Here is a 57,671-nt window from a genome sequence, read left to right on the forward strand (position 1 = left end):
GTCTTCGTTTTGCTATCCGTGAAGGTGGTCGTACTGTAGGTGCTGGTGTTGTAGCAACTATCGTAGCGTAATTATTAACTTTAAAGTTAATTGTTAGAAAAAGGTCACTTAGGTGGCCTTTTTTAATGCCTGAAGAAAGTGATTTGCTCCTAGGTATAGCTTTATTACCGTAGCTTGGGTTGAGTTTTACGAAACCCGAGGGGAAGACTCTTTGTGGTATTATTTGCCAAACAAGGCGGTTTTGGGCATCCTAAAGAAGCTTTTAGAGTAAAGCTGTAGCAATAAAATAAAAAGGAATTAATTTGGACCCTTTTTTTAACTACCTTGAAAAAATAGATAGAAAATGTCCTATTTGGGACTTATCACTGTTTTTTATATTAATTTATTTACCAATATTACAGAGGGGTTATATGGAATTAAGTATTGTAGAATTAGTGACCTGCTCTACAGCAATTATCACTTTGTTTATTGCTTTCCTTACTTGGCGAATTGCCAAAAACTCGCTAAAAGTAGCTAAAGAATCCAACAACTTTGCTAAATTTCAATTAACAGGAAGTCTTTCTTTGAAACTTTATGAGTTAAAGGATCTTATACAAATAGAAAGTGAAAACGGCGAAGGCTATGGGAAGCTTTGGTCTAACTTTTTATCTTCTGACAAATTATCAGAAGAGCATGATATTTTACTTTCCTTTATTCAAGATCATGGTAGAGCAAATAATTTCTTAACTGAAGAAGAATCAAATCAATTAGTTGGTGTATGCGAATATCTGAGCTGTTGGTCGGGGCCGGGTTCTCGTAGGGAATTTCACGGATTTAAATATAGTCCGAGAGAGCTGCGTGAGCATCACTCAATAGCTGATGAACCAAATTCAAAAGAAGAAAAAATAAATCAACATATAAACTTAATTATTCACAGTGCTTTAAAAAGGCTTAAGTCTCACCATTATTAATGTAAGCGCAGGTTTTTGCGCTTACATATTAGAGTAAGTTACACCGCTGACAGCTTTAATGCTTTTTCGCGTACTCTTCAGCTTGTTTCCATACCCTTAACGTATTTCCACTCAAGATTTTTTTAATATCTTTATCACTATAGCCTCTATCCATTAAACCTTGGACAAGGTTAGGGTAGCTAGATACATCTTTTAAGCCTATAGGTAATGAGTCGCCAACTCCGTCATAATCAGAGCCAATACCTACATAATCTATACCAATCAGCTCAACTACGTGATCAATATGATCAAGCACTTGTTCAAGACTTGCAAATGGATATGGATTTTTAGCGCGGTATGCTGCATCAAAATCTTTAGCTAGTTTAGTACCTTCTTTTTTTACCGTTTCTTTTTTACTTTTTAGCTGTTTTCCCCAAGAGCCTGCTTTAGCAGTAACAAAGCTTGAACCAAAGTTGATTTGAATAACGCCGCCATTTTCTTTAAGTGCCAATAGCATGTCGTCGTTCATATTACGCTCAAAGCCTGGAGTGTATTTACGAAGCGATGAATGTGAAGCGATAACTGGAGTTTTAGATAGCTCCATTACCTGATAAAACGCATCATCAGAGATGTGTGATACATCGATTAACATACCAACATTATTCATTTCAGTGACAAGCTTTTTACCAAATGGACTTAAGCCTTTCCACTTTCGGCGAATATCGTAAGATGAGTCAGAAATATGGTTACTTTGTGAATGCGCGAGTGTTATGTAACGAATACCACGGTCGTAAAAATGCTGAAGGTTTTTCATATCCCCTTCAATAGGAGAGCCATTTTCCATACCCATAGCTATAGACAGCTTACCTTGTTTAAATTGCTCTTCTATATCTTTAGTTGAGCTTGCTATAGCAAATTTATCGGGGGCACGTTGTACAATAGCTTCCATACTATCAATAAGCTGATTAGCTAATTGGTAGCTTTTTCCTTTACCTTCAAATTCTAAATGCGCTGGAATATAAATCGACATAAATGGGGCATTTAAGCCGCCTTTTACTGCGCGAGGGTAGTCAAAATCGCCATCATTAGTTGCTTTTGTTACATCAACCCAGCTTTCATGAATTCGATAAGGTACGTCAATATGGGTATCAATTAAAATGGTGTCTTTAGCCAGTTTAATTGCCTTTTCAGATGCTGTTATTGTTTGTTCTGCTTGGGCTTGGCTAGTTAATGCTAGTGATACGGCTACCACTAGAGTGCTGAGTTTTATCATGTTTTGGCTCTTTGGGTAAAAAGCCATTGTGTACGTTCAATTCAAAAGTTACAAGTGTTGTGCACTAATCAAACGACTGCGCTTGATGCTCTTCACTTTGCAGAGCTTTAAATTCGCCTTTTGAAATAATGGTTACCGACTCATGTAATTCTGAGAAAAACACCATCGCTTCACCATTTTTAAGCTGCAGCTTAACTTGGTTTACTTTTGATTCAATGCTTGCCTCTACTTCACCGTAGTCAGTGCCTTCACGTAAAACATAGCTTTCTATTAAGTTGTATAGCGTATCTTTATCGAGTTGTTCAAAAGGGATGATCATTACTGCTTTTTACTCGCTTTATTTAAAACATGTTCCCCAAAATAACTGGGTACGGCTTTCTCTAACCAAAAAATAGGCTTAAACGGATTTTTTCCACTAATGAAACCAACGTGACCGCCTTTTTCTGAGATGCGCAGCGTAACATGCTCGCTCACATCTTGCCTACTAGGCACCGCTTTAATAGAAAGCATTGGGTCATCTTTTGCGTGAATAATTAATGTAGGAACAGCAATGTGCTTTAAGTATGGCATAGCGCTAGCTTGGCGATAATAGTCATGTGCATTTTCAAAACCATGCAATGGAGCTGTTAGCTGATTATCAAATTCTAACAAGTCGTCAATTTCCATTAATTGATCGGTAGTTATCGATATTTGCTGCTTAATTTGTGGAAGTTTACGTTGCATCGATTTTTTCATTCGATCGAGCAGATATTTTTGATAAATTTTACCTAAACTTTTGCGTATTACATCACTTGATGACGACAAGTCATAAGGAGCAGATACCACCGCAGCGGCATTTAAAGGGCATGCTTGTGCTTGTTCACCTAGGTATTTAGCAAGTACGTTACCGCCAAGAGAAAAGCCAACGGCAACCATAGGTCTATTTGGATATTGCTGCTTTAGATGATTAATAAAAAAAGATAAATCGGCGGTGTCACCACTATGATAAGCACGTGGTAGGCGATTAACTTCGGTTGAGCAGTTTCTAAAGTGCATAAGCACGACTGCATAACCTTGTTTTTTTAATGCTTTCATCATGCCTTTGGCATAAAAGCTATTAATATTGCCCTCAAGACCATGAAGCACAATTGCAAGTGGAGCCGTTTCGTTGTGTGGAAGTGACCAGGCAAGCTCAATAAAATCACCGTCGGGTGTATCAAGCTGCTCAAGTTCGTAGCGAGTATGATGAAATGGGCGGAAAAAACGCGGCATTATGGTTTGAACGTGACGATTAGTCATCCACCATGCGGGTTTAAACTGTGGGATCATGTTTGTACTACACACTTTGCAAAAACGAATCGCTAGTGTACCAAAAAGAATAAAAAGCGCCTAATCAGTAACAGATAAGGCGCTTTGTGCGTCGTGCTTAATTTTATTCAGGAACTTCTGCATCGTGTATCTTTTTAAGAAAGAAAAAAGCAAAAAAGATACATAGAGAAACAACAATAGTTAAAAATCCAAAAGACATAAATAAAACTGGGTCTGTAAAAAAGTCTCTAAAGAATACGTTCATGAGTTGTTCCCCTCGTTGCTGATGGGTTAATCATAGGTGGTGTTTACAGAATGTAACGTGATCGAGATCAAGTTATTTACTTAAGCAGATGTAGGAGCGAAGCTAAGTTGATTTAGATCATGTTTTAAGGGCTAATAAGCTATTACCACTGAGAGCACAGAGAAGTTTGCGCTTTAAATAATGAATTGATCGTAATCTATGATTTTTTGTATTTTCTTTAAAATCTTAGCGCTTTTAACCTCTTTGTGAATAAAACACCTAAAGGTTTTTTGCACAAAGAAAAGACAATAAGAAGTGGAAGAGGGTATAAAAACTCACAGCCTAAGTGGCTTTCACATATAGCTCAATATTATTCGGTTCTGAATGTTCGATCAATTCAAACTCATTTACTGCTGAAATCAACATATGTTGTTGTTGTTTTTCAAGCTTTAGCTCGGCGCTCAGTAACTCTGCGCGTATTGTGGCGTAGTCACTTATTGTATGCTGATTAGCTTTTAAATAGCTACGAGCAGCGCGCAGAGGTTGTAATGCATGAGTATCAAATTCACTAACTACTTGCGTTAACTCATTTAGCTGTTGGGTATTAATACTTAAATTTAATGAGTCTAAATAAAGTAGCAATAAGCATAAATTAACGTTTTTTCCTTGCTGGTTTTGTAGTGCCAGCAAGGTTGTTTGTTGATCAGGCTTTGCGTACAAGATGCACGCAAACTGCCAAAAATGGTCGCTATTGAGCAAGTTCATCAGCAAATGCCTGCTCTTTTTCTTCCATTTCTTCAAGTGCCATAAGTAGCTCTTCTTCAACGTCGTTAAGCTTAGGCGTAAGGGTTGCTTGCTTGGCTAATAACTCTTTAAGCTTGGCTTTGTTGTCGTCGTTGTACAGTTCGTTATCACCTAAGGTCACTTCCACTTCACTTAATTCGGCGGTAAATTTATCGAGTTGCTTTTCAAGCTTTTCAATTTGCTTTTTAAGTGGCTGAATGGCTTTTCTAAACTCAGCCTCTAAGCGCTTTTGCTCTTTACGATTAACACCTGGGTTTACTTTAGGGTCGTCGTTTTGCTGCGCTTTAACCGCTTCTTTATTCGCATTAAGTAGCCATTGATAATACGCGTCTAAGTCATAACCAAACTGGGTCACTTTGCCGTCATCTACAAGGTAAAACTCATCGGCGGTATTTTTAAGCATATGGCGATCATGCGATACGGTAACCATAGCGCCTTCAAACCCTTGTAGTGCCATAACAAGTGCATGGCGCATTTCTAAATCAAGGTGGTTAGTCGGCTCATCGAGTAGTAATAAATTTGGTTTTTGATATACCAACATGGCAAGTACTAAACGTGCTTTTTCGCCGCCCGAAAATGGGGCTACAGGCTCAAGTGCTTTATCGCCAATAAAGGCAAAACCACCTAAAAAGTCACGTAGTGATTGCTCAGTGGCTTTTGGATCGAGTCGTTGTATATGCGTTATTGCACTGGCTTTTAAATCAAGAGATTCAAGCTGATGCTGCGCAAAGTAACCAATATTTAATCCGTGATGCTGAATAACTTCGCCAGCTTGCGGCTCTAAATCACCAGAAAGCAATTTAATTAACGTTGATTTACCCGCGCCATTTCGGCCAAGTAAAGCAATTCGGCTACCTGGTACTAGGTTTAGCTCTATATTATTTAAAATAGTGACGTCACCATAACCCGCTTTGGCTTTATCTATTGTCATTAGTGGGTTTGGTAATGCTTTTGGATCTGCAAACTCAAAGTTAAACGGGGAGTCGGCATGTGCCGGCGCTAGTTTTTCCATGCGTTCAAGCGCTTTTACACGGCTTTGTGCTTGTTTAGCTTTACTGGCTTTTGCTTTAAAGCGCGTTATAAATTGCTCAAGGTGTGCAATTTGATCTTGTTGCTTATCAAACATCGCTTGTTGTTGTAGTAAACGCTCTGCTTTTTGGCGCTCAAACTGCGAGTAGTTACCTTTGTACACATTAATAAGTTGCTTATCTACGTGCCAAATTTGATCAACCACTGCATCTAAAAACTCACGGTCATGCGATATAAGTACAAGGGTGCCTGTGTAAGCGCGTAAAAAGCGTTCAAGCCAATAAACGGCATCTAAATCAAGATGGTTTGTTGGCTCATCGAGAAGTAGTAAATCGGCGTCGCGTATCAATGCTTGGGCAAGGTTTAAACGCATACGCCAACCACCCGAAAACGAGCTTACAGGGTTTTCTATAAGGTTATTAGCAAAGCCTAAGCCGTGTAATAGCTCACCTGCGGTTGATTCAATGCTGTAGCCTTTAATGTTTTCAAGCTGAATATGTACTTTGGCTTGTGTGTCGCCGTCGTTATTTTGCTCGGCCTCACGCAGTGCTATTCGCATAGCGTAGTATTCTGGGTGACCTTGCAGTACATAATCAATTGCGCTTATTTCAAGGGCAGGGGTTTCTTGCTTTACTGAGGCAATAGACCAATCTTTTGGAATGTTGCAATTACCGGCATCGAGTTGCAATTCAGATTTTAATAAACCAAATAACGTTGATTTTCCACAGCCATTAGCGCCAACAAGGCCTACTTTGTGCTCTGGGAATAACGTAGCTGATGCGTTTTTTAATAAGGCTTTTCCGCCACGAAGTAGTTCTATTTCTGATATTTGGATCATGAATGCGTTACTTTACTGTGCCCTTGTTAAGTTGGCGTTATCATACCATAGAACTTAATGCTCTTATCAAGCGTATCAACAAGTGAAGTTATACGATAAAATAGCGGTAGTTCAAACCACAGGAAAAATGTTGTGAGAAAAAAAAAGCGATTTATTGCTGGTGCATCGTGCCCTGACTGCAAAGCCATGGATACTATGATGCTTTACAGAGAACATGATGTTGAAAAAGTAGAGTGTGTTGAGTGTGGTCATAAAATGGCGCAACCAGATAACGCTGTTCAGGCATCTACTCGTCAATTTGAACAAGTAATTGGTGTGTTTAAACCGGGCGACTAACCCGGTTTTTTATTGCCTAACTTTTACTTGTTTTAGTAATGCGGCGGAGGCGGCTCAGGTGCTTCAGACATCATAGACGATGATGACTGCGACTCTTTAATTTTCTCTGCTAGCAGCTCGGTTTGGCGTTTCATTTTCGCTAAAAGTTGCTGGTGCACTTTTATTTCATCATTTAAGACTTCAATCGTCTCATCTTGAAAAGCCACTTTGGCTTCAAGTTCCATTAAGCGATGTTCAATTGTGTTCATTATTCTCTCGTATAATAAATCGCTCTGCGATACCGCTGGAGCTTTCGGTTAACAACGATTTACCGTTATCTGTAAATGTCACATCTAGCACCACCGCCGATTTAGGCTTACTGCCTTCGCGCGGGGTAACCTGCCAAGTTTGAATTTTTTCACCGCTTGGTATTTGCCACAAATCAACGCGCTTATTTGGCGAGCCGGTTGCAAGCAAAGTGCCTTGTTCGTTAAAACGCACAGCAGTAAAAATTTTCTGACGCGCAATATACTTCAGTTTGCTTACAAGATCACCTGTAGTCAGCTTCCATACATTTGCTTGTGCCATACTATCTGCCGTAAATGCGTAGCGACCTTGTGGGTCAAGTGTAACTTGGGTAACGCGAGTAGGATGATTAAAACGATGAATTACTTGTCCGGTACGTGTATCCCAAAAATAAGCGACATAGTCGTTTGATCCACTTAAAGCAAAGCGTCCGTTAGGAGATAGGTCAACGGTATTTATTTTATCTTGATGACCTAAAAATTGTATTCGTCTACCTGTTTCAAGGTTTACAAATACAACTACGCCGTCGCTGCGACCGTATAAAACACTACGACCTTGGTCGCTAATAGCAATATCGCGAATACTCGATTCTTGTATTTTGTAATAACCCTTATTAGCTCCGGTTATTATGTCCCATACGGCGAAGGTGGTTTTTTCGGCGGTAACGGCAACGCTATTATCAAATGCAATGGCAACAGCGTATACCAAACTGTCTTGATCTTGTTGCTGAAACCACTGGTATTTTAGCACTTGCTGTTGATTATCCCACAGGGCGACCCCATGGTTGATAGAGGATATTAAACTGTATTTACCATCGTTTGATAGTGCTGACGAAAATGCACCTTTTGCTGCATGTTCGTAGCTTGCTACAGCCTGTTGCTTTTTGTCGGTACAGGCGGTGGCTAAAAAACAGCTAAATATGATTAAAAAAGTACGAAATATCGACATATTACAGGTATTTCCCCTTAACTCTTAGTGACTGAGAGGTTAGACTAGGTCGCGTTAAATGCCTAGGTTGTTTGTCTAAGCACTGGGTATGTTTTTAGTTTAGCTAACAACGCAGAATTTAGTTATTAAACAAGCAGCCTATCATGTAGGCAGTTAATCTTTAACTAGTAATAATACATTAAATGACAACTGCAAAGTGTGTCGGAGATTTAAAATGAAAAAGACGATTAGATTGTCATTGATTGCAGCGTCAGTTTTAGCGCTTACAGCTTGTAATCAAGAAGCAAAAAAAGAACAAGCAGACGTTAAATTAGACACTGTTGAACAGCAACAAGCATACGGTATTGGTGCATCTGTAGGTAACTTTTTAAATAAAGACCTAGCAGATAAATCTGAGCTTGGTATTGAACTTGATCAAGCGCTTTTAATCCGTGGTTTTGAAGATGCACTTGCTGATAAAGCACAAATTGACGAAGAAAAAATTCGTGAATTATTAACAACGCTAGATACAACAGTACGTACTAAGCAAGAAGAAAAAGCGAAAGTAGAGTCTGAAAAAAGTAAAGAAGCGGGCGTTAAATACCTAGCTGACAATGCTAAAAAAGAAGGTGTTACAGTAACTGAGTCTGGTCTGCAGTATGAAGTACTTAGCGAAAGCGATGGCGAAAAGCCAGTAGCTACTGATGTAGTTAAAGTACATTACAAAGGTACTTTACTAGATGGTACCGAGTTTGATAGCTCTTACGCACGTAATGAACCTACAACTTTCCCTCTTAACCGCGTTATTGCTGGTTGGACTGAAGGTTTACAACTTATGCCTGTTGGCTCTAAGTACAAGTTTACTATTCCTTCTGAACTTGCTTACGGTGACCGTGATTTAGGTAAAATTCCAGCTAATTCAACACTTGTATTTGAAGTTGAATTACTAGAAATTCAAGCTGATGCTGACGCAGCTACTGAAGAGTAATTATAATATAAGCTAAAATTTATTTAGCCTATATTTGCAAAAAGGGACCTAAGGTCCCTTTTTTAATGCATTTTACACATAACCATAATTTAGGCTAAGTGTATGGCGCATGTATTAATCAGTATGATTAGAAAATAAGTTATCAATAAGCTCATCTTCCAATGCAAAGCGTGCTTCTAATGCTTCGCCAATAACAGATAAATCGTTATCAAAATCTTTTAATAAATCATCTTTATTAACTTCAGCATATTTATCATTAAAATCTAGAGCTACATCTGTAGTGTTTGATATGCGCGGGTAAATGTCGTTGGCAAGTGCTTGGCTTTGCACACCTTTATTTTCACAAGCTTTGGCAATATCATCGTAAATTTCAAAATGACCTGCAGATAAATAATCCATTAAAATTTGGCAAAAAGATTCAATTTGCGCAGGCTCTGGTAAAGCATGTTCTTTCTTGTCGTATGGAGAAAAGCCTGCCATTTTACAAAAAAGCACAATGAGATCTTGGCGTTCGTTTAACCATTTGTCGATTACAGTGTGGCTACCACCCCATTTTTGTTGAGCTTTTTCTACACGCGTCAGCATAACTGTTCTCCTAGCTGGGTTGGTCTTTCAATTAGAATATAATAAGTTTATGTACATCAAGATATATTTAATTTGCCTGTATATCAACAAGTAAATAGATGTTCTAAAAGAGGTGTAATTTATTTAGTTTTTATTACTAAAAAGTTTATTGCGGGCAAGAAAAAACCACCGATTAAGGTGGTCTAATTTCTTTCAGTGACTTGTTATAACAAGCTTTCTTATTTTTATGAGATGATTTTTATTGTTATTATTTTAAAACTATTATTTTTATTGTTTTAAGATTTTTATTATTGTTTTTGTTAACGCGGGATGAACAATAACAAGGTTTTTGTGATGTTGCAAACATATTAACAAGAAGTTTTAAATGTTATGGTTTGTTTGCTTGTTTTATAACCAAAATAGATTAAAACCTCAAATTTTATTGATCTGCCTCTAGGTAAGGTTGTTTTCGTCCCTAAGCAATAGAGGGGCGGTGAATATGGTGGTATAATCTTGTACAATTTATACAAGCCTTAGGATTATTTACGCCATGAGCGAATTAAAGAACGACCGTTATTTACGTGCACTAGCAAAACAGCCAGTAGATGTAACTCCGGTATGGATGATGCGCCAAGCAGGACGCTACTTACCAGAATACCGCGCTACACGTGCACAAGCGGGCGATTTTATGAGCCTGTGTCGAAATGCTGAGCTTGCGTGTGAAGTAACACTACAGCCATTACGCCGTTACCCGTTAGATGCTGCTATTTTATTTAGTGATATTTTAACGATTCCAGATGCTATGGGCTTAGGTCTTTACTTTGAAACTGGCGAAGGTCCTAAGTTTGAACGACCAATTTCATCGCTAGCTGATGTTAAAAAAATTCCAAAGTTAGACCCTACCGATGAGCTTGGCTACGTAATGAACGCAGTAAGCACTATTCGTCGAGAGCTTAAAGGTGAAGTTCCATTAATTGGTTTTTCGGGTTCTCCGTGGACACTAGCAACTTATATGGTTGAAGGCGGAAGCAGTAAAGTATTTGGTAAAATTAAAAAAATGGCGTTTGCAGAGCCGCAAACACTTCATTTATTACTAGATAAGTTAGCTGATTCAGTAATCGATTACTTAAATGCTCAAATTAAAGCTGGCGCACAATCGCTAATGGTATTTGACTCATGGGGTGGTGTATTAAGCCCGCGCGATTACAACGAATTTTCACTGCAATACATGCATAAAATTGTTGATGGCTTAATTCGTGAATACGATGGTCGTAAAGTACCGGTTACTTTGTTCACTAAAAATGGTGGTCAATGGATTGAAGCTATTGCAGCAACAGGTTGTGATGCAATCGGTCTTGATTGGACTATTAATATCAGCGACGCTAAGCGCCGTGTTGGTGATAAAGTTGCTCTACAAGGTAATATGGACCCATCTATGTTACATGGTACACCAGAGCGTATTCGCCAAGAAGTAGGCACTATTTTAGAAGATTTTGGTACGGGCAATGGCCACGTGTTTAACTTAGGCCACGGTATTACACCAGATGTAGACCCTGAAAATGCCGGTGTATTCATTAATGCAGTACATGAGCTAAGTGCTAAGTACCATAAGTAATAGCTATTTAAACAAGCTTTGTACAACTGTTTAAAAGTAAAAAGCCCGCTAATTAGCGGGCTTTTTGTTATCTATTTATAAAGGGCTTTAAAAAACCTTACTTAATAACCTACTTAAATAAGCGATTTAAACCATTTAATGCCGCAACACGGTAGGCTTCAGCCATGGTTGGGTAGTTAAATGTGGTATTTACAAAGTAGTCGATATTATTGCCACCATTTTTTTGTTCCATAATGGCTTGACCAATGTGAACAATTTCAGACGCTCGCTCGCCAAAACAATGCACGCCAAGTACTTCTTTGGTTTCGGTGTGAAATAGTATTTTTAAACTACCTACTTCAGTTCCTGCAATTTGCGCGCGTGCAAGGTGTTTAAACTGAGCACGACCTACTTCATACGGTACTTTAGCGGCTGTAAGTTCTTGCTCTGTTTTACCTACAGAGCTCATTTCTGGAATGGTATAAATACCGGCTGGAATATCAACAATTAGTCTGTCGTCACAGTTGCCACATGCAATTGCATCAGCAGCTATACGACCCTGATCAAACGCAGCACTTGCAAGGCTTGGGTAGCCAATTACATCACCTACAGCGTAAACGTTATCGATTTCTGTTTGGTATGTTTCGTTAACTTTTAATTGGCCACGGCTATCGGCTTTTAAACCAATGGCTTCAAGGTTTAGTGTATCTGTATTACCAGTACGACCATTAGCAAATAAAATACAGTCAGCTTTTACGCGTTTGCCTGATTTTAAATGCATAATAACGCAGTCGTCACGTGTTTCGATTCGATCAAACTCTTCGTTATGACGGATAACAATACCGCTGTTCCAAAAGTGATAGCTAAGTGCATCAGATATTTCAGCATCCATAAAAGCAAGCAGGCGGTCGCGTGTATTAACTAAATCAACCTTAGCGCCTAGGCCTTTAAATATAGAAGCATACTCACAACCAATTACACCAGCACCGTATATAAGTACGCGGTGAGGGTCGTGCTTAAGACCTAAAATTGTATCGCTTTCGTAAATACGTGAATGCGTAAAATCAACTTCTGGCGGTCGGTAAGGGCGTGATCCTGTTGCTATTACTATTGTTTTAGCGGTAAGTCGCTCGGTTGAACCATCATTTCTTTTGATTTCAATCGTATGCTTATCGACAAAGCTCGCATCACCTTGAAACATATGAATACGGTTACGATCGTAAAAGCTACTACGTAAATTAGATTGCTTAGAAATAACCGAACTAGCATGACGTAAAATATCAGGGAATGTTAAACGGCTAGGACGCTCGCCAATATTAAACAAAGGGTTTGCTTTATATTCGATATAGCGACTAACAGAATGACGAAGTGCTTTTGAAGGAATAGTTCCCCAATGAACACAACCACCACCAACGGCTTCTTGGCGTTCAATAACGGCTACTTTTTTATCATTTTTTGAAAGGTTCATGGCGGTACCTTCACCGCCAGGACCCGTGCCAATAATAATTGCGTCGTATTGGTATGTCACGGGTACTTTTTTTTGTTCTGGTTGTTTGGCCACTGCCACTCCTAGATTAATTAAAAGAGGCTTTTAATAACCTCGCATTAAGTGCTAGCCATGCTTGTTTTTGATTTTCCCAAGCGGCTTCCAGCTCGTGATATTGTGTCATTAATGCCGACTGTTCGCACTGCTTTGCCATGTTATTTTTTTTAACTTCTAACACTTGTTTTTGTAATGAACAGTAATTTTGCAGTTTTTTCAGCAGTAAATCGTACTCTTGTTGTAGTAATGTAAGCTTATCTTGGGCTAAAGGCAATTTTGCAAGACGCGTTTGCGTCCTACTCATTAGCGTTTCGGCCTTTGCTTTTTCGATACGTTCAACAGGTGTGCGCTTTAATTTATTGGCTAAACCAACAGCAGCTAAAGAGCGGATCATCCATTTAGTTGGGTCGTAATGAAACCATTTAATGCCGTTACGGTAGTCACTTGCAAAAATATGGTGAAAGTTATGATAACCCTCGCCGTACGTAAATAACGCTAAAAAGCCGTTATCGCGTGCCGTATTTTTTTCGGTGTATGGGCGAGAACCCCAAATATGTGCAACCGAATTAATAAAAAAGGTAAAATGTTGGCTCAGTACTAAACGTAGTAAACCTGCAAGAATTAACATACCCCACACATCACCAACTAATAAACCAAGTGCAAGCGGCAAGCCTACGTTCATAGCAATAGCAAGCTTTAAGTAGTGCTTGTGTTGCCACATAACGATTTTATTTCGTTGTAAATCACGACAATTAGTATAGTCGTTATAGCTATCGCCTTGGTAGTCACGTAACATCCAGCCAATATGGCTGTACCAAAAACCGTTAGTGGCGGCGTAAGGGTCTTTTATTGGGTCGTCAACTTGGCCATGGTGTATACGGTGATCGCTACTCCAATGCAGCGCACTGTTTTGCAGTGCAAAAGCACCGCCAAGCGCAAAAATAAATTCAACTGCTGGGTGTGCATTATAAGTTTTGTGTGCCCATAGTCGATGGTAACCAGCAGTAATAGATAGGCCCGCATAAAACATGCAGCCTACAAAAGCAATCCAATGTGCGCTGGTAAATCCGTAGCTAATGCCATACCAAGGAACAAGTGTAATAGCCGCCAAAAAGGTAAGGCTAAAAAATAGGACGTTTGTCCAAATAATCGGTGGTTTATTCATAAGTCTCAATCTCAGCGTACAACTGTAAGCTAAAATAGTATTTCAAACTCTCGTCGTCAAGTATTAGACTGGGGAATTGAGTTAAAATCACTAAATATTCACATAAAATTATTCAGGGAGCTGTTGATGTCGGGTGTTAGAGCGCAACAGAAACAAAAAACACGACAGGCGTTAATTCAAGCGGCATTTAATCAGCTAAGCGCAGATCATAGTTTTTCGAATTTAAGCCTACGGGAAGTGGCGCGAGAAGCAGGTATTGCTCCAACTTCATTTTATCGTCATTTTAAAGACATGAATGAGCTTGGTTTAACCATGGTAGATGAAGCGGGTTTAACCCTTCGTCAACTTATGCGTCAAGCGCGCAGGCGCATAGCAAACGATGGCGGCAGTGTTATAAATACCTCAGTGGTTACTTTTATGGAGTTTATTGATAATTCAAGCAACCAATTTAGATTGTTATTGCGAGAACGCTCTGGTACCTCTAAAGCATTTAGGGCTGCTGTAGCTCGAGAAATTAAACATTTTATTTTAGAGCTTGCCCATTATTTAGAGAGTGAAACTAAGTGCAACGCTATGCATGCATATATTCAGTCAGAGGCCATGGTGACGCTCGTATTTAATGCTGGCGCCGAAGCGCTTGATATAGAAGGGCAGCAGCGCGATGAACTTGTTGAACGTGTTATTTGGCAACTGCGTTACATTACGCGTGGTGCGTCGCATTACGTAAGAGAAAGCACTAAAGAGATATAGTTTAAAATAATAGCAAAAAGCTAATATAAGCACTGTGCTTTACAGTGCTTATTAATTTAAACATTTCATTGATGTATGCTGTAAAAAAAATCTATAAACCACTTCTATTTTGCATAATAAAACCTTTTTGAATCGCTTTTAAATCTATTTATTGGAATTTTTATGCTTGCGCCCAGCGCTTTGTAATGTTAAAAATGGGTTTCGCTGAACACACACACAAGAAAACAAGATGCATATTATTCGTTTAATTACACCAAAACTTAACCTCTTACTGCTATGGCAAGTAAGCGGGGATTAGTGTGTTTGCATCGAGTTGAACACTAAAAACCCCGCAATTGCGGGGTTTTTTTTATCTCGCGGCTGGGATTAATTGAAATTTGGGTAACATAGGAATGAGGGGCAGTTATGCAAGAGCAAGATAAAGTATGGATTTTTGATACCACCTTACGTGATGGCGAACAGGCGCTTAAAGCAAGCCTTACTGAAGATGATAAAATTCAATTAGCACATACAATTAGCCGCTTGAATGTGGATGTGATGGAAGTGGGTTTTCCGGTTTCGAGCCCTGCTGATTTTCGCTCGGTGCAACGTATTGCAACCGAAGTAAAAGGCCCGATTATTTGTGGTTTGGCACGCTCAGTTGCTAAAGACATTGAAGCCTGTGGCGAAGCACTTCGCACAGCTCAGCAAAGCCGTATTCATACTTTTATTGCTACAAGCCCTTTGCACCTTGAACATAAATTACGTATGAGCTTAGACGATGCAACGGCAATGGCTGTTAAATCAATTAAATTGGCACGTAACTATACTGATGATGTTGAATTTTCGTGTGAAGATGCCGGTCGTACGCCGCATTGGGATTTATGTAAAATTGTTGAGCAGGCAATTAATGCCGGAGCTTCAACTATTAACTTGCCAGACACCGTTGGTTTTGTAACGCCAGACGAATACGCCGCTATGATCCGCCATTTAATGAATAACGTGCCAAATATTGATAAAGCGCGCTTAAGTGTGCATTGCCATAACGATTTAGGCCTAGCAGTAGCAAACTCAGTAGCTGCAGTGCAAGCCGGAGCACGTCAAATTGAGTGTACTATTAATGGCATTGGTGAGCGTGCTGGTAACTGCTCGCTTGAAGAAGTGGCGATGATCATGAAAATGCGCCACGACCACTTAAAAGTATATACCGATATTAAAAGTGAAGAAATTTACCGCGCATCTCGCCAAGTGGCTAAAATTTGTAATATGCCAGTACAGCCAAATAAAGCAATTGTTGGCGAAAACGCCTTTGCACATAGTTCTGGCATTCACCAAGACGGTGTATTAAAAGCGCAAAATACTTATGAGATTATGTCGCCAGAAAGCGTTGGTGTGCCAAGCAACCAATTAAATATGACTTCGCGTTCGGGTCGTCATGTTATTGAGCATCGCTTAGAAGAGTTAGGCTATCAAAAATCTGATTACGATATGGATGGCTTATATAAAAGCTTTATCGAATTGGCTGACCAAAAAGGCACAGTATACGATTACGACCTTGAGGCGATGATTTACTTTAATCAAATTAACGACAAAGACGAAAAATACCAATTAGAATTTGTTAACTCAGCCTCTAACTCACAATCGGTAGCAAGTTCTACGATTGGAATGCGAATTGATGGCGAAGCTAAACAAGAGGCCGCGACAGGTAATGGTCCAGTAGAAGCCTCGTTTGCAGCTATTGAGCGCTTAACCGGTATGAGCGTTGAAATGATTGAATATAACTTAGAAGCGACAGGTCAAGGTGCAAGCTCATTAGGCCAAGTAAATATTATAGCTAAATACGATGGTCGACCTTACCACGGTGCGGGCATTGCAGCGGATGTGGTTGAAGCGTCGGTACGCGCCATGATCCGTGTTTATAACTTAATTTATCGTGCACAAAAAGTGTCTGATTTAAAACAACAAAGGAAAGCAGGATGAGTAAAACAAACTACAGCGTTGCAGTATTAGCTGGCGACGGTATTGGTCCAGAAGTAATGGCAGCAGCAGAGCAAGTACTTGATGCTGTGAGCAATAAGTTTGGTTTTACCCTAAACCGCGAACATTATGCAATTGGCGGCGCAGCCATTGACGAATTTGGTAAAGCATTACCAGAGAGTACACTTACTGCATGTGAAAACTCAGACGCTATTTTATTTGGTTCGGTAGGCGGTCCTAAATGGGAAAACTTACCACCAAACGAGCAGCCTGAGCGTGCATCGTTATTGCCGCTTCGTAAGCACTTTGGTTTGTTTTGTAATTTACGCCCTGCACAGTTATTACCTGCATTAAGTGCAGCGTCGCCACTTCGCGCTGATATTAGTGAAAAAGGTTTTGATATTTTGTGCGTGCGCGAACTAACTGGCGGCATTTATTTTGGTGAAAAAGGCCGCAGTGGTGAAGGCGCAGAAGAGTTTGCATTTGATACGCAAACATACTCACGAAAAGAAATTGAACGTATTGCACGCTTTGCTTTTGAAGCGGCAAAACTACGTAGTAACCACGTAACGTCGGTAGATAAAGCCAATGTATTAGCATCAAGCGTATTATGGCGCGAAGTAGTAACCGAAGTTAGTAAAGACTACCCAGAAGTAAGCCTAGATTACATTTATGTAGATAACGCCGCTATGCAGTTAGTTAAACAGCCTAGCCAGTTTGACGTACTACTTTGCGATAACTTATTTGGTGATATTTTGTCAGATGAGTGCGCCATGATCACAGGCTCAATGGGCTTATTACCATCGGCAAGCTTGAATCAATCGGGCTTTGGGTTGTACGAGCCAGCAGGCGGTTCAGCACCAGATATTGCAGGTAAAGGCGTTGCAAACCCAATAGCACAAATTTTAAGTGCCGCATTAATGCTACGTTACTCGTTAGGGCAAGACGAAGCTGCTCGCACAATTGAAAAGGCAGTAGCAGAAGCCGTAGAAGCAGGCGTTGGCACACCAGATATATATCCACATGCAGGTTACAGCACAAGCGATGTGGCAGCAGCCATCGTTTCACGCATTTAATAACATATTAAAGTTGCAGCACCGTTATGCTGCAACTCAAACAGATTAGGGAATTAGCAAGTGGCCCAAACGTTATACGAAAAAATTTGGCAAGCACATACCGTTGCCAGCATAAACGAGCAAACCGACTTACTTTATATTGACCGCCATTTAGTGCATGAAGTTACTTCTCCGCAGGCCTTTGCAGGTCTACGTGAAAAAAACCGTACTGTACGTTGCCCAGAAAAAACTTTTGCAACGATGGATCATAACGTATCGACTAAAAGCCGCTCATTAGATGCCGCAAGCGAAGTATCTAAAAACCAATTAATGGCGCTTGATAAAAACTGTAAAGAGTTTGGTATTGTACTTTACGATTTAAACTCAATTAACCAAGGCATTGTGCACGTAATGGGCCCAGAGCAAGGTATTACTTTGCCAGGCACAACCATTGTATGTGGCGATAGCCATACTTCTACGCATGGTGCGTTTGGCGCATTAGCGCATGGTATTGGTACTTCTGAGGTTGAGCACGTATTAGCAACGCAAACGCTACAGCAAAAAAAGGCGAAATCGTTAAAAATTCAAATTAATGGTGTATTGCGTCCAACGGTTACGGCTAAAGATTTAATTATGGCGGTAATTGGCAAGTTAGGTACCGCTGGTGGCACAGGTTATGTAGCTGAGTTTTGTGGTGCAGGCATTGAAGCGCTTTCAATGGAAGCCCGTATGACGCTATGTAATATGAGCATAGAAATGGGTGCAAAAGCGGGTTTAATTGCTTCTGACCAAATTACTTATGATTACTTAAAAGGTCGTCCGTTTGCACCAAAAGGCGCAGATTTTGATGCAGCCGTTGAATATTGGGAAACATTAAAAACAGATGAAGGCGCACACTTTGATTTAGTTGTTGAGCTAAATGCCGACGACATTCAGCCACAAATTACTTGGGGCACAAGCCCAGAGCAAGTAATTGGTGTTGATGAGTGCATACCTGATCCAGATAAAGAGCCAGATTTAATTAAAGCCGATGCTATTCGCAGCGCACTTAAATACATGGACTTAAAAGCGGGCGATAAATTATCAAGCGCAAAAGTAGACACGGTATTTATTGGCTCATGTACAAATAGCCGCATTGAAGATTTACGCGCAGCTGCAAAAATTGTTGAAGGCAAACATGTTGTAGCCGGCATAGAAGCATTAATTGTACCGGGTTCTGGTTTAGTTAAAAAACAAGCTGAAGACGAAGGTTTAGCCGATATTTTTAAAGCCGCTGGCTTTGAATGGCGCGAACCAGGTTGTTCTATGTGTTTAGCGATGAATGATGACCGCCTAGAAGCAGGCAAGCGTTGTGCATCTACTTCTAACCGTAACTTTGAGGGTCGCCAAGGTCGTGGCGGGCGTACCCATTTAGTTAGCCCCGCAATGGCTGCAGCCGCTGCAATACATGGCCACTTTGTTGATATTAGAGGAGAAGCCTAATGAGCGTATTTTTTAGTGGCTTAATGGCCCCACTTGATAAAAACAATGTAGATACTGACCAAATTATTCCTAAGCAGTTTTTAACATCAACTAGCCGTGAAGGTTTTGATGCTGCATTATTTTATGATTGGCGTTACCTAGATAACGACGAGCCAAACCCTGACTTTATTTTAAATCGCCCTTGTTACCAAGGTGCAAAAATATTATTAACGCGCGATAACTTTGGTTGTGGCTCATCTCGTGAGCACGCTCCATGGGCGCTTAAGCAATATGGTTTTGAAGTAATTTTGGCTGAAAGCTTTGCAGATATTTTCTTTAATAACTGTGGTAACAACCAAATGCTAGCCATTGCATTACCTGCCGATACGCTTGAGCAATTGTTTGTACTTAGCGAGCAGCACGACGATATTAACATTGAAATCGATCTTGAAAATCAAACACTAACAAGCAGTAAGTTTGCACCAATTAGTTTTGATATTAGTAAAGAGGTAAAAGAGCGTTTGTTAAGTGGTTTAGACTTTATTGGTGTAACCGAAACGCTAAACTCACAAATAGATGCGTTTGAAAAGCAACTGGCTACTGAGCGTTCTTGGCAGTAATTTCTTAACCTGTAATTAAGAATCACGAATTAAAAAGCACGGCAATTGCCGTGCTTTTCTATGAGTAAATATTAGGATCTGTACCTAAGGCTTAATGTCTAAAGTCAGCCATTAACGCCGGTATACCAGGTAACATACCTACAATTGCCATTACAGTGGTAAGTAGCACAAACATGATAAGTGGAATCACCCAGCGGCTCATTTTAGTTAGCTCAGCACTGCGCTCTTTACAGCCAATCAGCCCTAAGTTATCAAGTAACATAGTAAGTGACCAACCAAAAGCAGGATTAACTAAGGTCGAAGCAAATACCACAATAGCGGCTGATTGCGTCGTTTTACCTTCGCGCGTCATTTCCATGCCAGCTTCAAGTAGCGGGATAAACACCCCAACAATAAGCGCTACACACAATACAGGCTGCCAAATCGCTAAATCCATAGGGTAACCCCATAAACCAGCAATAATACAAAATAATGCTGTTAAAATAGCGCCAGCAGGGATAGGGCGCTTAGCAATAGCGGCAGGCACAATATAAGTCCCCCAAGAGGAGGCAAAGTTAGCACCACCGGCAAGTGAGCCAAATGTTTGTCTAACCGATGCACTTAGCATGGTATCGTCGATATCCATTTGTACTTTTTCGGTGCGTTGCGGATAGCTTATTTTTTGAAATACTTGATGACCTAAAAAATCCGGTGACCACATGGCAACGGCGAGCACAGCAAATGGGAGTACCACAACAAAGCTTTCAAGTGTTGGTAAACCTAGCATCCAACCCGTGTTATCACCCCACCAGTATGCAGGGTTCATATTTGGTAAACCTGGTGCTGTATGAAATTCAAACGGCGCACCTAAGGCAAAGGCAACCACACCACCAATAAGGCAGCTTAACGGCACTGCTAACCAACGTTTTTTAAAGTGCTCTAATAGCGCATACAATAAAATGGTGGCTAAAATAACAATAAATGCAATGTGTGCCATATCAATGGCTTCTGCCCAAGCAAACAGCTTTTTAACTTGCGAAATAGTACCAATAAACCCTAAATAAATGAGCAGCCCGCCACACACACCTTTACTGGTTAGGCGCGCGAGCATACTTCCTCCTTTGGTTATGGCCAGAATAAAACCAAAGGCACCAATGAGTAAACCAAACGCCATAGGGTGACCGCCAGCAGCAACAACAATAGGGATTAGTGGAATAAGTGGACCATGAGTACCGGCTAAGTTGGCTGTTGGTAAAATAAAGCCCGAAAACAAGATGATAAAAATAGAAACAATTAATAATTCGTAACGTACGTTTTCTAAAACAAACGCGTCGCTTAAGCCAAGAGGTGCCGCAAATGTAGCTGCAATAGCACCCACCATAACGACTTTGCCAATTGTGCCTGCCATTGCTGGAATGGTGTCTTCAAATTCAAATCTGTAATCTCTAAACGGTAAATTAGGACGCCAGCGCTTAGGCTGCATAATTTGCAGTTCGTGTTCAAGATACTCGTCGCGGCTATTAAACTCGGAGCTGGGTTTGTGAAGGCTTTCGTAGCTACCGGATGCAGTTTGAGCATCCGTTACTTGCTCGGCTTCAGATGGAGTGCCATCTTGCGGCGTAGTTTTCATATTTTCCCCTGCAACATTGTTGCTACTCAAAATTAAAATACAGCTTTTTCTTAAAGCAATGAATATTGAGCAAGTAGAGTAGATCAGCTTTTAGTAAATGTAGAATAGGCAAAAGGTCTTGTATACCTTGGTTTAATAAATGATTTATAGGTAGGTGAAAAGTAATAAAATGATTTGGTTGGTTATTTTACTATTTTAATCAGTGTCTTATGGTTTTTTCGTGAGTTTGGATATTATTTAATAATGATTATATAGACTATAACTAGCATGTTTATTAATAGTCATCCTTTAGTCTAATAAGGTACTTATGGACATTTTTAGTCACTTAACTCGATTTTTTATAAGTTTTATATTTAAGTAACTGAGTCGTGGTGTTTTTATTGTGATGAAATTACATAAATGTTATTTTTTGAGCAATTGAAATAATAAAGAGCAGATAATGGACTCTATCTCCCCAAAAGCGATTGGTATTTTTTTAGGTGTTCTCTATGGAATATCAATGCGGATTTTTATTGAATTTAGTGAAGCGTTAAATTTTGGCGGCTTAGTTACAATTTCATTTATGTTTTTAGTGCCGGTTGCCATTGGCTATATTCGAATCCATTTTGAATACAATGAGACGCCTAATTTAACTTATCGCCAGATAATTGTGAAAGCATGGCAGCCTATTTTTATATTTTTATTAGTAAGTATTGTTACTCTGTTAGAGGGTAGTATTTGCGTAGCAATGGCATTACCTGCGTTTATGTTTTTCTCAAGTGTAGGTGGCGTACTTGCTGGGTTTATTCGTAAAAGAACAACGCGTAAATCAAATGCGACACTATTATCGGTTGCTTTACTGCCTTTGGCTTTATCGCCAATTGAGCTTAATTTTTTACATTTATCAAAAACGTACGAAGTAACAAATTCAATTACAATTAACGCCCCCGTTGATGTTGTATGGCAACAACTTGCTAATGTGAGCTATATAGATCCGCAAGAAATTCCTTTTTCGTTAACCCAGTTTATAGGTGTACCTAAACCATTAGAGGCAAGTATGAATGCAAGCGGTGTTGGCGCTGTTCGTACAAGTAAATGGCAAAAAGGGGTTGTATTTAAAGAGGTAATTACTGATTGGCAACCAAACAAAAAAATGCTTTATAAGTTTGAAATAAACCCAGATTTAATTCCTGATGGTGCATTAGACAAACACGTTAAACTTGGTGGTGAATACTTTTCTCCACTTTATGGTGGTTATCAATTAAGTGAAGACGACAGCGGTAATACCCTTTTAACATTAAAAACCACAGTACAAGATAATACTAATTTTGGGGTTTATTCACGACTATGGGGTGAGGTGATATTTCAAGATTTTCATCATTCACTTTTAACTTTAATGAAAAACAGAGCAGAAAAACAGCTTATCGCAGTTATTTCCCATAGCTAATTTAAGCCGCTATGGTATTAAAAATTATTATAACGAGTGACTTATGAAATTATTAACAGCAACAACTTTATTACTTGCCTCATCAGCAGTATTTGCACGACCAGCACCTTTGGTGTCTATTCCTACTCACGATGCATTTTTTAATAGTATTGCACAACACTGTGGTAAAGCCTTTGAGGGTAAAGTAGCAGTAGATAACGCAAAAGGAGTAAGCTCATTTGCAGATAAAAAGCTGGTTATGCATGTACGTAAATGTACCGACACTGAGTTACAAGTTCCGTTTCATGTTGGTGATGATGCATCACGTACGTGGATTATTACTAAAACGGGCAGCGGCTTGAGCTTAAAGCACGATCATCGTCATAAAGATGGCACTAACGACGTATCAACTATGTATGGTGGTCATACTCTTGATGCTGGGTTTGCTCAAATGCAGTCGTTTCCTGCCGATCAGTACTCTAAAGAGTTATTTGTAGAGCAAGGGATTGCACAGTCTGTTGGAAACACGTGGCAAATGTATATTTATCCCGATGTGTTTACTTATCGGTTAATTCGCCAAGGGCGTGAGTTTAAAGTGGATTTTGATTTAACCAAACCAATTACTCCACCATCAGCACCTTGGGGTTATAAAGACTAGTGCTACTTAGTCTTTTTGGCATCAGCTTTAGCTTCGGCTTTTGTTTCACATTGCAGTAAAACATTTAGATCTGGTTGATAGGCGCGTGGTTTGGTTGGAAAACGTTCATACTCTTGCACGCCTTCAAGCACTTTAAGCATAAAAGCTTGTCCACGGCATAAACGATCAGCGTGGCGCAATAAAAATACACTTTGATTAGTGAAGTGCTTGTAATCATCAGACTGAATTTCTAGTTTGTAATTATTGTCACCTAATTTAGTTTGATAGTAATGTACTTTATTATCAAAATCATAAAGCTTTTCTGTTTCGGCTTTTTCAGCAAATGCAGTATTTGAGCTTAAAAGGGTCACCAATGCAGTGCTAATAATTAAGCTTGGTGTATTTAATCCTTTCATAAAAATTTATCCTTTAATTTGTAAAATTTATACCCATTAATAGTTGATATAAGTTCAATTTCATTAAGTTTAGTCTAACACCCAACCAGGAATTATGTGATGTTCAAACAAATAAAACAGCTTTTTGCTGTATTCGATGATCAGCAACCAACGATAGAACCGCATGATTTTAAGACTGCGGTTGCTGCATTATTAATAGAAGTAATGCGTGCTGATAACAAACTTGAACATAATGAAGAGAAAACCCTGACTGTAACCTTAAAAAAGTACTTTAATTTAACAAATATTGAAGTTGAAGAGCTAACAGGTAATGCAGAGAGTAGCTTAGATGGTGCGATTGACTATTTTCAGTTTTCGAAACAAATTAACGAACATTGCAGCGCTGAGCAACGTATCGAAATTATAGAGCTATTATGGCGCTTAGCGTATGCCGATGGTGAAATAGACCCGCAAGAAGAATATGTTATACGTAAAGTTGCAGGGCTTTTGTATGTAACACATACAGACTTTATCGCCGCAAAAATAGCAGCGACAAAGTAATTATTTATTTAGGTGAGCGCGCAGATTATTTTAGTTTGCTTGCAACACTGACTAACTGATGAGCAAGCGCAGATACTCGCTCTGCAGTAACCGGTTCGTTAATTTGCCCATTTTCGTCAAACAATGTGTGCACAGCGGGTACAGCAAGTTGATCCGCAAGCACTAACGACCCAATACCACTTAATATATCGCGTACGTGATTTAAGCCACGTAACCCGCCAAGTCCACCTGGTGATGCTGCAAACAACGCCACCACTTTGTTACGAAAAGCAGGGACTGCGCCTTGCTCTGTTCGTGACGCCCAATCAATAGCATTTTTAAGTGCAGCGGTAATTGAGCCGTTATACTCTGGGCTTGCCAGTAAAATACCGTCGGCTGCACGTAGTTTGTCTTTTAAAAGCTGTACGTCGCTTGGTGTACCTTGTGCTTCTATGTCTTCGTTAAATAATGGAATGTTTAATTCGTTTAGTTTTATTATTTCTACTTCAGCACCTGTTTGCAGAGCAAAACGTGCTGCTTCATTAATGATTTTTTGATTAAAGCTTTCTTGGCGAAGGCTGCCTGCTAGGGCGATAATTTTTGGTGCTGACATGTTAATAACCTTTTAGTGTTTAAATCTATAACACTAATGTAGCAAAATTTTGCTTGTAGAAAACCCTAATAAACGCAACACTTATGTGCGTATATGCACATAAGTTAAAGGTAAGCAGCATGGCGATTAAATTTGAAGATTGGCAAGACGTTAAAGTTGCGTTTGAAGTAGCACGGTTAGGTACGTTAACAGCAGCGGCAGAGGAGCTTAATGTGCACCACAGCACAGTGCTTAGACGAATTAATAATCTTGAAAAAAACTTAAACGCACGGCTTTTTCATCGCCATGCTCGTGGCTATAAAGTAACTGAAATTGGCACTAAGTTATTTGCAACGGCGCAAACTATACATAGCTCCTTGGAGCAGTTACATAACGATATAGCTGCAGCCGATAGTACGCTTAGAGGGAGTTTATTATTAACAACGGTCAGTGGTTTTATGGACATGCTGGGTGATGTATGTGAGCAATTTCAGGCATTGCATCCACAGGTACAACTTGAGGTTATTTTAGAGCAAAAAAGGTTAAGGCTCGATCATGGTCAGGCGCATATTGCAGTACGTGCAGGACCAAGACCTGATGAGGGTGATTACATTGCCCAGCATTTAGCGCAGCTTTCGTCGGGCTTGTATGCTAATAAGCGTTACATTAATAAGTACGGAATGCCTAAATCGTTAAGTGATTTACAGCAACATAACTTTGTATCGGGCGTGGCGGGTTTTAATGCGCGCGTGCCTTATTTTGCATGGGTTGATGAGCATATTCCTGCATCGCAAGTAAAGCTGCGTGTGTCTGAAACCGCAGAAGCGACTCGCGCAATTATTAAAGGTTTAGGTATAGGCGGATTACAACATGATGTGGCGGCGCAATATACTGATTTAGTACCGATATTACACAATGAGCTACACTGGCCTACCGATATATGGCTTGTAACGCATCATTTAGTGCATCGTACTGCTAAAGTGCAAGCTTTTGCAGGGTTGTTAAAAACACATTTTAGTAAGTTAGCTGCTAATCAATAACTTTAGCAGTATTTTAGCCGTGTTTTAAATGATTATAGTGTTTTTTTTACTTCTATCCCAAGGCGTTTAGCCAAGCGTACCAAGTTAGCTCTATCTAATTCGAGCACTCTTGCTGCTGCTGACCAATTGTAATTATGCTGCTTTAATTGCTCGGTAATTACATTGTATTGCAAAGATTCTACAGCTTGCTTTAAAGGTTGGTTGATTAGGGTATTGGTTGTGCTTTGAGTTTCAACAATTGAATTTGGCTGTGCACTAGGTGTTAAATCACAGTGCTCGCTTGTAATTGTTATTATTGGATTTTGCCATTGGCTTTGTTTCGCTTTTAGCGCACTTCGGCTAATGACATGTTCAAGCTCGCGCACGTTACCGGGCCAATTGTATTGATTAAGCAGTACTTGCGCTTCGGTACTTAGTTTTAATTGTTTTATCCCTAATTTACGTGCTGTTTGCTCAATAAAATAACCTGCCAAGAGTATTATGTCGTGCTCGCGTTTACTAAGTGGTGGCACAGTAATTGGGTAAACACTTAGGCGATGGTATAAATCGGCTCTGAAGCGACCTTGAGCTACTTCTTCTTTTAAATCTCTGTTGGTTGCGGCAACTACGCGTACATCTACGTATTTTGGCGTGTCTTCACCTACTGTTTGTATTTCACCACTTTGCAGCACGCGTAATAGCTTACTTTGCATGGCAAGAGGTAGTTCGCCAATTTCATCTAAAAATAATGTACCGCCATCAGCTAGCTGAAATTTACCTTGGCGCGCATTTTGTGCGCCTGTAAAAGCCCCTTTCGCATGACCAAAAAATTCACTTTCGGCAAGATTTTCGGGAAGCGATGCACAGTTTAAGTGAATAAGCGGTTGATCTTTTCGGGTTGAGTTTAAGTGAATGTTGCGTGCTACCAGCTCTTTCCCTACTCCTGTTTCACCTAAAATAAGCACGCTAAAGTTAGATGCTGCAACGAGTTCAATTTCATTTTTAAGTGTTTGCATTAGCGGGCTTTGACCGATAATTTCGCCGCCATCTCTTGTTAATGCCTCACGATTTAGCTCTTGCACTAGAGCGCTGGAGTGCTGTGCATGCTGCTTGTAGTGGGTAAGCTCTAAAGCTGTTTTAAAGTGCGCACTGCATAGCGTTTGTAAGGTGTTTAGTGTATCAGTACTTATGCTGTTAAATGCATTGGCGTTAAGGCTATCAAATGTAAGTACGCCAAGTAGCGCGTTTTTATCATAAAGAGGTAAACCTAAACACGCATGCACCGGAATATCGCCAGTTTTAGCTAATAGTAGACCATCGTATGGATCGGGAAGCGGGCAGTCGTGTGCAAATTGCAACGCGAGCGTACTTTTGCAAATAGCCTCTAGGCGAGGATGCTCTACAATTTTAAATCGTCTGCCTAAACTGTCGGGCATTAACCCTTTAATTGCCAGTGGCTTTAATTGCTCACCTTGAAGTACTAATAACGCACTTGCATCACTTGGAATAACCCGTTCAACCGTTGCTAGTAATTGCTCAAAGCTGTGCTCATGCAGTGTGCTTTGTGCAAGCTCTAATGCAACTTGTGTAAGATTGAATTGTTGGTTCATGTCAAAATGACCTATACGTGTTTTTATGAGTTAATTTATAGTAGGTCATAAAGACTCATGCTGTAAAGACGTTAAATATAAGCTTTTGAATTTTAATAGTTAAATATATTGGCACAGTATGTGTAATAGCTAAGTAACGTGGTTAGTTACAGAGGTCGCTATGAATACACTGATGCTGAATAATTTAAACTATAAAACACAGTTTAGAGTGTTAAACCAAGCGCTATTGTTTGCTGAATACTTTTTTATTTCGGCGAAAATATTTGCTCATATTGGCATTATTGTTATCAGCGCTATTTTAAAAGTTAGTTACGTACTGCGCTATGTTGCACTGCATGAGTTAGGGCAGGAGATTCGATAATGCGCCCTATAAACTTAACTGAGCCAATGCCAAAACGCGTTGCTATTCATCAAGTATCTCAATGGCCGTTATGGATGCTCGCTTTTAGACCTTTCTTTTTGGGCGGTGGCTTATTGGCATTTTTGTCGGTGGGGTATTGGCTACTTATTTTAACTGGTCATGCAAGTTGGTACTTAGCAATGCCCGCTACATTATGGCACGCGCACGAAATGCTATTTGGTTTTGCTGGGGTTGTCGCTGTTGGCTTTTTACTTACCGCCGCACAAACATGGACAGGCGTTGCGAGTATAAGTGGCAAAGCACTTATGTGGCTTACTGTTGTATGGATTGCAGCACGCTTAGCATTTTTTGTAGTACTGCCAGATATTGCTCATTTTAATTTATATGCTGCACTTACATTACAAGTTGCTTGGTGGTTAGGCGCCATAGCAGTGCTGGCTAATATGTTATTAAAAGCCAATAGCAAAAATAACTATCCGTTTTTAGCTATTTTAGCTGTGTTATGTGCGCTCAATACGTTGTATTTAATACTTGTTTTAAAACAAAACATGCAGCTTGCACTTGCTGTTGTTGATACCGCAGTATTGGTCATTACCTTACTTGTTGGCATTGTAGCGGGTCGCGTTTTACCTTTTTTTACTGCCAAAGGGTTGAGTTTAACCGAACAAGTGCGCACTCCTAAAATAGATAAAGCTATTTTGTATTCATCTATTTTTGCCATTACGTTATTTTTTATCAGCAAATTATTTTTAAGTTCTATTAGCCCAGCTTTAGTTTTAGCCGGTGTAGCTGCACTGCACTTAGTACGCGCTTGCTATTGGTGGAACGTTAACGTGTTAAAAGTGCCCTTATTGTGGTCTTTGCATTTTTCGTATTTAGCGTTAGGTGTTGGCCTAATGCTGGTGGCAATAAGCTTTTATAGCAGCGCAGTAGTATTTAAAGATGCGCTGCACTTAATCACTATTGGCACAATAGGTATGATGATTTTAGCAATGATGACTCGTGTATCGCATGGTCATACAGGGCGTACGCTCACTATTCCTCATTATATGGCTGTTGCTTTTGCACTTGTGTTAGTAGCCGCAATTACTCGTTCATTACTCCCTTTTATTATTGGACCACACTTAGCTTGGCAAATAAGTGCTTTGCTTTGGTTGGTGGCTTTTTCATTATTTTTAATTCACTGCACACCTATATTAACGCGGCGTCGTGTTGATGGGCGCCGTGGTTAGTTTACCCATAGGAAAACACATATGTTATCTGATAAAACCATTGAGATCGTAAAAAGTACTGTTCCATTATTAGCCGAGGCGGGTACGGTTGTTACCGATCATTTTTATAAGCGTTTATTTAGCCATAATCCTGAGCTTAAAAATATTTTTAATATGGCGAATCAAGATACAGGTCGTCAGCAATTTGCACTTTTTAATGCGTTGGCTGCGTATGCACAAAACATTGATAATTTAGCTGTATTAAAAGAAGCACTAACGCGTATTAACCATAAACATACGAGCTTAAATATTTTACCTGAGCATTACCCTATTGTAGGTGCACACTTAATTGGTACGCTTAAAGAGCTTCTTCCTGAGCAATTTACTCCCGATGTTGAATACGCTTGGCGCGAAGCCTACGGTGTACTTGCTGATATTTGTATAACCGAAGAAGCCGCTTTGTATGAGCATAGTAAAAATAAACACGGTGGCTGGGCGGGCACTCGTGCGTTTGAAATAACCAACAAACAGGCTGAATCAGAACTAGTAACAAGCTTTACACTTACGCCAGTTAATGGCGAAGCTGTTATTACGCATAAACCAGGGCAGTATTTAGGTATTAAAGTTAAGCCAGAGGGCGCTGAATATGAAGAAATTCGCCAGTATTCTATTTCGCAAAAAAGTAACGCTAAAAACTACCGTATTAGTGTTAAAAAAGAGCTACAGCCAAAGCCTGGCATGGTGTCTAATCATTTACACTCATTAGAGCAAGGCGCTATTGTTGAGTTGTACTCACCAGCGGGAGATTTCTTTTTACGCAATAACACAAACCCAGCAGTATTTATTTCAGCGGGTGTAGGGCAAACGCCAATGCTAGCAATGCTCGAAACGTTATTAAGCGATAACTCTAATCAAAATATTATGTATTTACATGCCTGCGAAAATACTCAGCAGCATTCGTTTTCAAAACATTTAAATGATTTAGCAACGAAAAATAGCCATTTGCAAATAATGACTTGGTTTAATCAGGTGACAGAGGGCGCTGACTTTACTGGGTTAATGAACTTAAGCGTAATAGAAACACAGCTACCATTAAGTAATGGTGACTTTTACTTATGTGGCCCTGCTGGTTTTATGGCATTTATAAAAAACCAATTACTTGAACTAGGTGTTAAAAGCGAAAATATTCATTATGAAATATTTGGTCCGCATCAAGACTTGTAATAGCGTTTTAAAATAAAAAAGGGCGCGCAGTATTATTACTGCGCGCCTTTATTTTATAAATTCACGGTACTTTAAAGCACTTTATAACTCTATACAGGTAACGCCTTTAAGAACCGTTGTAAGTTCTTTTTTAGGATAATAAAGCTCGCATTGGTTATTACGCGTTTGCAAAATAAACTTTTCAGACTTCATATTATGCGCGCCCATAATTACTCTGCCATCAGGCCCTTTACTCATTGCATGATCTATTAGCAGTTCGCTACGCTTGGTAAATACCGAATCGGCAAGCGTTACTAATGCGCCTCCCTTAGCTTGTTGTATTGCCTGCTGTAGTGTTGCAATAATACTGGAGTTTACACTCGTTAATATTGCTGGTTTAGCCGGTTCACTATTTATACTGGTATCTTTTACACCTTGGCATCCGCCTAAAAAAAATAAGGTGGCTAATGGGAGTAGTAATTTAGCCATTATTTTTCCTCACTCAGCGTTGGCCAAGTTAAGTCCATATTACGTTGAGTAAATTGCGTGGATACATTTAAAGGAGCTAGCGACTCTTGTGTATTTGAAAAGCTTACAGGTTCTGCTTTTGCTGCAGTCGCTGTTCTGATTGGGCAACTGCCATTTTCAACATGAAATAATGCGGTGGCTAAAACAGCCTCGTTGCTGTCGCCTAATTGATGATCAAAGTCGTCCTCAATTTTACAACCTTGCACATCGGCATTAAATTGTGGCGTAGGGGTTGGTGAAAAACCAGCCGCGTATTCGCCAAACCCTTGATTATTTACACCACTAAACTGGATAGTGTAATAGGTTGTTGCGCAGTTATGAGTTGGGGTAAAGCCATACGGCTTACCGCATGTTGTGTCGCCAATTAAAATAACTTCTGCGTCTATACCTTTTAAACCATTAATAAAAGCTTCTGATGCCGAACAGGTGTCCGATGTACTTAATACATAAACCTTAGATAGGTTTAAATCGGGTAAGGTTTCACCCGTGCTAAAAAAAGTAGAGTAATCTATTTCTTCATCAATAAATGGAAAAGGCGAATCAACTGGTTGCTTATCGTTTTGTTGAGTTTGGTAATAAAAACGGTTTTGCACATTAGCGCTACCCGCAACCATATAAGCCAATTGCGCCGATAGTGCCAATAAACCACCGCCGTTATATCTAAAGTCGATCACAAGTTCGTCAACTCTATCGGCTTTAAATTTATTTACCGCATCAATAAGCCCTTCTTGGGCAATGCTTATATGGCTATTAAACTGCATATAACCTACGTTTGAACCATTTGCGGTTGTAATCGTTTTAACGTTTTGAACAGGTGTTTGCTCAATATTGCCAGCGGTTACATTAAATGTTTTTTCGGCGCCATCATTACTTTGTACAACAATAGTATGTGAGTCGCCGTTAGTTGGACTAAATAAACCTTCGTTAAGGGTATCTATACCCGATTCTGTATTGGTAGTTATACTTACACCGTCAACCGAAAGTACGGTATCACCACGTTGAAAACCTATTTGGCTTGCCGGTGAGCCGTCCTCAAGGTAAGCAACACGCAATATGCGGTCGGCTGAATCGCCAATAAATGCCCAATTTATTCCATAACCAGAAGTAACACCCGATTGCGCTTCTTGAAAATAATCTTCAGTGGGTTCTGAAAAGTGAAAGTTATCTTTTTTTGCACCAGAGTCGGTAAGCTGCTCTGTTTTTAACTGGGCGAAGTAATCGGCTACTGTGGCAAAGCTTTCAGGGTCGTTATCGGCAATCTCGTCATACCAAAGGTAGGTTTCATCACTCCAAGAGCGAAGCCATAGTTTTTCGTAAAGGGCTGAGCCTACTTGATCTGGGTAGGGAGCGTTGTTATTAAATGGATCGTTACCTGTACGAGGCGTTTCACAAAAGTTTTTTAAATCATTCGATTGTTCGAATACACCGGCAGTCCATGTTGGTGTACTGCTAATTGGTGGTGCAGTTGGCGTTGTAGGTATAGGAGTTGGGGTCGTATCCATACTGCTCCCGCCGCCACAACCAACTAAAGTAAAACCCGAAAGTGCAGCAATAATAGCAAGCGAAGTTTTATTATTTTTAAACATACTAAGTACTTCATGTAAATAAGTTGTTTAAAATTTTACAACACTCGCTTATTTATTCAACACTTTTGGCCCTACTTGTGTAAATGAGAGTAAAAGCATTACAATTTTTTTGTATCATCTTGTAATGCAATTGCTTGTTTTTTCCATGCATTAAATAGCTTTTGTTGTTTATCTGATATTTTTAAACCGTATGTTTTTTGCATATAAGCATAGGTGTCGGCTATACGTTTGCGAGCATTAACAGGTGGCTCTACTACGCGTTGCTTAAAGTTTACCTTTACCTCGCAGCGACCATACTGTGTTGCGTTTTCGCTTAGCATACCAAAACGATAATTAGAGCGATCTGCATTAATTTCACCAATAGCAGGAGCTAAGTTGTTTATATCAGCTTCCATGGCTCTAAACTTGGCACTTACTTTACGACAATTTTTTCGCCCGCCATCTTGCCAACACTGTAATTGATGACCAAATTCCCATGCCGGAACTATATGTTCCCACTCAATACGCAACGCTCGCACATTTACTTTACCTGAGCGGGTAAGAGTATTACGCGGTACATAACCACAGTTAGTAGGATCAGGAACAAGTTTTTTACCTTCTTTTTTAATATCGCAGCCGCAATAAATGCTTTTAGCGTTGTCAGGTAGGGTTTTAATTAGATGTCTTTTTGCAGTTGAAAAACGGGTAAATTGTTCGGCAGATACCGAAACGCACACACAACAAGCCAATAAGGCCAGAATAAATCGAGTCATATCCATCACAAATGTGAACTACAGGAACAAGTATTTTAAAGCCTTGAAGATAAAAGATAAAGTTAACTTGAAGGTGATGCTGAGTTATTAAAAAAGTTTGATTATTTTGTATTCAAAGTCATTTTTATTATTCATTTATTTCTTACTAATTACTGTATTTAAATTGCACAAAATTATAGTTTAAGGAGTATGCTTAAAGCTTATTTAGTATGGGGATTTGGATAGCAAATGAAATTTGTTGATTATTACGCAGTGCTTGGAATATCGCCTGATGCAGACGATAAAACGGTTAAAGTGGCTTATAAAAAGCTAGCCAGAAAATATCACCCAGATGTAAGCAAAGAGCCTCAAGCAGAAGATAAGTTTAAAGAAGTAGCAGAAGCTTACGAAGTTATCCATAACAAAGAAGAACGCACAAAATACGATGAGTTACGTCGTCATCAACAAAGCCGTGCTCGTCAGCAACAAGGTAGTTATGGCAGTAACAATGGCTCTTCGCAAAGTAATTACCAGCAAAGTGATCCTCAAACCGATCAAGAATTTTCTGATTTTATTAATTCAATGTTTGGCGGGGGCGGTGGATTCGATCGTTCCGGGCAGAGCAGAAGTAACGCTACTCGTGCGCAAAAAGGACAAGATGTGGAAATAGAGTTCCCAGTATTTCTTGAAGAAACTTTAGTTGATACCGTTAAGCCTATTGAGTTTATGTTACCGCAGCGAGATAGCAGTGGTCGTGTGTCTGAAGTTAAAAAATCGCTTAAAGTGAAAATTCCTGCTGGTTCAGTAAATGGCGAACGAATTAGGCTAAAAGGGCAAGGCGGATTAGGGTCGGCGAATGGGCAAAACGGCGATTTATATTTACAAATTAGCTTAGTGCCTCACCCATTATTTGATGTTGAAGGTTGTAACCTAAATATAGTCGTTCCTCTTGCACCATGGGAAGCTGCTTTAGGTACAAAAATAAATTTACCTACGTTGACAGGCAAAATCCAATTAACTATCCCTTCTAATAGTCAGTCTGGTCAGCGTTTACGAATTAAAGGTAAGGGATTAATTAGCAAAAAAGCCAAAGGTGATTTATTTGCTGTACTTAAAATTGTCAATCCAGCATCTATTGACGATACAAGTAAAAAGCTCTGGGAAGAGTTAGCCGAAAAAGCCCATTTTGATCCACGCAGCAACTGGAGTAAATCATAATGCAAATTATCGTGACACAAAAAGACGATTTACTTACTAGCCAAGAACTATGTTTGAGCAGTGATATTAACGAAGCAATTTTATATGAGCTAGTTGAGCACAGTATTGCGGTTCCAATTGAAGGGGAGCGTGCTACAGAATGGCAATTTACGGTTTCTACAGTCACCTTAGTTAAAAAGGCAGCGCGTATTAAGCATGATCTATCGCTAGATTGGTCGGCAATTCCTTTAATTTTACAATTACTGGATGAGCGTGATGAGTTAATTAGCGAAAACGAAATGCTAAAACAGCACTTGAGCCGATTTAAACACTTCGAATAAAAAGCTTTAATATTATAGGGTGAGCAAAGGTATGTATTACTATTATTTAGTTAATACATACTCTTTGATTTGGCTTTTCATTTTCGAAATTAATATGATTATTTTGATTTGCTCTTACTTTTAACTCTAATGAACCGCTTACGTCTAATATTTTGTACAAGTAGTAATATTCCACTTAGGCAAAAAAGTACGCTGGTTGCTGCAAAACTAATAAGTAACGGATTATTAAAATCTTCTCGTTCATCGTAATCCATAATATGTAGCATCCAAAAAAAGTCGAATATTCGCCATAGTGTGCTGCGAACAGTAACGACTTTGCCGTTATTAGCAGATAAGTAGAGAGTTGTATTAAATGTATCGTCAAACTGTACTTGCCAAATGTTTGATTTGTAACCGACCTCTCTCGTACCTTGTTTTAAAAGTAATGTGCTAACTGGTTGGGCGTGTATGAGTAAGTGTGCTTTAGCATTTGCGGTAATTTGTATTTTAGTTGGTGGCTCAAAAGGGCGACCAGTTATCCCATTAAAGCTTTGTTGCTCATCTTTATTTTTAACTGTAATTATAGGCGTAGTTAAAAAGCTCTCAAAGATTATTTGAGTGGGATTAGCTACCTGAGATGCAATGTCGTCAAGGGATGCAATATAATCAGCTTGAGTAAATGAGTTATTAAGAGTTCGTGTTGCTAAGTGTTTCCCATGAACTTTTTCAAGAGGAATGGCGCTCATTATTAAGCCGCCTAATAGCCATGCTAAAATTTGCAATGCGAGCAAATAACCAAGCCACTTATGTAGCTTTCGGGCTGGCTTAAATATATTTTTCATGCGCTTTTATCTTATTGTTTTTTGATGGTGAGTTAAATGTGCTCTTATTTTTTAGCTTACTGTAACTATTCAAAAATAAAAGCGATTAATGATTACGAAGCACTTTTATAAATTGTTGTTTGCTCATTCCTTGTTTGAGAAGTGCATTATACTGATTGTCATTTTTAATATGTGGTCTATGACTGCCATAAAGCTCCTCCCCAATAATGGTTAGTATAGTTTATAAAGTGATATGAACGTATTTCGTACTTTGAATATGTTTATACCAACAATGCTTAAAATCTCAAAAGTATTGTTAAAGGAGCAAATAAAGTGCCAAAAAACACTCAAAAGTGGCTACTCACTATATAAAACGACTAATACTGCATAGTTGATTTGGTATAAACAGGAAACTGCGTTAAAGTTTGCAGTGTAATCATTAAAGGATAAATACGAAACGATGTCGGAAATTCAATTTTTAAATGTAGATCTAGAGCTTGAGTCAAAGCAAGATATTAGCCTGCTTGTAGCAGATTTAAAAAAAGTCGCTACGATTTTACATTATGACAAAGACGAATACCGTCAATTAGCGCGTATAGAAGTGAGCGGTGCTGTAAAAACACCTGATAAAGCAATAAACCACTTATGTGAGCTTATCGAGTCATGTTCACGTAATGCGTTAAAACAATGGTTAAGTTGCTCGCGCAGAACGTTTGATATTGGCTTTGAATCAGGCACTTCTCCTAAATGCTTTAACCAAGCTTTAGACGCAGATACATTATTACGTATATCTGCGATAGGTGCAGGTATGGAAATTACAATTTACCCAATCGAAAAATAATAGTAATTTAATTATCTTCGCTCTACGACTGCTGCGGTCATTTTTGATACGCAGCAAAGCTCATTGCGACTATTTGTAATTTTTATCTCCCAAACTGAACTGCGCTTCCCAATATGAAATGCTTTTGCTGTGGCAGTTAAAGTGCCGTTGCGAGATGCTTTTAAATGACTAGCGCTAATTTCTTGCCCAACACAATAAAATTTAGATAGGTCGACTACAAAGTTAGCTGCATAACTTGCCACTGTTTCGGCAAGGACTACGTTAGCACCACCATGTACCATGCCCATTGGGTTATGATGCTCAGGAATGGCTGGCATAGTTGCTACAAGGTAGTCTTCACCAATTTCGCTTATTTCAATCCCCATGGTTTTCATCAGCGTACCTTGACCATTTATGCCCTCGTCTAGCTGTTTACAAAACTCTAAAGTAATAGGTTGAAACCAAATACTCATAACCACTCCTTTCACATTAAAAACCTAGTTTATACATTTTTAAACACTTTCGAACAGACATGATTTTAAAAATACCTAAGATAGAGCCAATTACTTCTGTTTTTGATAGGCACTTAGGATGAGAACAATCATAGTACTAACGGTATTGGCAACAAGTCTTTTAACTACTGCACAAGCTGCAATTAATAACCAAATAGATGTTGGGTTTTCTGATTTATCGGGCTCTGATAACCGCTTTGTAGGTGCAAGATACCGATACTTTACAAGTAATTTAGATCAACTTTCAGGTCCGCATTCAATAAAAAGCCATTTAAACCAAGTAACTAATTTTGCTGTAGGTGGATTTGCAAGCGATGATGTGGAATATGTAAATGCAGACGCCACCTATTATGGACCACTAGGATTAATTTTAATGGGGGGAGTGGAGCGTTTAACTGATAACCAAGGCTATTGGCGTTCTCGAGACTATTTAATAAAAGGGTCGCTCGGAAAGCAAATTAATGAGGAGTTACAATTAGGTTTTAGTGTTTTTTATAATAGAGAAGAGGATCGCTCACACCTATTAAATACCTACACTAATACAGATACACAATGGCGTTACGCTCCTTATGTACGCTATACCGCAATTACTGATAATCAGGGGTGGGATTTAGAGTTAAAGCAAATTTCAGGGAAAAATCGCAATATCGAAGGGCGTGCTAATTACTTTGTAAATCAAGATTGGTCGGTTGGATTAATAGCAAATGTTCAAAACAGTGATTACGCCAGAGATAATTACGAGTTACAAACGCAATATTGGTTTACTCCTCATGTAGCCGTTAAATTTGGATTAGGGTCTTCCTTCGATTCTGATAGTGGTTTAAACAGTGCAAGCTTGTTATTAACAGGGCGATTTTAAAGCGTAATTTAAATTTGCGATTTTTATTTAACTGTATATACTCACAGTTAAATGTACTGTATGGAAAACCAGTTGTATGCGACCATTAACGAAGCGCCAAGCTCAAATACTCGAATTAGTTAAAGTTTTTATTAAAGACACTGGTATGCCTCCTACACGTGCCGAAATTGCACAAACATTAGGTTTTAAAAGTGCCAATGCCGCAGAAGAACACCTAAAAGCACTCGCTAAAAAGGGTGTTATTAAAATGAAGCCAGGCGCAAGCCGTGGTATTCAGCTTGTTGAGGAAGAAGAGCCTGAACAATTAGGTTTACCTCTAATTGGTCGAGTAGCGGCTGGTGAACCTATTTTAGCGCAAGAGCATGTTGAGAGTCATTGCAAAATTGACCCATTAATGTTTAAACCTGCTGCCGATTTTTTACTACGCGTTAACGGCATGAGCATGAAAGATATAGGTATAATGGACGGCGATCTCTTAGCTGTACATAAAACTCAAGTTGCTGAAAACGGACAAGTTGTAGTTGCTCGTGTTGATGACGATGTAACTGTAAAACGCTTTGAGAAAGCGGGTAAAAAAGTATTACTTCATCCTGAAAACGAAGATTTTTCGGCAATTGAAGTTGATCTAGAAAATGAATCTTTTAATATTGAAGGTTTGGCTGTTGGGGTTATTCGTAACGCTGATTGGATGTAATTTAAAAACATTTTTTGGTTATTATATTTATTAATGCGTGCTTTTTAGCGCGCATTTTTTATATGGCTCATATATTAGTTACATAACTAATATAGTTTTTCTCATAATTTACCTTCGTTTGCTTATTTACCGACCTTAAATACTGCCTATTTAGTTTATGTATACAAATGCTTATAGCCTCATTTTTTGATCATGCTATTAAAAATTATGTTTATTTATAAAGCGGTTAAATTAAAAAATTGTAGTTAATGAATGCAATGTAATGGGTTTATTTCTTTTTTCAGTTATTCATTTAATGGTATTATTTATAATCTTACTTATAAATAAATGGCTCTCTTTATGAAGCAGTTATGGCTTGGGTTAATCGTTGTTTTAGCTTTGTTTTTGTCAGCATGTTCAAATGAAAATATTCCATCAGATGTAGATGCATTAGTTTACGAAAATGCAAAGCCACTCTCTGACTTTAAGTTGAACGATCAGCGTGGCGAGTTAGTTACTAAGCAACGATTTTTAGGACAATGGAATTTAGTTTTTTTAGGCTACACAAGTTGCCCTGACATTTGCCCGCTAACGCTTGCTAAGCTAAATGCGGTGTATAAAAACTTACAAGCAGACTATCCATTGCAAATTTGGTTTTTATCGGTAGATCCAAAACGTGATACGCCAACTAAACGAAAGCAATATATAGATTATTTTAATTCTGAATTTTTAGCTGTATCGGGACCACATAAAGATCTTTTTCCACTCGTTAGGGAGCTAGGCTTAATTTATGCTATTAACGATAGCATCGAATCGGAGTATGCAGTTGATCACAGTGCCTCGGTGGCTATGGTTGATAAAAATGGTTCGGTAAGAGCTATTTTTAAACCAGAATTTAAACAAGGTGGCGTGCCATTAATTAATGCGACTATTTTAACCGAAGAGTTTAAAAAAATAGCGGATTACTATAAAAACTAATTTCTTATTTTTACCCATTTTAAAAGAGCCCTAAGACCTGTCTATCTTTCGAGATTGAATTTGCAGCAGTGCGTTTGGTTTTTAGGTAAGGCGGGGCCTATGTATTCTATGTAGTCTATGTAGTGTGGTTGTTCCCCATAAATAGGCGATAACAACGCATAAAAACCAAATACACGCAGCCCTTTGCGTTCCCCTTGGAGCGATTAACTCTTTGTTGCCTACATTGATGTAAGCCAGTAGAGTAACGCAGGAGCAGTTACCAATTCCACTAGGTTACAAACCTCGCGCCGCGATTGAATCGCCCCTAGATAAAACAAACCCTAATCCTGAAAGGTCAACAGACCCTAAGCTCCTTTTTTTGTTTTTTAGCAGCAAAATAAATTTAATTAAGCATTTTATGGCAATTTCAATAACTAGGGCTAAGCTTTTGTTATGAATTGAATTGACAGGGAATGCACTTACTAAATGCTAAAACTTCCTAATGAACTTGCTATTACGCAAGTTGAAATACTACATCAAAATTTACTACAAGAACTCAATAGCAAAGATGATATCTGCCTTGATATTAGCGATGTAATTTTTGCCGATACTGCTTCAATTCAACTTTTATGCGCCTTGCAAAAACACTTACTTACTACTCACCATAAAATAATTTGGAGTGGTAAAAGTGATGTTTTAACACACGCAATTAGTCAACTTGGCTTAAATCAATATTTAATACTTGAAAGTAAAGATTAGGAGTTTATATGAAACGAATTTTAGCAGTTGATGACTCTGCATCAATGCGTCAGATGGTGAGTTTTACTTTGAAGACCGCAGGGTTTGATGTAACTGAAGCAAAAGATGGAAGTGAAGCATTAGCTATTGCTAAACAACAAGGTTTTGATGCCGTAATTTCCGATGTAAATATGCCAATAATGGACGGTATAACATTAATACGAGAGCTCAGAAGTTTACCAAGTTATAAGTTCACTCCATTACTAATGCTTACAACAGAGTCTGGTTTAGACAAAAAAATAGAAGGCAAAGCTGCTGGTGCAACCGGTTGGATTGTAAAGCCATTTAACCCTGAACAATTATTAGCGGTTATTAAAAAGGTTATTCGGTAATTTAGGAGCGCAGCGTGAGTATAGATTTAAGTCAATTTTTTGAAGTTTTCTTTGAAGAGAGTTTTGAAGGCCTAGATACCATGGAGGCTGAGCTTTTAAACTTACTCCCTGGTGAGGAAGACTTAGAAACTATTAACACCATTTTTAGAGCTGCCCATTCTATTAAGGGAGGTAGTGGTACTTTTGGTTTCAATGCGGTTGCAGATTTTACTCATGTACTTGAAACGCTATTAGATCAAATACGACAAGGTGAACGAAAACTAACTACAGAGCACGTTAATTTATTACTTAAAGCGGTAGATTGTTTACGCGCTTTATTGGCTGGATTGCAAGCAGAGCAAGAGCCAGATTTAACACAAGCTACCTCATTGCGAATAGAATTTGAACGAGTGCTGGGTATGAAAAGTGAAACCCCAGAACTAGATATTAAAAAGGAATTGGAAAAGTCGGGAAGTAATACTTATCAAATTGATTTTAAGCCTCATCAGCATTTATTTAAAACAGGTAATGAGCCGCTGTATATGATTAATGAACTTGCTGAACTTGGCGAGTTAGAAACAACCGCATTTTATGATGAAGTACCTGATATTAAAGATTTAAGTAGTGATGAATGTTTTTTGCATTGGCGCTTTTTATTAAATACTAAGCATGATGAAAAAGCGATAAAAGAAATATTCGAATGGGTTGAAGGTGATGCCGATATAGCGGTTGAGTTATGCAAAGAATTATTAGTTAACAAAGAAAAAAAATCGTTTAATCATGAGAGTAAACCTAAAAAGGTTGAGTTGGTAACACCAGAATTAATAAAAGATCCTGAATCACTTAGTCAACCAAAGCAATCTACAGCTAACCAAGATAAGAAGCCTGCTAACACCCCTGAATCTACCTCTATTCGTGTTGGTATTGATAAAGTTGATTCGTTAATAAATATGGTGGGTGAACTCGTTATTACCCAAGCAATGCTTAATCAGCTTAGTGAGCAAGAGATCACTCCTGCAACTATTACCTCTTTAAAAGAAGGGTTGGCGCAACTTGCGCATAATACACGAGATTTACAAGAAAACGTCATGCGTATTCGCATGCTCCCTATCAACTTTGTATTTAGTAGATTTCCTCGATTAGTACGCGATATAGCCCAAAAATTAAATAAACAGGTTGAGCTTAAGTTGCTTGGTGAACAAACAGAACTTGATAAAACGGTAATGGAAAAAATATCTGATCCTATGGTTCATTTAGTAAGAAATTCACTTGACCATGGTTTAGAAACAGTTGAACAAAGGCTACTTGTTGGAAAAGACCCCGTAGGTACTGTCACTCTAAATGCGTTTCATCAAGGCGGTAATATCGTTATCGAAATTATGGATGACGGGCAGGGATTAAATACTAAAAAAATTAAAGAAAAAGCGATAGAGAATGAGTTGATTTCAGAAGATGAAAATTTAACTGATGACGAAATAAACGAACTTATTTTTATGCCTGGTTTTTCTACTGTTGATGAGGTGAGTGATTTATCTGGTCGTGGTGTAGGGATGGATGTTGTTAAGCGAAATATTCAATCTTTAAATGGCTCTGTAGAAGTAACCTCAGCGCCTGGCGTTGGTTCAACATTTACGATTAGGTTACCGCTTACACTTGCCATTTTAGATGGCCAGTTAGTTAAAGTGGCTCAGCATACCTATATTATTCCGCTAATTTCGATTGTTGAATCACTGCAAATTGATATTACAAAAGTGAGTCGTGTGGGTCAAAACTTAGATGTACTAAGGCTTCGAGATGAATATATTCCTATTTTGCGTTTATACGATATTTTTAATCATCAAAATGCAATTGAATCACTAGATAAAACTCTGCTTGTAGTCGTTGAAGCTGATAATCAAAAGGTTGGATTATTGGTTGATGATTTACTTTCTCAGCAACAGGTGGTTATTAAAAGTTTAGAGGCTAACTATCACAAAGTTGATGGTGTATCGGGAGCCACTATTTTAGGTGATGGACGTGTATCGCTTATTGTTGATATTAGCGGCTTAGTAAAGCTCTCTGGCTTGAAAAAGCCAGGTACTCAGGAATTAATATTTGAGTCTAATGTTGTTTTGGAGGGGCTATGAGTTTTGAACAAAGCCAATTAAACAACCAGTTAAACCTTCAGCAACAACAGGGTGTAAAACAATTTTTAACTTTTATTATGGCTAATGAAGAATACGGCATTGATATTTTAACTGTACAAGAAATTCGTAGCTGGGAAGAAATTACAGTGCTGCCTAATGCCCCTGAATTTGTAAAAGGCGTTATTAATTTACGTGGAACAATAGTACCTATTATTGATTTACGCTTGCGCTTTGGCTTACCTGTACTTGATTACGGACCATTAACGGTGGTTATTGTAGTAAAAGTAGAGTTTGGACAAGGGAGTAAAATTATTGGAGTTGCAGTAGATGCTGTTTCTGACGTTTACAGCATTACAGAGCAAGACGCAAAAGCAGTTCCTAGCTTATCTGAATCAAGTAATTGCGAATATATATCTGGGTTGGTCAATGTTGGCGACAAAATGATTGTATTGATCGACTTACAAAAAACAATGGATATTTAGCGAATAGAACAACTAAATATAACAATGAAAAATAAATTTAAAGGTGGTGATGAGCATGGGATGGTTTAGTAATCTAAAACAGTCAAAATCGAGTAATGATTTAATTGTCGATGCATTAAATAAATCATTAGCTGTGATTGAGTTTGAACCAAACGGCGTAATAATTACTGCTAATGCTAACTTTCTTAGCGTAATGGAATACCAGTTAGAAGAAGTTCAAGGACAGCACCACTCTTTGTTTGTTGACACTGATGAAGCGCAAGGTAGTGACTATAAAAGTTTTTGGCAGCGTTTACGTAATGGCGAATTTATGTCGAATGAATTTAAACGCTTTGGTAAAAGTGGAAAAGAAGTATGGATACAAGCTACATATAATCCAATTGTTGACGATCAGGGGCAAGTTTTAAAAGTTATTAAATTTGCTACCGACATTACAGAACAAAAGCTCAGTGCAGCAGAGGCTTCGGGGCAAATTAATGCAATAAGTAAATCGCAAGCTGTTATAGAGTTTAATTTAGACGGCACTATTATTGATGCCAATGATAACTTTTTAAATGCACTTGGTTATCAGTTAAGTGAGATTAAAGGGCAGCACCATAGATTGTTTGTTGAGCCAGATTATGCAGTTAGCAATGAATATAAAGAGTTTTGGGGCAAACTTAGTCGTGGTGAATTTGATTCAGGCGAGTATTTACGAATAGGTAAGCAAGGGCAAGAAGTTTGGATTCAAGCATCTTATAACCCAATTTATGATATGAACGGGAAACCGTTTAAAGTGATTAAATATGCATCTGATATTAGTGCACAAAAAGAGCTTGAAAAAATCTCTCGAAAAGCAGCTGATTTGGCTAATGCATTAAAGGTATGCCAAGCAAATGTGATGATTGCAGATGAAGACCTTAATATTGTATTTGTGAACGACCGTGTGCAGCAAATGTTTAGAGTACGTGAAAAAGAGCTGCAAACGGTGTTGCCAGGCTTTTCTGTCGATAATTTAATTGGGACATGTGTTGATGATTTTTATCAACACCTTGCACATCAAAGAGATATATTAAAAAACCTAAATGAATCACACAAAGCAGAACTACTTTTAGCGGGAGTTACTTTTAATTTAATAACTTCACCTTGGATTAGCCAAGAGGGCAAAAAGTTGGGCACAATTGTTGAGTGGGAAGATAGGACGGCTGAAGTTGCTATTGAGAAAGAAATTGCGGAGTTGGTTAGTTCTGCTGGAAATGGCGAGCTTGAGATAAGAGTTATTGAAGAGGGCAAAAGCGGGTTTTTCTTACGTTTGGCGCAAGGGTTAAATAGCCTAGTTGAAATTGTAGATGATGCAGTTGCCGATACCGCGAATATGCTTGATGCAATGGCAAATGGAGATTTATCAAAACGTATAGAAAATGATTATAAAGGCTCATTTGATAAGCTAAAACGTGATGCTAACGCAACGGCAGATAAGTTAACCGAAGTAATAAACCGTATAAATTCATCGGCTATGCTAGTTGCAAGTGGTGCTGAGGAAATATCTCAAGGCAATACCGATTTAAGCCAGCGCACAGAAGAGCAAGCTTCGTCACTTGAAGAAACAGCTTCAAGTATGGAGGAAATGACTAGCACAGTTCGTCAAAATGCAGATAACGCTAAAGTGGCAAACAATTTAGCGGAAGAAACCTGTGAAAAAGCGATTAAAAGTGGTGAAGTTGTTAATAGAGCAGTGACAAGTATGTCGGCTATTAATGAGTCGAGCAAAAAAATTGCAGACATTATAGGTGTCATTGACGAAATAGCATTCCAGACTAATTTATTAGCATTAAATGCAGCTGTAGAAGCAGCAAGAGCTGGCGAACAGGGCAGAGGCTTTGCCGTAGTGGCAGGTGAGGTTCGTAACTTAGCACAACGCTCTGCAGGTGCAGCTAAAGAAATTAAAGATCTAATAAGAGATAGTGTAGGTAAGGTTGCCGATGGATCATTGTTGGTAAATGAATCAGGCGATACGTTAAAGGAAATTGTTGTATCGGTACAAAGAGTGGCACAAATGATTTCTGATATTACCGAAGCATCTGAAGAGCAAAGTGCGGGTATTGAACAAGTAAACAAAGCAATTTCACAAATGGATGAAATGACCCAGCAAAATGCAGCTTTAGTCGAGCAAGCATCTGCTGCGGGAGAGTCAATGGCGGAACAAGCTAATGAAATGCGTAGATTGCTACACTTTTTTTCGTTAGGGCCGCAAGATGTAGAAATGTTTTCACCGACGATGCGCACCCCTGAGTTGTCTCATAAGCCACAGAGCAGTTATACCCGTAATAAAACTAAAACAAGAGGTGACAACTTTGTTGACTCTGCAGATGAATGGGAAGAGTTTTAAAGCATTTTTGTTTTAATTTTTTCTAAAATACTCGCTACAAATTAAGCACAGCGAGGTATTACTCTTTGAATTTAATTAAGAGCCAATAATGAAAGCGTTTTTATTTACCGATAAAGATTTTAAAGAAATTGCGAGTTTAGTTTATAACGCATGCGGCATTGTATTAGGTGAGCATAAGCGAGAAATGGTTTACTCGCGACTAGCAAGGCGAATTAGAGAGCTGAAGCTAGCAGATTTTAAAACGTATTTAGAGTATTTAAAAAAGCATAAGGATCGAGAGTTTGATGCTTTTATAAATTCGATTACGACTAATTTGACGTCTTTTTTTCGTGAGAATCATCATTTTGAATTTATTAAAGCCCAGCTAGCTCCGACACTTTTAAAGGCAAATAAGCAAAGTAAACGTATACGAATTTGGTCAGCAGGCTGCTCTACAGGTGAAGAGCCCTATAGCTTAGCGATGACATTACAGGAGCTATTTCCAAGTGATTGGGATGTAAAAATTTTAGCTACTGACTTAGATTCAAATGTATTAACTAAGGCTCAAAATGGTATTTATACGGCGGCTAATGTTAACGGGCTTAATAGCAAACAGCTAAAACGGTGGTTTTTAAAAAGTAAGGATGGAGAAAGCTATAAAGTAAAACCTAAGTTGCAAGAATTCATATCATTTAAGCGTTTAAATTTATTACAAGAATGGCCAATGAAAGGAAAGTTTGATCTGATTTTATGTCGTAACGTCGTAATTTATTTTGATAAAGAAACGAAGGATCAGCTTTTTAAGAGGTATGGCAATATATTGAATGAGCGAGGGTACCTATTTTTAGGTCACTCAGAAACTATGGGTAAAGAGCATAGTCAGTTTAAAAATTTAGGAAAAACTATGTATCGAAAAACAGATAATGTACACGCAGTTTAAACCTGTCCTCGCAGGTTTTGAACACGTTAAGCGATACTGGGATTCGAGTCGTGAGAGTGTCATTGCTAAAGTGTTACCTGGCGAATTTTATGTTTCTAAAAATGATGAACTTATTTCTACTGTACTTGGTTCGTGTATTTCAGCATGTGTCTATGATGACAAGTTAGGTATAGGCGGCATTAATCACTTTATGTTGCCAATACAAAAAGGATTTGAATCTAACAACGCACACAGTCTGAGTTGCCGATATGGTAATTGGGCTATGGAGTATTTAATTAATGAAGTACTTAAAAATGGGGCTTCTCGTGATAATTTAAAAATAAAACTGTTCGGTGGTGGCAAAATAATTAGTGCGATGAGCGATATTGGGCTGGGTAACATTAGTTTTGCAAATGCCTATATTAAAGAAGAAGCATTAAACTTAGTTGCGCATGATATGGGAGGGCACTGGCCACGAAAAATTTTTTTTCATCCCCATACAGGAAAAGTTCAAATGAAAAAACTAAAGAGTTTGCACAACAGTACGATTGAAAAACGTGAGGCTCGTTATTTACAAAACCTTAACAAACAAGAAGTAACGACTGATATTGAACTGTTTTAGGAATGCGGACATGATTAAAGTATTAATAATTGATGATTCGCCTCTAATTAGAAGGCTACTAACAGAAATACTACAACAAGCAGAAGATATTACTGTGGTTGGTAGCGCAGAGGATCCTTTCGAAGCTCGCGAAATGATAAAAAGACTCAATCCAAATGTACTTACATTGGATGTAGAGATGCCGAAAATGGATGGAATAAGTTTTTTAAAAAATCTAATGCGTTTAAGACCAATGCCAGTGGTAATGATTTCGACTCTAACTCAAAAAGGCTCACCAATTACATTAGAGGCTTTAGAGCTAGGGGCTATAGATTTTATTGCAAAACCCACCACAAATATAAAAGAAAAATTTAGCCAGTATGCTTATTTAGTACAACAAAAAGTACGAGTTGCTGCTAATGCAAGAGTAAGAAGCTTTAAAAAAGCTGCTGTAGTTAAAGAGCCATTATTACCAAGCCTCCAGTTTTTACTTAATAAAGTTATTGCTATTGGCGCCTCAACAGGTGGCACAGAGGCTATTAAAGAGGTATTAGTTACAATGCCTGAGAATTGCCCACCAATAGTCATTACTCAGCATATTCCTCCGGTATTTAGTACTTCATTTGCTGAACGTATGAATCGTACATGTGTAATAAACGTTAAAGAAGCAGAGCATGGCGATAAACTTCGTGCTGGTTGGGCTTATATCGCACCAGGAGGGCTTCATTTAAGTATTAAAAAGCAAGGCATAAGCTTGTATTGCCAGCTTGATGATGGCGAGCTAGTTAATAGGCATAAACCTGCTGTAGATGTGTTATTCAATTCATTAATTGAAACGGGTGCTAAAAATGTAATTGCAGCAATACTTACTGGTATGGGAAGTGATGGCGCTAAGGGGCTACTAGCATTAAAGCAAAACGGTGCTTATACCATAGCACAAGATGAGTTTTCGTCAGTTGTTTGGGGTATGCCAAAAGCGGCTATAGAGTTAAATGCCGCTAATGAAGTTGTGTCGCTGGAGAAAGTAACCCAGCGACTATTAAATCAGGCAATAAAAAAATAGTTTGTACGTCGTTTATTGAATAACCCAAGGTTGCGAGAACCAATAATAGCTACTCGGCTTCTCGATTGAGGGTGCAGTACAGTTAAAGCGAGAGCGGCCTTTATGAAGTGCTTTAGGTGAAGTTACTTCAACTGTATTTTCATTTATCCACGTTAAATTTGCCTGCCCAACGCTTGAAACATAACAAGCAAATTGTGTTTTATGAAAATCACCCATTTTAAACTCAATAGTTAATTTTGGTGGGTTTTGTGTAGTAACGCTGTCTATGTAAGTAAGCTTTGCAATATTAAAAGCGTGAGAGTTTAGTTTAGTGGTTAATGTATCTAATTTGCTATAAAAACCGGATGCAGGAAAACGCGGTAAACGGCTAAAGTTAGAGTCTTTATTCACAGCCCCTGAGTGTTGACCAATACCAACAAAACCAAGCTGTGTTACTAATGCTTGAAGTTCGTTATTAAACTCGCCATAAGGGTAAGCTAAATATTTGTAATCTTGTCCTATTTCTTCTTTTATACGTTTTTGTGAATCGAGTATGTCTTGCTTAATACGCTCTTGCCATTGCGCATCTGTTTCGTTATCAAGCTTAATGTGTAAGTAGTCATGCTGAGCACTGTGGTTTGCAATTATCACCCCTTTTTTAGCGAGTTCTTTGAGTTTATCCCACCCCATTACATAGCTCATACCTTCGTCTATTAATTTAGGGTTTACAAAAATAGTATACGGGTAGCCAAACTTTTCTAAAATTGGCGCTGCTTGATCATAATTATTGTTATAACCATCATCAAAGGTGATGGCGACAGTTTTCTCAGGTAAGGTTTGCCCTTGCTGCAAAGCCGAAATTAACTCATTTAGTGGAATAACGTTAAAATTATGCTCTTTTAAATAACTTAAATGCTTGGTGAAGGCATCTGCACTGATGCTTGTGACCGCAGGTAGGGTTTCACTAACATGATGATACTGTAAGATGACGGCTGCTTGAGCACGTAAAGATATGCTAATGAGGGTAAATAATACTAAATGAAACAATTTTTTATACATAATAAGGCGCACCATAAAAGCCTGCTGTTGTTAGCCGGTCCGATGATACTATCAAATATTACTGTGCCTTTGTTAGGAATTGTTGATACAGCTGTAATTGGCCACTTAGGGAGCGCTCATTATTTAGCGGGTATTGCGCTGGGCTCTGCTGTTATTTCTATTTTATTTTGGTTAGCTGGATTTTTAAGAATGAGCACAACTGGCATGGTTGCTCAGGCTTATGGAAAAAACGATTTAACCCAATTAGCCGCTTTACTTAAACGTAGTTTATTACTTGCAAGCATTGTTGCGGTATTGCTTATCGCTTTATCTCCTTTAATAAAGCACGTTATTGCATTTTTATCTGCTGCAAATAGTGATGTACTTACTCAAGCGTATCAATATTTTAGTATTCGTATTTTTAGTGCTCCAGCAGCTTTATGTAATTTAGTGTTGCTTGGTTGGATGCTAGGAGTGCACTACGGACGAGGCCCCTTTTATTTATTATTAGTGACCAATATTGTAAATATAGTGCTCGATATTTACTTTGTTGTTTATCTTGATTGGGCGGTTGCTGGCGCGGCTTGGGCGTCACTTATTGCGGATTATACAGCTTTAGTGTTTGCACTTTTTTTAGTGGTTAAATTAGCTAAAAAACAAGGGATAGAATTAAGCGTACCTAACTGGTTTAGCCTTAAAAAAATGTCTGCTTTATTGAGCTTGAATCGCGATATTTTTATTCGCTCTTTAATATTGCAATTATGCTTTAGTTTTATGACATTTTATGGTGCACGTATTGGCGAAACTACGTTAGCGGCTAATGCAGTATTATTAAATTTTTTAATGTTAGTGAGCTTCGCACTAGATGGTATTGCCTATGCGTCAGAGGCAAAGGTAGGGCACGCTAAAGGACAGAAAAGCGTAACTAATATAGAGCTTTGGGTGAAAATAAGTGTGTTTTGGGGAATGTTATTTGGTTTAGTATATAGCCTATTTTTTGCAATATTTGGGCGCTATATAATTACACTTTTAACTAATGTACCTGAGGTTATTAACGAAGCTACATTATATTTACCTTGGATAATTGTATTACCGTTACTTGCTATGAGTTGTTTTTTGTTTGATGGTGTATTTGTTGGACTAACTCGCGCAAAAGATATGCGTAACAGTATGCTACTTTCGGCGATTGTTGGTTTTTTTGGTGTGTTTTTGGTGTTTCATCAGTGGGAAAATAATGGACTATGGCTTGCCATGAGTTGCTTTATGTTGATGCGAGGCGTGACGTTAATTTTTAAGTACCAAAAGTTAAAAGTAAATAATCAGCTACTAGATTAAATACGTTTAGTAGGTTACTTCCATAAATCGGGATCGTGATTTTTTGGACCTATACCTTTAATAACTTGTGAAAATCGATTTGCAAAGATGCCGCTGTAACCCCAAGCTGCAAAAAACAGAGCAGGAACTAAAATCACAACACCAATAATTTGCAAACTGTAATGGGTGTAGTACCCAATAGATATAAATATCACGGCTAGCACAAACAGTGCTAGACCGCGAAAAAAGCGCTTTAAACTCAGTTTAGGGTTACTTCCTAAACGGTAGATAATTGGCTTTAACATTTATAAGGCTTAATAGTAAGAATGATCGCCCGCTTCGTGTTCTGTAATATCAGCAACACCGGTGATTTCTTCAAACTTCGCTATCATTTCTTTTTCAATGCCTTCTTTTAGCGTTACGTCGATCATAGAGCAACCGTTACAACCACCACCAAACTGAAGTATAGCAATACCTGCAGCTGTAATTTCAACAAGGCTTACTTGACCACCGTGGTTAGCAAGTTGTGGATTTACTTCGGTTTCTAGCATGTGCTGTACACGCTCGTTTAGCGATGCATCGTTACCTATTTTACGCGCCTTTGCATTAGGTGCTTTTAGCGTTAACTGAGTACCCATTTTGTCGGTAACAAAATCGATTTCAGCTTCTTCTAAAAATGGAGCACTTTCTGCATCTACAACGGCATCAAAACCGTTAAAGTTTAGGCGAATATCGCTCGCTTCTACAGCGTCTTCTGGACAATAAGACACACCACATTCCGCTTGTGATGAACCAGGGTTTACAACAAACACACGGATATTAGTTTGTTGTGATTGATCTGCTAATAGTTTAGCAAAATGCGCTTGCGCTGTTTCGGAAATAGAAATCATAAAACCATCTATACTTGACTAAATTACTCGGATACTGCGTATCATACTCCGCTCATCGTGTTGCGGCTAGTGTTGAGCGTAAAAAGTTGGCATCTATTTTAAGCAATGGTAGCGTGCAAACAACGAACATTTTTTGAGTAATTTATATGCGTTTGGTATTAACATTAATGGTGGTATTGCTTAGCTTTTCAAGTGTAGCTAAACCACTTTCGTATTATTTTGAGCAAGATGTAAAGTTTGATCCCACAATTCCAACTCCCGAAGAAGTACTTGGTTATCAAGTCGGAGAGTGGCATGTGAGGCACGATCAGCTCGTACGTTATATGGAAATACTTGCGCAAAAAAGTGACCGTATAAATTTTGAAGTGATTGGTCGCACGCATGAACAGCGCCCGCTTGTAATGCTAACAATTACTGCGGCTAATAAGTTATCAAACATAGAACAAACACGCCAAGCTCATCTGGCACGTTTAAGTAATAATAATGATAAAGCCCAAGATGAACCCGCTGTTGTGTGGATGGGTTATAGCGTTCATGGTAATGAATCATCAGGTAGTAATTCATCATTGCTGGTGGCTTATTATTTAGCTGCAGCTCAAGGCGATGAAATAAATAATCTGTTAAATAACACGGTTATTTTACTCGACCCATCACTTAATCCAGATGGCTTAGCGCGCTTTGCTAATTGGGCAAACAGTAACCGTGGAATGAACTTATCAAGTGACCCTAAAACCCGTGAGCATGTTGAAAACTGGCCTAGCAGCCGTACTAACCACTATTGGTTTGATTTAAATCGCGATTGGCTACTGCTACAGCATCCTGAATCGCGTGCACGTATTGCTAAATTTCATCAGTGGAAACCAAATATTTTAACTGACTTTCATGAGATGGGTCCAAACAGCAGTTACTTTTTTCAACCAGGTATTCCAAGTCGTAAGCACCCTATAACACCGGATGAAAATGTTACCTTAACAAAGGCAATTGCCAACTATCATGCAAAAACCTTAGATGAAAACAATGCACTTTATTTTACAGAAGAAAGCTTTGACGATTTTTACTATGGAAAAGGCTCAACTTACCCAGATGTAAATGGCGGCATAGGCATTTTATTTGAACAAGCAAGTTCTCGCGGACATATTCAAGAAACCATAAATGGACCTTTAAGCTTTCCTTTCACCATTAAAAATCAACTTTTAACGAGTTTATCTACCTTTAAGGCTGCAATTGATAACCGCCAAGCGTTATTGGATTACCAAGCTAAATTTTATAATCAGGCTACTGATTTAGCCAGCGATGAAAGCTTTGAAGGTTATGTTGTTGAAGGTGCAAGCGACAACACCCGTATTAAGCATTTTTTAGAATTGTTAAAGCAGCATCAAATTAACGCTTACCCACTTACTAAATCATTAAAAGCAGATGGTAAAAATTTCAGTACGCATAGTTACTTTGTACCATTAGCACAACCGCAATATCGTTTGGTAAAAGCGATTTTTAGTGAGCAAAAAAACTTTGCTGATAATACTTTTTACGATGTATCTGGCTGGACATTAGCGCATGCGTTTAATCTGCCATTTTCTAAAGTTAAAAGTAGTTGGGGATTAAAGGTTGCTGATAAAGCATGGGAAAAAGTAGCAACTCCATCATTTGCTTCACTCACAGAGGGTTATGCATTTGGTTTTTCGTGGGATGATTATTTAGCACCTAAAATGTTAAACAGCTTATTACAGCAAGGTATAAAAGCACGTGTAGCGCTAAAAGCATTAACGGCTAAATCAACATCAGGAGAAATTAATTTTAAACCTGGAAGTATTATTATACCGGCGGGTCTACAAACAAATACAGATTGGATTACCTTGCTAAATAAAGCACAAAATGAGTTTGGCATTGCAATTAAACCAATTACATCAGGCTTAACAAGCAAAGGAGCCGATTTAGGGTCGCGATCAATGGCGGTTGTTAGTGCTCCAAAAGTACTGCTTATTGGCGGGCAAGGCGCAAGCCAGTACGAAGTAGGCGAAGTGTGGTATTACCTAGATCGCTTTGTAGGTGTAGCGCCAACAATTGTTGAAATGAATCGCTTTAGTTCACTCGAGTTAAGTGACTACAGCCATATTGTGCTTGCTCATGGCAATTACAATAGCTTATCTGACGCTGACAAAGTGGCAATTAAAAGCTGGGTAAGAAAAGGCGGCGTTATTTGGGGCCATAAAGGTGGTGCTAAATTTTTAGCTGATCAGCAACTACTTAAAGCAAGCTACCTATCACGACAAGATGTAGCGAGTGCATTTAATACAACAGGTTTAAGTTATGGTGATAAAGATCATTTAGCAGGGCGTCAGCGCATTGCAGGTGCCATTTTTAATACGAATGTAGACTTAACACACCCACTTACATTTTCACTTAACCGCAATACATTGCCCGTATTTAAAAATAGCACGTGGCTACTTGAAGCGTCAGACGCACCGTTTGTAAATGTACTTACGTATACTAAAAAGCCATTGTTAGCGGGTTTTACCGATGCTGTTAATGTTGAGCAGGTTGCTGGTGGTGCTGGCTTAATTGCGCACTCATATGGACGAGGCACAGTGATTGGTATGACCGACGACCCTGTATTTAGAGGATATTGGTATGGTACTAGCCGACTACTAAGCAATGCTTTATTTTTTGGACATACTTTTCGTGCTAATGGTGAGAGATAATAAAAAATAATAGAAGGCTCTTATTACTCCTTAAATTTAAGAGCCTTTATTAATCGTTAGAATTACTATTGATTACGAAATTTTAAATTTTCTTTAAAAGCAGTTTTATAAGCAAGCACAGCCTAATATCGAATTACGATGGGTAATCTATTTCCATGAAGTTATGAGTGTTCAGAGTCTTTATAGTGCGAGGTAATTGCATTTATTGTTCTATCACGCAGTGTATTTAGTAAAGTTGCATGAGCATTATTTAACAAATAATATATTTATACGACGTAAAAAGTGAATTAATTTATCGACACATTTAATAGTAATGTTATATTATATCTACAATGCGCATATTTATTTTACATTCACTAAGAAGCCAAACAACACTGTTGAAATATATACTGGTGGTTTTTCTGCTTCTCAGTATATCTTCGGGTTGGCACAGCACTGTTCATGTATTAAAAACAGATCAACAATGCGAGCTATGTTTAGGTCATCTTGATTTAGAGCAGTCTATACCTGCCAAAATAACCCTTTTTGAATCTGACATAAATTATTTTTCTTTTATAACGTTAAATATTCTGCAATGCCATACTGAATTTGTTGCGATTACTGGAAATAGAGACCCTCCTACTTTTATCTAAAATTAACCTGTTAAACGTATTTTTAATACTAGCTATCGCTCGATAGCTAGTGAGTTTTAATGTGTATTTTAGAGATCACAATATGAAAAATAACTATTCTCCACTTGTTTTAGCTTTATTAGCGGCTGTAAGTAGTAGCGCGTATGCTGCTGAAAAAAACATTCAAAAAGATGAAAGTGATATTGAAAGAGTGCTGATCACATCATCTCCACTAAAGCGCACAGTGCTTGAGTCGAGTACGCCTGTGACCATTCTTAGCGGTGAGGCATTAGATCAAAATCAAGCTGCAACGCTAGGAGAAACCTTAAAAAACGTACCTGGCGTACACAGCTCTTATTTTGGTCCTGTTGCGAGTAGCCCTATTATTAGGGGTTTAGATGGACCGCGAATTAAGGTTGTACAAAATGGATTAGGTGCATCTGATGCGTCGCGAGTAGGTCCAGATCATCAAGTTGCAACAGAAACCTCAACAGCAACTCAAATTGAGGTTTTAAGAGGACCAGCAACCCTTTTATACGGGAGCGGTGCGATTGGCGGTGTTGTAAATGTTGTTGATAACCGCTTGCCATCTGAAAAGCAAGAAGGGTTAAGTGGAGAAGTATTTGCACAATACGAAAATGTTGCTGATGCAAAAACAATCTCAACAGATTTAAACGCAGGCTCAGGAGATTTTGTATTTCATATAGATGGTTATAACCGCAGCACCGACGATTATAAAATTCCTGTACCGGCTGATATAGATGAGGACGGCGGGAGTACTACACTTGCAAATTCAGCTATTGATTCAAGTGGTTATAATCTTGGTACTGGTTGGATAACTGATGATAACCGTGTTGCATTTGCATACGGACATATGGAATCAGAGTATGGTTTGCCAGGCGAAGAGGGTGTGTTTATTAAATTAAATCAAGACCGCTATCAAGGCGTTGTTGATTGGAATAATTTAGATGGCTTTATTAAATCAGTGCATTGGCAAAATGCTTATACTGATTACGAACACTCTGAGATAGAGGGCACTGAAATTGGCACAACTTTTAAAAATGAAAGTATAGAATCTAGATTATGGGCTGAACATGCGCCAGTTTATGGATGGAAAGGAGTTGTAGGTCTGCACTACAACAAAAGTGATTTTGAAGCTATTGGCGAAGAAGCTTTTACACCACCGACTAAAACAGACAGCATTGCTGCATTTTTAATGGAAGAACGAGAAGTAGGCCCTCTTTTATGGCAATTAGGTACTCGTGTTGAGCAACTAACGCATAATGTAGATAACGATTTCTTTTCTGATCTTAGTCCATCAAATACTATTTCATTCGATAACAAAGATTACACCGCTGTATCTGGCTCAGCAGGGGTTGTTTGGAGTATAAACAACAATCACTCTTTAGCCTTTAATTATGCTTACTCACAGCGAGCCCCATCGGCTTCAGAGATGTTTTCATATGGACCTCACATTGGATCTGGCACTTATGAAATAGGTGGCGTCTTTGAGCTCAATAGCGACAATGGTCAATATAATGTAGTTCAAACCGGTGAAAGCATGGATAAAGAGGTCTCGAATAATATAGACATTACTTATCGCTATAATGCAGACACATGGAATGCCAGCGTTAGTGTGTTTAATAATGAGATTAATAATTATATTTTTGAAGATTTTACAGATTTAGTTATCAGCGATGGTGCCTTTATCACATCAGCTGACTTTGAGGAGCAAGTTGCTATATCAGGTGAACCAGATGAAGAAACAGATGGTTTACCGGTTGTTTTGTTTTCCCAGCAAAACGCACGCTTATACGGCTACGAAGCACAAGTTGATTGGCATTTAAATGATGACTGGCGCTTAGAAGTATTTACTGATTATACACGTGCTAAATTAGATGCAGGCGGTAATGTACCAAGAATGCCGCCAATGAGGTTTGGCTCATCTGTGCATTACGAGTATGGAAATTGGCATACTGAAGTAGAAGTTATCCGAAATAGTAAACAAGATAAAATAGCCGAGAATGAAACTAATACAGATGGTTATACTATGCTTTCTGCATCAGCTAATTATTACTTAGATTTAGGTGATGTTGATATGACAATATATATCAAAGGCGATAATTTAACGGATCAAGAAGGGCGGGTACATTCTTCATACTTAAAAGATGAAGCACCTTTACCTGGTCGTTCAGTTAGCTTGGGTGTAAGAGCTCGCTTTTAATCGTTAATAACTAACCATTAAAATCACTAAAGCAAGTGAGTCGCTATAAAGGGTGATACTTACTTGCTTTAAATAGGTGTTAAACACGTTACAAAGGCCCAGACTTGTTTAGCACCTGCTTTTTTTAATGCGCTAGTCGCAGCATTGAGTGTGGCACCGGTGGTCATAACATCATCAATAATAGCGACAGTTTTGCCGCTCATATCTTTTGTACATATAAATGCATTTTTAAGGTTTTTAATACGCTTGGCTTTAGATAGCTTAGATTGTGAATATGTTTTTTTACTACGCACAAGCGCATTGTTCGATGATAATAGGCCTGATAAACACGGTTGCCAAACCTGTGTTACTTGATTAAATCCACGATTTAGAAATCGACTTTTGTGTAATGGTAAAATAATAAAAATATCAGGTAAAACAGCCTCATGAATAAAAAACTGCACTAATTGCTTTTGTATTACTTGCTGTAATGCTTTTTTATAATGAATTTGATTATTAAATTTTAGTTGTTTAAGCCACTGTTTAAATGGGGATTGATAAAATGCACATGCAAATAACTTATCAAACTCGCAGTTAGGAAACATCTCAATAATATCGGGGCGATGCAGTAAGTTAGTGCGCTCACTTAAATCAAACAATGGTAAGTCTTCTAAGCAGTAATTGCATAAGCCTTGTGATGCATTAATGATGTTTTCGCATTGCACGCAATAAGATGGGAAGAGCCAGTCAAAAATAGCTTTTTTCATTGGTTAACACCGCACATTGCAATCATCTTTTTAATCGTTATTATGAGCCTAAGTTTGGTCAAGATTATGCAAATATGCAAAACGAGTTAGTATTATTACATGGCTGGGGAATGAATCAGGGGGTGTGGCAGTTAGTACAACCTGAGTTTGAAGTTTTATATTCAGGAGAAGTGCGTAGCCTTGATTTACCAGGATTTGGGAATAGTGTTACCTGCCCGAACCCTTATACATTACATGATGCGGCAGTACTTTTAAGTGACCAACTAAAACCACAATCTATTTTAATGGG

The 57,671-nt window shown here is 38.6% G+C and carries 57 protein-coding genes and 1 pseudogene (1 of these 58 running past the window's edge); 35 read left to right on the forward strand and 23 right to left on the reverse strand.

Going from position 1 to position 57,671, the window contains the following annotated elements; translation table 11 throughout:
- Both I6F65_RS07710 and I6F65_RS07715 read left to right on the forward strand, forming a co-directional pair.
- Positions 1-71, forward strand: a pseudogene (locus I6F65_RS07710) (elongation factor Tu); the annotation flags it as partial.
- Between the two features lie 231 nt (positions 72-302).
- Positions 303-950, forward strand: a complete 648-nt coding sequence (locus I6F65_RS07715; RefSeq protein ID WP_197112293.1) for a hypothetical protein — start codon at positions 303-305, stop codon at positions 948-950.
- A gap of 55 nt (positions 951-1,005) precedes the next feature.
- Here I6F65_RS07715 and I6F65_RS07720 read toward each other — a convergent pair whose 3' ends face one another.
- From I6F65_RS07720 to I6F65_RS07740, 5 genes are all read right to left on the reverse strand, one after another.
- Complete coding sequence (locus tag I6F65_RS07720) at positions 1,006-2,202, reverse strand: dipeptidase (RefSeq protein WP_166111370.1); 1,197 nt, start codon at positions 2,200-2,202, stop codon at positions 1,006-1,008.
- 64 nt (positions 2,203-2,266) lie between these two features.
- Complete coding sequence (locus I6F65_RS07725; RefSeq protein ID WP_007378894.1) at positions 2,267-2,521, reverse strand: YheU family protein; 255 nt, start codon at positions 2,519-2,521, stop codon at positions 2,267-2,269.
- Positions 2,521-3,510 carry a hydrolase gene (locus I6F65_RS07730; protein ID WP_024610832.1) on the reverse strand — a complete coding sequence of 330 codons (990 nt, stop codon included), beginning with the start codon at positions 3,508-3,510 and terminating at the stop codon, positions 2,521-2,523. The genes I6F65_RS07725 and I6F65_RS07730 overlap by 1 nt, the downstream gene beginning before the upstream one ends.
- 565 nt (positions 3,511-4,075) lie before the next feature.
- Entirely contained in the window at positions 4,076-4,498 is a 423-nt protein-coding gene (locus I6F65_RS07735) for a TIGR02444 family protein (protein ID WP_197112295.1), read from the reverse strand.
- Entirely contained in the window at positions 4,482-6,404 is a 1,923-nt protein-coding gene (locus I6F65_RS07740) for an ATP-binding cassette domain-containing protein (RefSeq protein WP_197112305.1), read from the reverse strand. Before I6F65_RS07740 ends, I6F65_RS07735 begins: the two co-directional genes overlap by 17 nt.
- Positions 6,405-6,536: 132 nt before the next feature.
- Between I6F65_RS07740 and I6F65_RS07745 the strand changes: the two genes are divergently transcribed.
- Positions 6,537-6,740 (forward strand): YheV family putative zinc ribbon protein, encoded by a 204-nt coding sequence (locus tag I6F65_RS07745; RefSeq protein WP_024592140.1) that lies wholly within the window; start codon positions 6,537-6,539, stop codon positions 6,738-6,740.
- Positions 6,741-6,772: 32 nt separating this feature from the next.
- Here I6F65_RS07745 and I6F65_RS07750 read toward each other — a convergent pair whose 3' ends face one another.
- Both I6F65_RS07750 and I6F65_RS07755 read right to left on the reverse strand, forming a co-directional pair.
- On the reverse strand, positions 6,773-6,988 hold the full coding sequence (locus I6F65_RS07750) for a SlyX family protein (RefSeq protein WP_007378900.1): 216 nt from the start codon (positions 6,986-6,988) through the stop codon (positions 6,773-6,775).
- On the reverse strand, positions 6,975-7,973 hold the full coding sequence (locus tag I6F65_RS07755) for a WD40 repeat domain-containing protein (protein ID WP_024610835.1): 999 nt from the start codon (positions 7,971-7,973) through the stop codon (positions 6,975-6,977). Before I6F65_RS07755 ends, I6F65_RS07750 begins: the two co-directional genes overlap by 14 nt.
- Before the next feature lie 214 nt (positions 7,974-8,187).
- Here I6F65_RS07755 and fkpA point away from each other — a divergent pair, with 214 nt between their 5' ends.
- Positions 8,188-8,940, forward strand: coding sequence for an FKBP-type peptidyl-prolyl cis-trans isomerase (gene fkpA, locus I6F65_RS07760; protein ID WP_024610836.1), 753 nt, complete (start codon positions 8,188-8,190; stop codon positions 8,938-8,940).
- A 114-nt stretch (positions 8,941-9,054) separates the two neighbouring features.
- Here the strand turns inward: fkpA and I6F65_RS07765 are convergent, their stop codons facing one another.
- Positions 9,055-9,525 (reverse strand): Rsd/AlgQ family anti-sigma factor, encoded by a 471-nt coding sequence (locus I6F65_RS07765; protein WP_024610837.1) that lies wholly within the window; start codon positions 9,523-9,525, stop codon positions 9,055-9,057.
- 529 nt (positions 9,526-10,054) lie between these two features.
- On the opposite strand from I6F65_RS07765, the gene hemE reads away from it, so the two are divergent.
- Positions 10,055-11,119 (forward strand): uroporphyrinogen decarboxylase, encoded by a 1,065-nt coding sequence (gene hemE / locus I6F65_RS07770; protein WP_002961084.1) that lies wholly within the window; start codon positions 10,055-10,057, stop codon positions 11,117-11,119.
- A 109-nt stretch (positions 11,120-11,228) separates the two neighbouring features.
- Here the strand turns inward: hemE and sthA are convergent, their stop codons facing one another.
- Positions 11,229-12,659: a Si-specific NAD(P)(+) transhydrogenase gene (gene sthA, locus I6F65_RS07775; RefSeq protein WP_197112307.1), complete on the reverse strand. Its 1,431-nt coding sequence runs from the start codon at positions 12,657-12,659 to the stop codon at positions 11,229-11,231.
- Between the two features lie 13 nt (positions 12,660-12,672).
- A complete protein-coding gene (locus tag I6F65_RS07780) occupies positions 12,673-13,806 on the reverse strand; it encodes a fatty acid desaturase (RefSeq protein WP_197112309.1) in 1,134 nt (377 codons plus the stop codon).
- 126 nt (positions 13,807-13,932) lie between these two features.
- Between I6F65_RS07780 and fabR the strand changes: the two genes are divergently transcribed.
- The 5 genes from fabR to leuD all read left to right on the forward strand — a co-directional run bounded on the left by fabR (position 13,933) and on the right by leuD (position 19,648).
- Positions 13,933-14,556, forward strand: a complete 624-nt coding sequence (fabR, locus tag I6F65_RS07785; RefSeq protein ID WP_024609861.1) for an HTH-type transcriptional repressor FabR — start codon at positions 13,933-13,935, stop codon at positions 14,554-14,556.
- Between the two features lie 405 nt (positions 14,557-14,961).
- Positions 14,962-16,515 carry a 2-isopropylmalate synthase gene (gene leuA / locus I6F65_RS07790; protein WP_008171909.1) on the forward strand — a complete coding sequence of 518 codons (1,554 nt, stop codon included), beginning with the start codon at positions 14,962-14,964 and terminating at the stop codon, positions 16,513-16,515.
- On the forward strand, positions 16,512-17,588 hold the full coding sequence (leuB, locus tag I6F65_RS07795) for a 3-isopropylmalate dehydrogenase (protein WP_166111351.1): 1,077 nt from the start codon (positions 16,512-16,514) through the stop codon (positions 17,586-17,588). Before leuA ends, leuB begins: the two co-directional genes overlap by 4 nt.
- A gap of 60 nt (positions 17,589-17,648) precedes the next feature.
- Positions 17,649-19,049, forward strand: a complete 1,401-nt coding sequence (leuC, locus tag I6F65_RS07800; RefSeq protein WP_007582204.1) for a 3-isopropylmalate dehydratase large subunit — start codon at positions 17,649-17,651, stop codon at positions 19,047-19,049.
- The gene (gene leuD, locus I6F65_RS07805) at positions 19,049-19,648 is read left to right on the forward strand and encodes a 3-isopropylmalate dehydratase small subunit (RefSeq protein ID WP_024610322.1); all 600 of its coding nucleotides are present in this window, start codon (positions 19,049-19,051) and stop codon (positions 19,646-19,648) included. The genes leuC and leuD overlap by 1 nt, the downstream gene beginning before the upstream one ends.
- Positions 19,649-19,739: 91 nt before the next feature.
- Here leuD and I6F65_RS07810 read toward each other — a convergent pair whose 3' ends face one another.
- On the reverse strand, positions 19,740-21,257 hold the full coding sequence (locus I6F65_RS07810) for a DUF3360 family protein (RefSeq protein ID WP_166111348.1): 1,518 nt from the start codon (positions 21,255-21,257) through the stop codon (positions 19,740-19,742).
- 439 nt (positions 21,258-21,696) lie between these two features.
- Between I6F65_RS07810 and I6F65_RS07815 the strand changes: the two genes are divergently transcribed.
- Entirely contained in the window at positions 21,697-22,683 is a 987-nt protein-coding gene (locus tag I6F65_RS07815) for a hypothetical protein (protein ID WP_197112311.1), read from the forward strand.
- Between the two features lie 43 nt (positions 22,684-22,726).
- A complete protein-coding gene (locus I6F65_RS07820) occupies positions 22,727-23,320 on the forward strand; it encodes a hypothetical protein (protein WP_197112313.1) in 594 nt (197 codons plus the stop codon).
- A 2-nt stretch (positions 23,321-23,322) separates the two neighbouring features.
- Here I6F65_RS07820 and I6F65_RS07825 read toward each other — a convergent pair whose 3' ends face one another.
- Complete coding sequence (locus tag I6F65_RS07825) at positions 23,323-23,715, reverse strand: hypothetical protein (RefSeq protein WP_024610319.1); 393 nt, start codon at positions 23,713-23,715, stop codon at positions 23,323-23,325.
- A 99-nt stretch (positions 23,716-23,814) separates the two neighbouring features.
- On the opposite strand from I6F65_RS07825, the gene I6F65_RS07830 reads away from it, so the two are divergent.
- Entirely contained in the window at positions 23,815-24,255 is a 441-nt protein-coding gene (locus tag I6F65_RS07830; RefSeq protein ID WP_197112315.1) for a TerB family tellurite resistance protein, read from the forward strand.
- 25 nt (positions 24,256-24,280) lie between these two features.
- On the opposite strand, the gene I6F65_RS07835 is transcribed toward I6F65_RS07830, so the two are convergent.
- Positions 24,281-24,847 (reverse strand): NADPH-dependent FMN reductase, encoded by a 567-nt coding sequence (locus I6F65_RS07835; RefSeq protein ID WP_024610317.1) that lies wholly within the window; start codon positions 24,845-24,847, stop codon positions 24,281-24,283.
- A 119-nt stretch (positions 24,848-24,966) separates the two neighbouring features.
- Between I6F65_RS07835 and I6F65_RS07840 the strand changes: the two genes are divergently transcribed.
- Complete coding sequence (locus tag I6F65_RS07840) at positions 24,967-25,866, forward strand: LysR family transcriptional regulator (RefSeq protein WP_024610316.1); 900 nt, start codon at positions 24,967-24,969, stop codon at positions 25,864-25,866.
- A gap of 32 nt (positions 25,867-25,898) precedes the next feature.
- On the opposite strand, the gene norR is transcribed toward I6F65_RS07840, so the two are convergent.
- Positions 25,899-27,455 (reverse strand): nitric oxide reductase transcriptional regulator NorR, encoded by a 1,557-nt coding sequence (norR, locus tag I6F65_RS07845; RefSeq protein WP_024610315.1) that lies wholly within the window; start codon positions 27,453-27,455, stop codon positions 25,899-25,901.
- Between the two features lie 160 nt (positions 27,456-27,615).
- Between norR and I6F65_RS07850 the strand changes: the two genes are divergently transcribed.
- The 3 genes from I6F65_RS07850 to hmpA are packed head-to-tail and all read left to right on the forward strand — an operon-like array spanning position 27,616 to position 30,251.
- Positions 27,616-27,816: a hypothetical protein gene (locus I6F65_RS07850; protein WP_024610314.1), complete on the forward strand. Its 201-nt coding sequence runs from the start codon at positions 27,616-27,618 to the stop codon at positions 27,814-27,816.
- Positions 27,816-29,048: an NnrS family protein gene (locus tag I6F65_RS07855; protein WP_024610313.1), complete on the forward strand. Its 1,233-nt coding sequence runs from the start codon at positions 27,816-27,818 to the stop codon at positions 29,046-29,048. The genes I6F65_RS07850 and I6F65_RS07855 overlap by 1 nt, the downstream gene beginning before the upstream one ends.
- 21 nt (positions 29,049-29,069) lie before the next feature.
- The gene (gene hmpA / locus I6F65_RS07860) at positions 29,070-30,251 is read left to right on the forward strand and encodes an NO-inducible flavohemoprotein (protein ID WP_197112317.1); all 1,182 of its coding nucleotides are present in this window, start codon (positions 29,070-29,072) and stop codon (positions 30,249-30,251) included.
- Positions 30,252-30,332: 81 nt separating this feature from the next.
- Here hmpA and I6F65_RS07865 read toward each other — a convergent pair whose 3' ends face one another.
- The 3 genes from I6F65_RS07865 to I6F65_RS07875 form a co-directional block, all read right to left on the reverse strand.
- A complete protein-coding gene (locus tag I6F65_RS07865) occupies positions 30,333-30,719 on the reverse strand; it encodes a hypothetical protein (RefSeq protein WP_024610311.1) in 387 nt (128 codons plus the stop codon).
- On the reverse strand, positions 30,719-32,344 hold the full coding sequence (locus I6F65_RS07870) for a S41 family peptidase (protein ID WP_024610310.1): 1,626 nt from the start codon (positions 32,342-32,344) through the stop codon (positions 30,719-30,721). Before I6F65_RS07870 ends, I6F65_RS07865 begins: the two co-directional genes overlap by 1 nt.
- 98 nt (positions 32,345-32,442) lie before the next feature.
- Positions 32,443-33,096, reverse strand: coding sequence for an endonuclease (locus I6F65_RS07875; RefSeq protein ID WP_029880388.1), 654 nt, complete (start codon positions 33,094-33,096; stop codon positions 32,443-32,445).
- Positions 33,097-33,324: 228 nt separating this feature from the next.
- On the opposite strand from I6F65_RS07875, the gene I6F65_RS07880 reads away from it, so the two are divergent.
- Positions 33,325-34,293: a DnaJ C-terminal domain-containing protein gene (locus tag I6F65_RS07880; protein WP_197112319.1), complete on the forward strand. Its 969-nt coding sequence runs from the start codon at positions 33,325-33,327 to the stop codon at positions 34,291-34,293.
- The gene (locus I6F65_RS07885; protein WP_024610307.1) at positions 34,293-34,613 is read left to right on the forward strand and encodes a chaperone modulator CbpM; all 321 of its coding nucleotides are present in this window, start codon (positions 34,293-34,295) and stop codon (positions 34,611-34,613) included. The genes I6F65_RS07880 and I6F65_RS07885 overlap by 1 nt, the downstream gene beginning before the upstream one ends.
- A gap of 98 nt (positions 34,614-34,711) precedes the next feature.
- Here the strand turns inward: I6F65_RS07885 and I6F65_RS07890 are convergent, their stop codons facing one another.
- The gene (locus I6F65_RS07890) at positions 34,712-35,434 is read right to left on the reverse strand and encodes a membrane protein (RefSeq protein ID WP_024610306.1); all 723 of its coding nucleotides are present in this window, start codon (positions 35,432-35,434) and stop codon (positions 34,712-34,714) included.
- A gap of 439 nt (positions 35,435-35,873) precedes the next feature.
- Between I6F65_RS07890 and I6F65_RS07895 the strand changes: the two genes are divergently transcribed.
- Positions 35,874-36,254, forward strand: coding sequence for a hypothetical protein (locus tag I6F65_RS07895; RefSeq protein WP_024610305.1), 381 nt, complete (start codon positions 35,874-35,876; stop codon positions 36,252-36,254).
- A gap of 11 nt (positions 36,255-36,265) precedes the next feature.
- On the opposite strand, the gene I6F65_RS07900 is transcribed toward I6F65_RS07895, so the two are convergent.
- Entirely contained in the window at positions 36,266-36,706 is a 441-nt protein-coding gene (locus tag I6F65_RS07900; RefSeq protein WP_024610304.1) for a PaaI family thioesterase, read from the reverse strand.
- Positions 36,707-36,824: 118 nt separating this feature from the next.
- Here I6F65_RS07900 and I6F65_RS07905 point away from each other — a divergent pair, with 118 nt between their 5' ends.
- From I6F65_RS07905 to I6F65_RS07955, 11 genes are all read left to right on the forward strand, one after another.
- Positions 36,825-37,604 carry a putative porin gene (locus tag I6F65_RS07905; protein ID WP_024610303.1) on the forward strand — a complete coding sequence of 260 codons (780 nt, stop codon included), beginning with the start codon at positions 36,825-36,827 and terminating at the stop codon, positions 37,602-37,604.
- 76 nt (positions 37,605-37,680) lie between these two features.
- Positions 37,681-38,298, forward strand: a complete 618-nt coding sequence (gene lexA / locus I6F65_RS07910; RefSeq protein WP_024610302.1) for a transcriptional repressor LexA — start codon at positions 37,681-37,683, stop codon at positions 38,296-38,298.
- A 339-nt stretch (positions 38,299-38,637) separates the two neighbouring features.
- Positions 38,638-39,255 carry an SCO family protein gene (locus I6F65_RS07915; RefSeq protein WP_024610301.1) on the forward strand — a complete coding sequence of 206 codons (618 nt, stop codon included), beginning with the start codon at positions 38,638-38,640 and terminating at the stop codon, positions 39,253-39,255.
- 465 nt (positions 39,256-39,720) lie between these two features.
- On the forward strand, positions 39,721-39,993 hold the full coding sequence (locus I6F65_RS07920; protein WP_197112321.1) for an STAS domain-containing protein: 273 nt from the start codon (positions 39,721-39,723) through the stop codon (positions 39,991-39,993).
- A gap of 8 nt (positions 39,994-40,001) precedes the next feature.
- Positions 40,002-40,364 (forward strand): response regulator, encoded by a 363-nt coding sequence (locus I6F65_RS07925; protein WP_024610299.1) that lies wholly within the window; start codon positions 40,002-40,004, stop codon positions 40,362-40,364.
- Between the two features lie 14 nt (positions 40,365-40,378).
- The gene (locus I6F65_RS07930) at positions 40,379-42,469 is read left to right on the forward strand and encodes a chemotaxis protein CheA (protein WP_197112323.1); all 2,091 of its coding nucleotides are present in this window, start codon (positions 40,379-40,381) and stop codon (positions 42,467-42,469) included.
- Positions 42,466-42,951, forward strand: coding sequence for a chemotaxis protein CheW (locus I6F65_RS07935; RefSeq protein WP_166111318.1), 486 nt, complete (start codon positions 42,466-42,468; stop codon positions 42,949-42,951). The genes I6F65_RS07930 and I6F65_RS07935 overlap by 4 nt, the downstream gene beginning before the upstream one ends.
- Before the next feature lie 55 nt (positions 42,952-43,006).
- Positions 43,007-45,319 (forward strand): methyl-accepting chemotaxis protein, encoded by a 2,313-nt coding sequence (locus I6F65_RS07940; RefSeq protein ID WP_197112325.1) that lies wholly within the window; start codon positions 43,007-43,009, stop codon positions 45,317-45,319.
- 88 nt (positions 45,320-45,407) lie between these two features.
- Positions 45,408-46,238 carry a protein-glutamate O-methyltransferase CheR gene (locus I6F65_RS07945; protein ID WP_197112327.1) on the forward strand — a complete coding sequence of 277 codons (831 nt, stop codon included), beginning with the start codon at positions 45,408-45,410 and terminating at the stop codon, positions 46,236-46,238.
- Positions 46,222-46,839, forward strand: coding sequence for a chemoreceptor glutamine deamidase CheD (gene cheD / locus I6F65_RS07950; RefSeq protein ID WP_166111310.1), 618 nt, complete (start codon positions 46,222-46,224; stop codon positions 46,837-46,839). Before I6F65_RS07945 ends, cheD begins: the two co-directional genes overlap by 17 nt.
- Positions 46,840-46,849: 10 nt before the next feature.
- A complete protein-coding gene (locus I6F65_RS07955) occupies positions 46,850-47,881 on the forward strand; it encodes a chemotaxis response regulator protein-glutamate methylesterase (protein WP_197112329.1) in 1,032 nt (343 codons plus the stop codon).
- A gap of 12 nt (positions 47,882-47,893) precedes the next feature.
- Here I6F65_RS07955 and I6F65_RS07960 read toward each other — a convergent pair whose 3' ends face one another.
- On the reverse strand, positions 47,894-48,919 hold the full coding sequence (locus I6F65_RS07960) for a polysaccharide deacetylase family protein (protein WP_166111304.1): 1,026 nt from the start codon (positions 48,917-48,919) through the stop codon (positions 47,894-47,896).
- Between I6F65_RS07960 and dinF the strand changes: the two genes are divergently transcribed.
- A complete protein-coding gene (gene dinF / locus I6F65_RS07965; protein ID WP_197112331.1) occupies positions 48,899-50,233 on the forward strand; it encodes an MATE family efflux transporter DinF in 1,335 nt (444 codons plus the stop codon). The two genes, I6F65_RS07960 and dinF, sit on opposite strands and share 21 nt — an antisense overlap.
- Positions 50,234-50,247: 14 nt before the next feature.
- Here the strand turns inward: dinF and I6F65_RS07970 are convergent, their stop codons facing one another.
- Both I6F65_RS07970 and nfuA read right to left on the reverse strand, forming a co-directional pair.
- Complete coding sequence (locus I6F65_RS07970; protein WP_024610290.1) at positions 50,248-50,517, reverse strand: hypothetical protein; 270 nt, start codon at positions 50,515-50,517, stop codon at positions 50,248-50,250.
- Between the two features lie 9 nt (positions 50,518-50,526).
- A complete protein-coding gene (gene nfuA, locus I6F65_RS07975) occupies positions 50,527-51,102 on the reverse strand; it encodes a Fe-S biogenesis protein NfuA (RefSeq protein ID WP_007584966.1) in 576 nt (191 codons plus the stop codon).
- Between the two features lie 146 nt (positions 51,103-51,248).
- On the opposite strand from nfuA, the gene I6F65_RS07980 reads away from it, so the two are divergent.
- Both I6F65_RS07980 and I6F65_RS07985 read left to right on the forward strand, forming a co-directional pair.
- Positions 51,249-53,801 carry a M14 family zinc carboxypeptidase gene (locus I6F65_RS07980; protein WP_197112333.1) on the forward strand — a complete coding sequence of 851 codons (2,553 nt, stop codon included), beginning with the start codon at positions 51,249-51,251 and terminating at the stop codon, positions 53,799-53,801.
- A 714-nt stretch (positions 53,802-54,515) separates the two neighbouring features.
- The gene (locus I6F65_RS07985) at positions 54,516-56,636 is read left to right on the forward strand and encodes a TonB-dependent receptor (RefSeq protein ID WP_197112334.1); all 2,121 of its coding nucleotides are present in this window, start codon (positions 54,516-54,518) and stop codon (positions 56,634-56,636) included.
- A gap of 68 nt (positions 56,637-56,704) precedes the next feature.
- On the opposite strand, the gene I6F65_RS07990 is transcribed toward I6F65_RS07985, so the two are convergent.
- Positions 56,705-57,382 carry a ComF family protein gene (locus I6F65_RS07990; RefSeq protein ID WP_024610287.1) on the reverse strand — a complete coding sequence of 226 codons (678 nt, stop codon included), beginning with the start codon at positions 57,380-57,382 and terminating at the stop codon, positions 56,705-56,707.
- A 74-nt stretch (positions 57,383-57,456) separates the two neighbouring features.
- Here I6F65_RS07990 and bioH point away from each other — a divergent pair, with 74 nt between their 5' ends.
- Positions 57,457-57,671 carry the 5' end (the start) of a pimeloyl-ACP methyl ester esterase BioH gene (gene bioH, locus I6F65_RS07995; RefSeq protein WP_197112336.1) on the forward strand. It continues 523 nt past the right edge of the window, so only the first 215 of its 738 coding nucleotides appear in the window; it begins with the start codon at positions 57,457-57,459; its stop codon lies off the right edge, out of view.

It is taken from the genome of Pseudoalteromonas sp. SWXJZ94C, assembly GCF_015864385.1.
GTDB lineage: Bacteria > Pseudomonadota > Gammaproteobacteria > Enterobacterales > Alteromonadaceae > Pseudoalteromonas.

Bases quoted from the DNA above. Each gene is read 5' to 3' on its own strand.
- I6F65_RS07720 (WP_166111370.1), bottom strand. From the start codon at position 2,202: ATGATAAAACTCAGCACTCTAGTGGTAGCCGTATCACTAGCATTAACT.
- I6F65_RS07725 (WP_007378894.1), bottom strand. From the start codon at position 2,521: ATGATCATCCCTTTTGAACAACTCGATAAAGATACGCTATACAACTTA.
- I6F65_RS07730 (WP_024610832.1), bottom strand. From the start codon at position 3,510: ATGATCCCACAGTTTAAACCCGCATGGTGGATGACTAATCGTCACGTT.
- I6F65_RS07735 (WP_197112295.1), bottom strand. From the start codon at position 4,498: ATGAACTTGCTCAATAGCGACCATTTTTGGCAGTTTGCGTGCATCTTG.
- I6F65_RS07740 (WP_197112305.1), bottom strand. From the start codon at position 6,404: ATGATCCAAATATCAGAAATAGAACTACTTCGTGGCGGAAAAGCCTTA.
- I6F65_RS07750 (WP_007378900.1), bottom strand. From the start codon at position 6,988: ATGAACACAATTGAACATCGCTTAATGGAACTTGAAGCCAAAGTGGCT.
- I6F65_RS07755 (WP_024610835.1), bottom strand. From the start codon at position 7,973: ATGTCGATATTTCGTACTTTTTTAATCATATTTAGCTGTTTTTTAGCC.
- fkpA (WP_024610836.1), top strand. From the start codon at position 8,188: ATGAAAAAGACGATTAGATTGTCATTGATTGCAGCGTCAGTTTTAGCG.
- I6F65_RS07765 (WP_024610837.1), bottom strand. From the start codon at position 9,525: ATGCTGACGCGTGTAGAAAAAGCTCAACAAAAATGGGGTGGTAGCCAC.
- hemE (WP_002961084.1), top strand. From the start codon at position 10,055: ATGAGCGAATTAAAGAACGACCGTTATTTACGTGCACTAGCAAAACAG.
- I6F65_RS07780 (WP_197112309.1), bottom strand. From the start codon at position 13,806: ATGAATAAACCACCGATTATTTGGACAAACGTCCTATTTTTTAGCCTT.
- fabR (WP_024609861.1), top strand. From the start codon at position 13,933: ATGTCGGGTGTTAGAGCGCAACAGAAACAAAAAACACGACAGGCGTTA.
- leuA (WP_008171909.1), top strand. From the start codon at position 14,962: ATGCAAGAGCAAGATAAAGTATGGATTTTTGATACCACCTTACGTGAT.
- leuB (WP_166111351.1), top strand. From the start codon at position 16,512: ATGAGTAAAACAAACTACAGCGTTGCAGTATTAGCTGGCGACGGTATT.
- leuD (WP_024610322.1), top strand. From the start codon at position 19,049: ATGAGCGTATTTTTTAGTGGCTTAATGGCCCCACTTGATAAAAACAAT.
- I6F65_RS07810 (WP_166111348.1), bottom strand. From the start codon at position 21,257: ATGAAAACTACGCCGCAAGATGGCACTCCATCTGAAGCCGAGCAAGTA.
- I6F65_RS07815 (WP_197112311.1), top strand. From the start codon at position 21,697: ATGGACTCTATCTCCCCAAAAGCGATTGGTATTTTTTTAGGTGTTCTC.
- I6F65_RS07820 (WP_197112313.1), top strand. From the start codon at position 22,727: ATGAAATTATTAACAGCAACAACTTTATTACTTGCCTCATCAGCAGTA.
- I6F65_RS07825 (WP_024610319.1), bottom strand. From the start codon at position 23,715: ATGAAAGGATTAAATACACCAAGCTTAATTATTAGCACTGCATTGGTG.
- I6F65_RS07830 (WP_197112315.1), top strand. From the start codon at position 23,815: ATGTTCAAACAAATAAAACAGCTTTTTGCTGTATTCGATGATCAGCAA.
- I6F65_RS07835 (WP_024610317.1), bottom strand. From the start codon at position 24,847: ATGTCAGCACCAAAAATTATCGCCCTAGCAGGCAGCCTTCGCCAAGAA.
- I6F65_RS07840 (WP_024610316.1), top strand. From the start codon at position 24,967: ATGGCGATTAAATTTGAAGATTGGCAAGACGTTAAAGTTGCGTTTGAA.
- norR (WP_024610315.1), bottom strand. From the start codon at position 27,455: ATGAACCAACAATTCAATCTTACACAAGTTGCATTAGAGCTTGCACAA.
- I6F65_RS07850 (WP_024610314.1), top strand. From the start codon at position 27,616: ATGAATACACTGATGCTGAATAATTTAAACTATAAAACACAGTTTAGA.
- I6F65_RS07855 (WP_024610313.1), top strand. From the start codon at position 27,816: ATGCGCCCTATAAACTTAACTGAGCCAATGCCAAAACGCGTTGCTATT.
- hmpA (WP_197112317.1), top strand. From the start codon at position 29,070: ATGTTATCTGATAAAACCATTGAGATCGTAAAAAGTACTGTTCCATTA.
- I6F65_RS07865 (WP_024610311.1), bottom strand. From the start codon at position 30,719: ATGGCTAAATTACTACTCCCATTAGCCACCTTATTTTTTTTAGGCGGA.
- I6F65_RS07870 (WP_024610310.1), bottom strand. From the start codon at position 32,344: ATGTTTAAAAATAATAAAACTTCGCTTGCTATTATTGCTGCACTTTCG.
- I6F65_RS07875 (WP_029880388.1), bottom strand. From the start codon at position 33,096: ATGACTCGATTTATTCTGGCCTTATTGGCTTGTTGTGTGTGCGTTTCG.
- I6F65_RS07880 (WP_197112319.1), top strand. From the start codon at position 33,325: ATGAAATTTGTTGATTATTACGCAGTGCTTGGAATATCGCCTGATGCA.
- I6F65_RS07885 (WP_024610307.1), top strand. From the start codon at position 34,293: ATGCAAATTATCGTGACACAAAAAGACGATTTACTTACTAGCCAAGAA.
- I6F65_RS07890 (WP_024610306.1), bottom strand. From the start codon at position 35,434: ATGAAAAATATATTTAAGCCAGCCCGAAAGCTACATAAGTGGCTTGGT.
- I6F65_RS07895 (WP_024610305.1), top strand. From the start codon at position 35,874: ATGTCGGAAATTCAATTTTTAAATGTAGATCTAGAGCTTGAGTCAAAG.
- I6F65_RS07900 (WP_024610304.1), bottom strand. From the start codon at position 36,706: ATGAGTATTTGGTTTCAACCTATTACTTTAGAGTTTTGTAAACAGCTA.
- I6F65_RS07905 (WP_024610303.1), top strand. From the start codon at position 36,825: ATGAGAACAATCATAGTACTAACGGTATTGGCAACAAGTCTTTTAACT.
- lexA (WP_024610302.1), top strand. From the start codon at position 37,681: ATGCGACCATTAACGAAGCGCCAAGCTCAAATACTCGAATTAGTTAAA.
- I6F65_RS07915 (WP_024610301.1), top strand. From the start codon at position 38,638: ATGAAGCAGTTATGGCTTGGGTTAATCGTTGTTTTAGCTTTGTTTTTG.
- I6F65_RS07920 (WP_197112321.1), top strand. From the start codon at position 39,721: ATGCTAAAACTTCCTAATGAACTTGCTATTACGCAAGTTGAAATACTA.
- I6F65_RS07925 (WP_024610299.1), top strand. From the start codon at position 40,002: ATGAAACGAATTTTAGCAGTTGATGACTCTGCATCAATGCGTCAGATG.
- I6F65_RS07935 (WP_166111318.1), top strand. From the start codon at position 42,466: ATGAGTTTTGAACAAAGCCAATTAAACAACCAGTTAAACCTTCAGCAA.
- I6F65_RS07940 (WP_197112325.1), top strand. From the start codon at position 43,007: ATGGGATGGTTTAGTAATCTAAAACAGTCAAAATCGAGTAATGATTTA.
- I6F65_RS07945 (WP_197112327.1), top strand. From the start codon at position 45,408: ATGAAAGCGTTTTTATTTACCGATAAAGATTTTAAAGAAATTGCGAGT.
- cheD (WP_166111310.1), top strand. From the start codon at position 46,222: ATGTACACGCAGTTTAAACCTGTCCTCGCAGGTTTTGAACACGTTAAG.
- I6F65_RS07955 (WP_197112329.1), top strand. From the start codon at position 46,850: ATGATTAAAGTATTAATAATTGATGATTCGCCTCTAATTAGAAGGCTA.
- dinF (WP_197112331.1), top strand. From the start codon at position 48,899: ATGAAACAATTTTTTATACATAATAAGGCGCACCATAAAAGCCTGCTG.
- I6F65_RS07960 (WP_166111304.1), bottom strand. From the start codon at position 48,919: ATGTATAAAAAATTGTTTCATTTAGTATTATTTACCCTCATTAGCATA.
- I6F65_RS07970 (WP_024610290.1), bottom strand. From the start codon at position 50,517: ATGTTAAAGCCAATTATCTACCGTTTAGGAAGTAACCCTAAACTGAGT.
- nfuA (WP_007584966.1), bottom strand. From the start codon at position 51,102: ATGATTTCTATTTCCGAAACAGCGCAAGCGCATTTTGCTAAACTATTA.
- I6F65_RS07980 (WP_197112333.1), top strand. From the start codon at position 51,249: ATGCGTTTGGTATTAACATTAATGGTGGTATTGCTTAGCTTTTCAAGT.
- I6F65_RS07985 (WP_197112334.1), top strand. From the start codon at position 54,516: ATGAAAAATAACTATTCTCCACTTGTTTTAGCTTTATTAGCGGCTGTA.
- I6F65_RS07990 (WP_024610287.1), bottom strand. From the start codon at position 57,382: ATGAAAAAAGCTATTTTTGACTGGCTCTTCCCATCTTATTGCGTGCAA.